A 56,459-nucleotide genomic window follows, 5' to 3' on the forward strand; every position below is an offset into this window, starting at 1 on the left:
ACCTTCTGGTGGGGCTCAGTCCAGCCGGTCGGCCGCGACGACGCCCCGCAGGACGGCGTCGCTCGCCTTGCGCGCCACGCGCTGCAGGTCGCGGTCGCCCGCGTCGGTGAGCTGACCGAGCAGATCGATGACCTGCTTGCACCGGCGCACGAAGTCGCCGGCCGCCAGCTCGGTGCCGCGCAGGACCTCCTCGAGCGGGCGGCCACTCGCCCAGCGGTGCACGGCCCAGGCGATTCCCGGGTCGGGTGCCCCCGTCGTCGGCAGGGTGAGCGCGCCCTCGGCGTCCTCGAGGTCGGACCAGATGGTGAGCATCCGGTCGTGTGCCTCGCGGACGTCCTCGGTCGGCCAGCGTGGTGCGAGGCCGGCATCCTCGCGCCTCGGCTCGTGGATCAGCATCGACACCACAGCCGCGAGGGACGGCGGGTCCAGCTGGCGCCAGATTCCCTCGCGCAGGCACTCGGCAGCGAGGAGGTCCTTCTCGGTGTAGAGCTGGCGCAACCGCTCCCCGTGCTCGGTGACCCGCTCGCCGCCCTCGGCCAGGTAGCCCATCGCGACGAGCAGCTCGCAGATCCGGTCGAAGGTCTTGGCGACGGAGTTGGTGCGGCCCTCGATCTTGTGCTGCAGGCCATCGGTCTCGCGGCGCAGCCGCCACCAGCGTTCGGCCCAGCGCGCATGGTCCTCGCGCTCCGAGCACTGGTGGCAGGGATGCTTCCGCAGCCGGCGGCGCAGCTCGTCGATCCGCGCGTCCCCGGCATCCTCCGCCACGACGGCACGCCGCCGAGGCGGGTCGTGCGGCATCGTCGCACGCAGCGTGGCTGCGAGGTCGCGGCGGGCCTTCGGGCTCTTGGCGTTGAAGTGCTTCGGCACCCGCATGGTGCCGAGCGGCTCCACCGGAGCAGGCACGTCGTGCAGCGTGAGCCGGCGCAGGTGGTGGTCCTCGGTGACGACCGCGGGTGACGGCGCGTCGCCCCGGCCACCCCCACGGTTGGGCAGGACGACGACGGCCAGACCGCTGTGACGCCCCGTCGGGATCCGGATGATGTCGCCGATCTTCAGGTTCTCGAGCGAGACGGCCGCCGCGGCGCGCTGTGACGCGGACCGGGCCTTGGCACCCTCCTTCTCGATGGTCCGGATCTCGTTGCGCATCGCGGCATACTCGGAGAAGTCGCCGAGGTGGCACGTCATCGACTCGGCGTAGCCGGCGAGGGCTTCCTCGTTGCGGCGGACCGTCCGGACGAAGCCGACGACGGCACGGTCGGCCTGGAACTGCGCAAAGGACGTCTCGAGGATCTCGCGAGCGCTGTCCCGGCCGAACTGCCGGACCAGGTTGACCGCCATGTTGTAGGTCGGCCGGAAGCTCGATCGCAACGGGTAGGTCCGCGTCGACGCGAGGCCGGCAACGCTATCGGGGTCGAGGCCGCGGTTCCACAGGACGACGGCGTGGCCCTCGACGTCGATCCCCCGGCGGCCGGCGCGGCCGGTGAGCTGGGTGTACTCGGCCGGGGTGATGTCGACGTGGCTCTCGCCGTTGAACTTGACGAGCTTCTCCAGCACCACGGTGCGGGCCGGCATGTTGATGCCGAGGGCCAGCGTCTCCGTTGCGAAGACGGCCCGGACCCGGCCCTGGGTGAACAGCTCCTCGACGATCTCGCGGAACGTCGGCAGCATCCCGGCGTGGTGGGCGGCGAAGCCTCTCGTGATCCCGTCGACGAAGTCCCAGTAGCCGAGCACCGCGAGGTCCTCCTCGGCGATGCCCTGGACCCGCTCCTCGACGAGGCGGCGGTTGGCCGCGCCCTCGGCGTCGGTGACGAGCCGCATCCCGCTCGCGAGGAGCTGCCCGACGGCAGCCTCGCAGCCGGCCCGGCTGAAGATGAAGGTGATCGCGGGCAGGAGGCCCTCACGGTCGAGGCGCTCGATCACCTCGGCCCGCGTGGCCCCTCCCCCGGGTCGCCCGCCCCTGGAGAACCCACGGCTCGGGTCGGCAGTGCCCGGCCCGCGTGGGTCGCTGCCGCGGCGACCGCGCCCGCCCCAGTCGTCCCGGCCCCCGCCACGGCCGTTGCGGCCGGCGCGGGACCGGCCGCGGCCGTTGCCCGACCAGTGGCTGTCCCAGGCCCCCCGACCATCCGTGCCACGGATCGCGTGGACGAGGTCGGGGTTCACGCTGACCTCGGTGCGGGCCGGCTGGTCCGGTCGCCCCGGCCGCTCTCGCCGCCCCACCGTCTCCTCGACGAAGAGGTCGAAGAGCGACTGGCCGACCATCATGTGCTGCCAGAGCGGGACCGGCCGGTGCTCCGAGACGATCACCGCGGTGTCTCCACGCACCTCGTCGAGCCAGGCGCCGAACTCCTCGGCGTTGGACACCGTCGCGGAGAGCGAGACCACGCTGACATCGGGCGGCAGGTGGATGATGACCTCCTCCCACACCGCGCCGCGGAACCGGTCGGCGAGGTAGTGGACCTCGTCCATGACCACCCAGCCGAGACCCTCCAGGGTGCTCGACCCTGCATACATCATGTTGCGCAGCACCTCGGTCGTCATGACGACGACCGGGGCCTCGCCGTTGATCGAGGCGTCGCCGGTGAGGAGCCCGACCTTCTCGACGCCGTGTCGGCGGACGAGGTCGGCGTACTTCTGGTTGGAGAGGGCCTTGATGGGCGTGGTGTAGAACGCCTTGCGGCCCGTGCGGAGGGCGAGGTGGACCGCGAACTCCCCGACCACCGTCTTGCCGGCACCCGTCGGCGCAGCGACGAGAACTCCCCGACCATCTTCAACGGCGCGACACGCCTCCACCTGGAAGTCGTCCAGGGGGAAGTCGAGCTCGGCGGTGAACTCGCGCAGGGCCGGACCACTCCGACCCGGCGCCTCACTGGAGGCCTGTGTGGAACTCATCGCTGTCCATCCTCCCTGCAGTGGCTCGAGTCAGCACGCCCAGGGCCCGTGGGACGACCTCGATCTCGAGCGGCAGCTCCGTGAACGGCTCGCCGTCGGCCTGGGAACGGATCGAGTCTGCGGTGAGGCGGACCCGGGCCGCCCGATGGATCTCCACTGCCTCGTGGGAGACATGTGCCCCCCGGTAGACCGAGGGAAACACCCGCAGGAACGCGGGGACCGAGATCGCCCGGACGATCAGCACGTCCAGGAGGCCGTCGGTCGGGTCGGCCTCCGGGCAGACGAGCATCCCTCCGCCGAACGAGGGCGTGTTGGCGACGGCGACCAGCATGGCCCTGGTGTCGATCCGCCGCCCGTCGAGCTCGACCACATAGGGAATCGGCTTGAAGAACGGCAGCTCGCGGAGCACCGCCAGGTTGTAGCGCATCTGGCCGCGCGGCCACCGCATGCGGGCGGCGCGGGCGGTGACCACCGCGTCGAAACCGGCCCCCAGCACTCCGGCGAACCACTTCGTATCGCCGTTGGGCCCGGTGGCGCGACCAGCGTCGATCGTCCGCACCGCTCCACCGGTGACGACGTCGACGGCCCCGGCGGCGTCCCGGACCGGGAGTCCGAGGTTGCGAGCGAAGTCGTTGCCGGTGCCGGCCGCGACCACTCCGATGGGGGTCGTGGAGCCGGCGACGAGGTTGACCCCCAGATGGACGAGGCCGTCACCGCCGACCACGACCAGCGCGTCGACGCCGGCCTGGAGAGCTGCCTCGGCGCGCTCGCGCGACTCCGTCCACGACCGGCCGGACGCCTCGACCACGTCGACACCGGCGGCGCGAAGACGCCCTCGCGTCTCGTCGCCCAGGGCCTGACCGGCGCCCTTGCCGGCTGTGGGGTTGACGATCAGGGCGACGCGTTGAGGCACAGCCGAACGCTACAGCGCGGATGCTTGGTCGTCGGGGACGTCCAGCCAGTCCGGCAGGTTCTCCTTCTTCCTCCGGTCAAGGAGGAAGGCGACGCCGACGGAGCCGAAGTAGAGCAGGATCATCGGAGAGGCCATGAAGAGCATGGTGAACGCGTCCGGGGTCGGGGTCATGACGGCCGCGAAGACGAAGATCACCATGATCGCCGGCCGCCAGGCCTTGAGCATGGCCCGGCCCGAGAGCAGCCCGATGATGTTGAAGCAGATCAGGAAGACCGGCAGCAGGAAGGCGCACCCGAAGGCGATGATGAACTTGAGGACGAAGGACAGGTAGAGCGACGCGTCCTGGATGTTGAAGGCGCCGACCGGCGTGAAGTCGAGCAGGACCGCGACGGCCTTCGGCACCATGAGGAACGCGACGGCGCAACCGGCGACGAAGAGGGGCACCGCGGCGACGACGAAGAGACGGGTGACCCGCTTCTCCTTCTTCGTCAGGCCTGGCACGACGAAGCCCCAGATCTGCATCAGCCACACGGGCGAGGCGAGGATCAGCCCCACGAAGAGCGAGACCGTCAGCTTGATCGCAAACGCGTCGGTCATCGTGCCGAAGTTGATGTTGACCAGACCCGCGTCGCCCCGCTCGGCCGCGACGTCCTTGAGCGGCTGGATCAGGGAGTTCATGATCCGGTCGTAGTAGATCCACCCGATGACGGCGCCGGCGAGGATGGCCGCACCGGCGGCCATGACGCGGTTGCGCAGCTCGCGGAGGTGGTCGGCGAGGGACATCCGGCCCTCGGGATTGCGTTTGCGCAACAGCGATGGCATCAGCGGCTTCGGGGTTCGTTCGGTCTGGACGCGGTCTCAGGATCCTCGGCTCGGGGTCAGAGCGAGGGGTCGCTCCGGAAGCGGTCGCGGTCGGCGTCGGCGCGGGCCTGGGCGGCGCGCGCCTCTGCCTCGCGGGCCCGGGCCTCCGCAGCCTTGGCCTCCGCCTCTGCCTCTGCCACGCGGCGGCCGGCCTCGTCGTCGACGACGTCGCCCTTGACCGTGCTCTGGGCCGCGTCGGACGGGGTCTTGCCGTCCTTCTTCATCTCGTCGACCTCGGACTTGAAGACCCGGGCGGACCGGCCGAGGCTGCGTGCCATGTCGGGCAGCCGCTTCCAGCCGAAGAGGGCGATGATGATCACGGCGATGACGATGAGCTCGGGGGCACCCAGGTTGGGCATGTGTCGTCTCCTCGGACGTCAGGACCCGCTTGCATGGGGCCGTTCGCTGCAGCATGGGCGCTGCAGGTGACCAGCATACGTGCGGCGCGTGAACAGTCCAGACATCATACGTCTGGAATTCGACTCGTTATCCGATTGCCGCATACGCAGCCAATGCGCTGCGCGCCTCATCGGCGACGGCGTCCGCGAGCTGGGGTGGGGCGACCACCCTGGCGTCGCCCCCGAGGCGGAGGATGAGGCGCCGGACCAGTGCCGGGTCAGCCACCTTGAGGGTGACCCGGATGGAGCCGTCGGTGTTTCGCACCACGCCCTCATTCGGGTAGTAGTCCGCGATCCACGCCGCATCCCGGGCCGCTTCGATGACGACGGTCAGGTCGCTGTCGCTCGGGACGAACACCTCGTCGTCGAGCTCACGAGGCGTGGCCTCCGGCGGCGGGGTGCCGTCAGCGTCGAGCACCGTGGCGGCCTCGATCCGGTCGACGCGGAAGAAGCGGACGGCGTTCGCCCGGTGGCACCAGCCCTCGACGTACCACTGCCCGTCGAGGTTGACGATGCGCATGGGGTCGACGTCGCGCTCGGTCGTCTCGTCGCGGGTGGCGACGTAGTAGGTCAGGTGGACCCGCTTGTGGTCGGCGAGGGCCCGCTTGAGCTCCGACATGACGGCATGCTGGCTGCCGTCGTCGAGGTCGAGGGCGATGCGCCCTCCCCCGGGATCGCCCGCGGTCGTGGCGGCTCGCAGTTTGGCCAGGGTGCGCTCGGCGACCTCGGAGTTGACGAGGATGGAGCTGAGCGCCTGCAGGCCCGCGGTCAACGTGACCGCCTCGTCGCGGGTCAGGCGCATCGGTGCGGCGATGTCGTCGGCGTTGGCGAGGTAGATGTGGCCGTCTTCCCACTGGGCGTCGATCAGCTCGGCGTGCGTGTAGCCCGGTGTCCCGCAGAGGAAGAGCAGCTCGAGGTCGGACTCGACCTGCGCCGGGCTGATGCCGAACTCGCGCGCCGTCTCCTCGACGCCGACGCCCTCGTGCCGGAGCAGCCAGGGAACGAGGTCGAGCAGTCGGCTCAGGCGCTGGGTGGCGGTCTCGGCCGTGCTGCGCGTGGTGCGTGGCGCCGAGCTCCGTCGGTCGCCCACTCGCTTGTCGCTCATTCGGACTGCTCCCTCGACCTCGATGAGTGCGACTCGAGGACGCGCCGCAACGCCTCGCGCACCCCGTCCACCAGCTCGGCCGGTGCCGTCGCCACCGCGTGGCTGCCCAGCGCCGCGACGTCACGCTCGGTCCGTCCGCGCTCGTAGGGGACCTCGACCTCGCTCCACCGGTGGTCGAGGTCCCGGGTGCGCAGTGCTGCCTGCCGCAGCAGATGGCCGCGTCCGTGTCGCAGCCGGATCGTCGCCGTGCCCTCCGGCTCGGCGGCCTGGGCCGCGAGCGAGACCTCCGGGACGTGGTCCGCCGGCACGGCGTAGGAGCCGGCCCGCCCCTTCTTGCGGACCGGGCCGACGACCCTGCTCAGCCGGAAGGCGCGCTCGGCCGCACGGTCGACGTCGAAGCCGGTGAGGTACCAGCGCCCGTGCCAGTGCTTCAGGGCCCACGGGCGGACGTGGCGCAGGCCCACCGACCCGTCGTTCTTGCGGTACTCGAAGGTGATCGGCTGGCGGGCCGAGAGGGCCGCGCGGACGGGTTCGAAGGCCGGGTCGGCGGTGCGGATGCGAGGCTCGACGCCCGCGGCCAGCGACTCGTCGATCTCCACGCCGGCGAGCCGCAGCTTGCGGAGGCCGGCCGTCGCGGCGCCCGAGATGCTGGCGGTCGACCACGCGCGAGCGGCGAGGGCCAGCGCCGCGACCTCGTCGGGCTCGAAGCTGATCTCCGGCAGGGAGGTCTCGCTCGAGTCGATCCGGTAGCCGACCTCGTCGTCGAAGAGGACGTCGACCACGGTCGTCGTGATCGGGATGCCCATCTCGCGCAGCTCGTCCTTGTCGCGCTCGAACATCCGGTCGAAGGCCTCGTCCGACGGCGCCTCGGCGTAGGCCGGGAGGGCGGCGCGCAACTTCTCCTTGGGGATCGGTCGCCGGGCGGACTTGAGCGCAAGGATGAGGTTGAGCAGCCGCTCGGTCTTCTCCGCCGAGGCGGACGTTGCGCTCATGGGCACCTTCCTCCGTTCCAGGGTCGCCCCCACGGGGCCAGACCGACGCTACCTGACTCTCCGGGGAGCGAGAGGCACGCGTCGTCGGTAGGGTCCGGCTCATGATCCAGTGGCGTCAGGCAGTGATCACCGAGGTGGAGTCGCGCTGGGCGGGAGCGGTGACGTATGCCGCTCAGCTGGCTTCCGGGGACACCGTCCGCGCGCTCGGCTACGTCGAGAACGTCGGTGACCTGCCGGTCGGGGCGCGCGTGCTGCTCAACACCACGGCGTTGGAGCGTGGCCTGGGCACCGGGGGGTTCGCGATCATCGTCGCCGCCCCGGACCACGTGCCTGCTCCCGTCGACGTCGCCGAGGTCGCGGGACATCTCGTCAAGGCGCGTTACACGCCGGTGCAGACCATGGTGCTCGGCGTCGACGAGCAGCAGAGCCCACAGCACGAGCTGCTGCGCGACGCGGACGACGTGGCGGGCATGCCCGTCGTCGTCGCCGACCTGCACTCGGCGCTGCCGGCCGTCATCGCGGGGATCCGCGCCTCCCTGCCCGAGGCCACCGTCGCCTACGTCATGACGGACGGCGGCGCCCTGCCGGCCGACTTCTCGCGCACGGTTGCGGGGCTGCGCGACGCCGAGTGGCTCGCGGCCTGCATCACTGTCGGCCAGGCCTACGGAGGCGACCTGGAGGCGGTGAACGTGCACACCGGGCTGCTCGCCGCCCACCTCGTCGTCGGAGCGGACGTGGCCGTGGTGGCGCAAGGGCCCGGCAACCTCGGGACCGGCACGCGCTGGGGGTTCTCCGGCACGTCGGCCGGGGAGGCGGTCAACGCGGCCGGGGTGCTGGGCGGCCGCCCGATCGCCTCACTGCGCGTGTCCGAGGCCGACCAGCGCCCGCGGCACCGTGGCCTGTCGCACCACAGCGCGACAGCGTACGGCCGGGTGGCGCTGGTCCCCGCCGACCTGCCGGTCCCGCAGCTCACCGAGGACCTCGCCCTCTACGTCCGGAGTCAGGCCCGGGCGCTGTGCGACTCCACCGGCGGCCGGCTCCGGCTCGTCGACGTGGACTGCGCGGGGCTCGACGATGCCCTCCGGGCCGCGCCGGTGCCGCTGTCGACGATGGGCCGGAGCCTCGATGACGATCGCCTGTCGTTCATCGCGGCCGCGGTGGGTGGCCGTCACGCCGCGTCCCTCCTCACCTCCCGCTGACCCCTCCCCCACGACGTCCAACGCAACACACCCGCTTGCCGTCGGCCCAGACCGGATGCAGCAGGCCGGAGCAGACGGAAAGCGGGTGTGTTGCGGGTTGAGACCGAGGGTGGGGCGATGGGGCACGCTGCGCTGGGAGCCAGCCCAGCGGCATACGGTCTCGTCGGTGGGGTCCGAAGGTCAGCGCACGTCGTCGAGGTCGACGACGAAGATCAGCGTCTCCCCCGGCGCGATGGCGGCACCCGCCCCACGGTCGCCGTAGGCGAGATGAGCGGGGATGGTCAGCTTGCGCCGACCGCCGACCTTCATCCCCTCGATGCCCTTGTCCCAGCCGGGGATGACCATGCCCACCCCGAGCCGGAAGTCGAGCGGCGCGCCGCGGTTCCAGGAGGAGTCGAACTCCTCGCCGGTCGAGTGCGCGACACCGACGTAGTGCGCGCTCACCGTGTCGCCCGCCTTGGCCTCACGACCGTCACCCTCGATGACGTCCTCGATGACGAGGTCCGCGGGCGGCTCGCCCTCCGGGAAGTCGATCTCGGGCTTGGTGCGGTCTGGGTCGAGTGGCATGGGAATCCCTTCGTCGGAGCGTGACTGCACGCCCCAGTCTGTCAGCGGCTGGTCGCGGACGGGTCAGTAGGCGTCGAGGATGTCGACGACGAAGACGAGCGTGTCGGTGCCACTGATCCCGCCGTTGGGGTTGCCCTGCTCGCCGTAGCCGTCCTTCGACGGGATGACGAGGAGCACGCGGCTGCCGACCTTCTTGCCGACGAGCGTGTTGTCCCAGCCCGGGATGACGGCGCCCACGCCGATCGGGAAGTCTGCCGCCGCGCCACGCTCCCACGAGGAGTCGAAGACGGAACCGTCCTTCCAGAGCACGCCGTGGTAGTGCGCGGCAATGAACTGGCCCTCCTTGACGACCGGGCCGTCACCTTCGATGAGGGTCGCCTCGCGCGTCTCCTTCGGCGGGTCGGCCTTGGGGATCGTCACCGTGGGCGCCTTGGCGTTGCCGTCCGCGAACTCCACGCCGGGGAAGCCGTCCGGGCTCGCCTTGCCCTCACCCTCCAGCTGCTTCAGCCCACGGTGCACGTCGGAGACGTCCGCGACGACGACGATGGTGTCGCCGGGCTCGACGCCGAGCTGGGCGTTGCCGCTGTCGCCGAAGCCCTTGGCCGGCGGGATGGTGAACGCGATCCGGGAGCCCTGCTGCGCACCCACGAGGCCCTCCGTGAAGCCCGCCAGCAGGTCGGTGCGCCCGAGCCGGTAGCCCTCGTCCCGGCGGCCCTTGCCGTAACCGTCGTCGAGGAGCTTGCCCGACGTGCCGTTGAAGATCTGGGCGCGAATGCGCACCGTGTCCTCCTTCGTCGCCGCCGAGCCGGTGCCCGGGGTGAGCACCCGGCGCTGGACGGTGGTCGTCGAGATGGGCGTGGTGCCGAGGTCGATCTTCGGCGCGGTCTTGAAGTCGACCGGGCCGGTGGCCGTGACCTTCGCGAGCGCGTCCGGCGTGTCGACGGGGGCGGGCGCGGCCGACGCGGTGCCGGCGGCGGTCCCGGTGGCCTGAGGCGTCGCCTGGTCGGGCTGGCCGCAGGCGGACAGGACGGACAGGCCGAGGACGGCGACGGCAGCCGTCGCGGCGGTTCGAATTCGCACAGGAACGCTTTCGGGTCGTGGGATGGCGTCGATCAGCCCACCCGGGGGCGGGCCTCGGTCACTGTAACCCCCGTCCTTGTGGCCGTTGCGCGCAGCGGTCGTGCGGGCTCCGGTCAGAGCGTCCGCGGGACGGCCGGTGAGCGGGCGATCGTCTCCATCAGCCGCTCGACCCGCTCGTCGACGGCGCGGAACGGGTCCTTGCACAGGACGGTGCGCTGCGCCTGGTCGTTGAGCTTGAGGTGCACCCAGTCCACGGTGAAGTCGCGGCCGTGCGCCTGCGCGGCCCGGATGAAGTCGCCGCGCAGCTTGGCCCTCGTCGTCTGCGGCGGCCGGACCTTGGCCTCGAACACCTCGACGTCGGAGGCCACTCGAGCCGCCTGGCCACGCTTCTGCAGGAGGTAGAACAGCCCCCGGGCGCGGTTGATGTCGTGGTAGGCGAGGTCCAGCTGGAGGATGCGAGGATCGGACAGGCCGAGCCCATGCCGGGCGCGGTAGCGCTCGATGAGGCGCAGCTTGATCACCCAGTCGATCTCAGTGGCGATGGAGTCGAGGTCACCCGTGCCGATGGCCTCGAGCGTGCGACCCCAGAGGTCGAGGACCTGCTTGGTGTCCGGGGACTCCATCCCCTCCCGGTCGACGAACGAGGATGCCTTCTCGAAGTACTCCCGCTGCATGTCGAGGGCGGACAGCTCACGGCCGTTGGCCAGGCGCACCGTGGCGCGGCCCGTCGGGTCGTGGCTCATCGTGCGGATCGCCCTGATCGGGTTCTCGAGCGTCAGGTCCCGCATGACCACGCCGTGCTCGATGAGACGCAGGACGAGATCCGCCGAGCCGACCTTGAGCAGGCTCGTCGTCTCGGACATGTTGGAGTCGCCGACGATGACGTGCAGCCGGCGGTAGCGCTCCGCGTCGGCGTGCGGCTCGTCCCGGGTGTTGATGATCGGGCGCGAGCGAGTCGTCGCTGAGGAGACGCCCTCCCAGATGTGGTCGGCCCGCTGGCTGACGGCGAAGCTGGCGCCGTGGGCCGTGGCGACCACCTTGCCGGCGCCGCTCGTGATCTGGCGGCTGATGAGGAAGGGGATGAACATGTCGGACACGCGCTGGAAGTCGCCGGTGCGCCCGAAGAGGTAGTTCTCGTGACATCCGTAGGAGTTGCCTGCCGAGTCGGTGTTGTTCTTGAAGACGAAGATCTCGCCCTCGACGCCGTCGTCGTGCAGTCGGGCCTGTGCGTCCTCCACGAGGCCCTCGAGGATCCGCTCCCCCGCCTTGTCCTGGACGACGAGCTCGCGGACGGAGTCACACTCGGCCGTCGCGTACTCCGGATGGGAGCCCACGTCGAGGTAGAGCCGGGCCCCGTTGCCCAGGAACACGTTGCTCGAGCGACCCCATGCCACGACCCTGCGGAAGAGGTAGCGCGCGACCTCGTCGGGCGTGAGTCTGCGCTGCCCCTGCGTCGTGCAGGTGACGCCGTACTCGTTCTCGATCCCGAAGATGCGCCGCTCCATGGACCAACTCTAAGCACCGCTCCTCTGCTCGGCGCGAAGGTCGTGGACGGCGGCGCGGTGCCCGTGATGTGCTCCGAGCATGGCTTCCGTCCTCGTCCTTGGTGGCACCAGCTGGGTCGGCGGGGCTGTGGCAGCCCACGCACTCTCCCTCGGGCACGAGGTCACCTGCCTCGCGCGCGGCGAGTCGGGCCGGGCCCCCGAGGGCACCACCTGGGTGCGGGCCGACCGGAGCGACCCGGCGGCCTACGAGGCGTTGCCCCGCGACATCCGGTGGGACCTCGTCGTCGATGTCGCCCGGCAGCCGGGCCACGTGCGCGGGGCCGTGCGGGCCTTGGCCGACCGGACGACCTCCTGGGCCTTCGTCAGCTCCTGCTCCGTCTACGCCCGGCACGACGAACCCGGGGCCGACGAGTCGGCCGAGCTCCTGCCCGCCCTGGAGTCGGACACGGCGACCCCGGAGCAGTACGGCGAAGGCAAGGTCGCCTGCGAGCAGGCCGTCGCCGAGGGTCGCGGCGGTGACGCCCTCGTCGCGCGCAGCGGCCTCATCGTCGGCCATGGTGACCCGAGCGAACGGTCCGGCTACTGGCCGGGCCGCTTCTCCCAGGCGGCGAGGGACGGCGGACCGGTTCTCGTGCCCGACCACCCTGCGCAGCCCGTCCAGTGGGTCGACGTCCGGGACCTGACGGCATGGCTGATCCAAGCCGGGCTCCGCGGGACGACGGGGCGGTACAACGCCGTGGGCGCGGCGCTGTCCCTGACGGAGGTCCTGGACACAGCAGCGCAGGTGGCTGGCTTCGACGGTGAGGTGGTCCGCGCCGGCTCCACCGCGCTCGCGCAGCAGGACGTCCGGGACTTCATGGGACCCCGGTCGCTCCCCCTGTGGCTGGCCGACCCCGCCTGGCAGTCCTTCATGGACCGCAGTGGCGCTGCGGCGGCCCGCGCCGGGCTCGAGACCCGCTCGTTGGAGGAGACCATGGCAGCGGCTCTCGCCTGGGAGACCGAGCTCGGGACGAGCCGCCCGAGGGCAAGGGCGGGGCTGGCCCGGGCCGAGGAGCTCGCTGTCATCCGGTCGCTCTCCGGCAGCAGTGCCGTCCACGGCGGATGAGGTCGGACCACCCCTGTCTCGATTTGCCGGGGCCTGTAAGAATGGCCAACGCCCCCCTTCCGACGCACTCCTCCACACTCTCTCTTGGATGGCCATGATCGACAGACCCAACTTCAAGTTCTCCCGTCGCGGCTACGAGCCGGAGGAGGTCGACGCGTTCCTCGAGACGCAGAACCGCACTCTGCAGGCCGCAAAGAAGGACGCCTCCGAGCGCAGCGTCGAGCTCACGAAGCTCAACGCCCAGCTCGCCGACCTGCGCGGGCAGCTGGCCCAGCAGTCCCGCGCCATGGCCGACCTGAAGAAGGCGGCCCCCTCGCAGGCCCAGACCTACACCGAGCTCGGTGAACGAGTCGGCCAGATCCTCACCCTCGCCGATGCCGAAGCCGCCGAGATGCGCAACCGCGCGTCCATGGAGGCCGACCAGATCCGGGAGCGCGCCAACAACGCTGCCGCCGAGCTCAAGGCCACGACCAGCGCCTACGCCGAGCAGGCCAAGGGCCGCGCCGACGAGGAGGCCCAGCGGGTCGTCGCCCAGGCCAACCGCGAGGCCCAGGCCATCATCGCCGAGGCCCAGAGCGTGGCGTCCGCCCAGCGCCAGGAAGCGGCCGCCGAGTACGAGTCGCACCGCGCCAAGGCTGCCGCCGCCACCGCCGAGCTCGAGACCACACTGGCCCACCGGCGGGAGCAGGCCGACAAGGAGTTCGAGACGCGTCGCCAGGCTCTCGAGGCCACCCTGCTCGAGGCAGAGCGCCAGGCCAAGCAGCTGCGAGAGCGCTCCGAGCACGAGGCCGCCGAGCTGCGCGGCCGCGCGCAGGCGATCCTCAACGGGGCCCAGTCCCAGGCCGACCTCATCGTCTCCGAAGCCCGCGACCACGCGGCTCGGCTGCGCGAGGAGTCGGAGCGCGAGCTGGCCGCGTCCACCGCGCAGCGGGACGCCATCACCGCGCAGCTGTCCAACGTCCGGCAGATGCTGGCCACCCTGGGCGGCGGCGCCATTGCCGATGCGCTCCCGGCGCCAGCGGCGCAGCCGGCGGCACCTCAGCCGGCGCCGGCCCAGCAGCCCGAGGGCCAGCAGGCTGCCCCGCAGGCCGTCCCCGAGCCGGCCGCAGCGGACACGACGATCGTCATGCAGGCGATCCCGTCCCAGGACAACGACTCCAAGCCCGCCAACGGCGAGCACCGCGGCGACAACGCCGACCAGCGAGAGCCGGCGCGCAGCAACTGAGCCCGCCGGGGCATCCGCTCCGCCAGGCGCACACGAAAGAAGCCGTCCGGTCCGTCAGGACCGGACGGCTTCTTCGTCAGTCAGACCAGCGCGAGAGCCGGTGGCTGGCGCGGCCGTGACGTCAGCTCGGCTGCGTCGGTCCGTCGTCCTTGCCCTGCCCCTCGTCCGAGGGCCCGGCGTTGTCGTGGCCGACGGGAGCGCTCGGTGAGGCCTCTTCCGTCTCGCCGCTCAACACCTGCGGGTGCCCGGGATGCACCTCGTCACCCGGGGCGTCGGACATGGGGTTGTCCCGACTCAGCAGCCGCTCCAGGAGCGGCCCGACGACTCGGCGGAAGGTCCGCCGTGGGCGATCCCGGTCGAGCACCGCGACCTCCAGCAGGTCGGCGCCCAGCTCCCGGGGCTCGGCGCCCTCGGGCGAGACGGCGAGCACGTCGACGGCAAGGCGCAGCGCCTCGCCGAGGCTGAGGCCCGGGCGCCACCGCTCGGCCAGCCCGGCCTCTGCCTGATCGCTCGCACCGCCCATGACGACGAAGCCACGCTCGTCGGCGACCGAACCGTCGTAGGTGAGCCGGAAGATCTGGTCGTCCTCGACCCGCGCACCCACCTCGGCCACGACGATCTCGATCTCGAAGGGCTTCGACTCCTGGGTGAAGACGGCGCCGAGGGTCTGCGCGTAGGTGTTGGCCAGGGCCCGCGCGGTCACGTCGGTGCGGTCGTAGGAGTAGCCGCGCAGGTCGGCGTAACGGATGCCGGCGACCCGCAGCGACTCGAACTCGTTGTAGCGCCCGACGGCGGCGAAGGCGATCCGGTCGTAGATCTCGGAGACCTTGTGCAGGGCTCGAGAGGGGTTCTCGGCGACGAAGGCGATGCCCTTGTCGTAGGCGAGCACCACGACCGACCGTCCGCGGGCGATTCCCTTGCGGGCGAAGTCGGCCCGGTCCTTCATGACCTGCTCGGGCGGGACGTAGAAGGGCATCGTCATCGGGCACCTCCGGGGTTGCCGCGGCGGGACTCGACGATCGCCGCGACGTGGTCCGCGAGGACGTCCTCGGGGACGAAGCGCGCGCCCGTGTGGTCCACCACCGTCACGGTCGGCCAGATCTGGCGGCCGAGGTCGGGGCCGCCGGTGGCGGAGTCGTCATCGGCCGCGTCGTAGAGGGCCTCGACAGCGACGCGGACGGCCGCCTCCTCGCTGAGGCCGGGCCGCCACAGCTTCTTCAGGGCGCCGCGCGCAAACAAGGAGCCGGAGCCGCTCGAGTGGTGCCCGCCCTCGAGGTAGCAGCCGCCCGTGACGTCGTAGGAGTAGATCCGACCGACGCCATCGTCGAGGTCGAAGCCGGCATAGGTCGGGACGACGGTGAGGCCCTGCATCGCGAGGGCCAGGTTGCCCCGAATCATCGAGGCGAGGCGGTTGGCCTTGCCCTCGAGCGACATGATGGCGCCCTCGATCTTCTCGTAGTGCTCGAGCTCGACCTGGTAGAGCCGGATCAGCTCGACGGCGATGCCCGCGGTGCCGGCGATACCGACCACGCTGTACTCGTCGGCGATGAAGACCTTCTCCATGTCGCGGTTGGCGATGATGTTGCCCATCGTCGCGCGGCGGTCGCCCGCCATGACGACGCCTCCTTCATGCAGGAGGGAGACGATCGTCGTGCCGTGAGGCGCCTCGATGCTCGCTCCGACGGGCAACGGCCGGCCCGACGGAAGCAGCTCCGGCCGGTAGCCCGCCACGAAGTCGGTGAAGGAGGACGACCCGCTCGCGAGGAACGCGTCGTCGAGCCGAGGTGCGCGTGACGTGGGTCGGCCGCTCACTGGCCGCCCTTCTGCACGAAGCCGCGGACGAACTCCTCGGCGTTCGACTCGAGAACGCCGTCGATCTCGTCCAGGACGCTGTCGATGTCGTCCTCGAGCCCTTCCTTGACGGCTGCTCCGGACGGGGCGGCAGGCGGGGGCTCGGGAGCCTCGGGGGGCTCCTCGTCCCGGCGCTGGGGTCTGGCGTGTTCCTGGCCCGGCATGGCTACCTCCAAAGAGCGCGATTCACCGATACCCCGACCCTAACCCGTTCGGGCAGAGTCCGCGTCGGCGTCCCACGTCGGCGCGGCCCCTGGTTCACTCGGGGGTCGCCAGGGCCCGGAGCAGCGACTCGACGTCATCGCTCTGGTCGAGCAGGTCGCCGACCTGAGCCCGGGTGCCGCGCTCGGGCTCGAGGATCGGCACCCGCTGGAGGTTGGGGCGCCCGGGCACGTCGAAGACCACCGAGTCCCAGCTGGCGGAGAACACCTGCGGGGTGAAGCGACGCACGCAGTTGCCGCGGAACCACGCGCGGGTGTCCTCTGGCGGGGTGGCCTGGGCGGCACGGACCTCCGCGGGCGTGACGAGGTCGACGGTGCGACCGCGGTCCCGGAGCCGGTGCAGCAAGCCCTTCTCCGGGCGGACGTCGGCCCACTGGATGTCGATCGCCGCGAGACGGTGGTCGTCCCACTCCAGACCGTCCCGCTGCCGATAGCCGTTGAGCAGCTGCAGCTTGGTGACCCAGTCGACCAGGCCCGCGGCCGACATGACGTCACCGCCGAGCCGGTTCAGCACGTCCTCCCAGTAGCGCATGACCTCCTCGGTCGCACTCGGCACCGGGTCGTCCGCTCGCGCGTCGAGCCAGGAACGGGCGGCCTCGAGATACATCCACTGGACGTCCAGCGCGGTCATCGAACGGCCGTCGACCAGCTCCACCGTCGTCTTCAGGGTCGGGTCGTGCGAGACCGCCTGCAACGCCGCCACCGGCCGACGGATCGACCAGTCGGACGTCAGGTGGCCGTCCTCGATCATGCCGAGCACGAGCGAGGTCGTGCCCATCTTGAGCAGGGTCGCAACGTCGAGCAGGTTGGCGTCACCGATGATGACGTGCAGGCGGCGGTAGCGGTCGGCCACCGCGTGCGGCTCGTCGCGGGTGTTGATGATCGGGCGCTTGAGCGTCGTCTCGAGCCCCACCTCGGTCTCGAAGAAGTCCGCCCGCTGGGACACCTGGAAGCCGGGCACTCGCGAGTCGACCCCGAGCCCGACCCGACCGGCGCCGCAGACGACCTGTCGCGTCACGAAGAACGGGATGAGGTGGCGGACGATGTCGGGGAAGGGCGTCCGCCGGGGCATGAGGTAGTTCTCGTGCGTGCCGTAGGACTGCCCCTTGCCGTCGGCGTTGTTCTTGTAGAGGTTGACCGGGGCCTGCCCGGGGCGGCTCGCCAGCAGGCGCACCGACTCGAGGGCGATCGCGTCGCCGGCGCGGTCCCAGCGCACGGCGGCGCGGGGCACGGTGACCTCGGGTGAGCTGTACTCGGGGTGCGCGTGGTCGACGTAGTAGCGGGCTCCGTTGGGCAGCACCACGTTGGCGAGGGTGGGGTCCTCGATGTCGGTCAGCTGGCTCGGGTCGGCTGTGTCTCGGTCCACGTGCCAGCCGCGCGCGTCCTGGAGAGGGTCCTCGAAGGCATAGTCCCAGCTCGACTGGTTGGAGCGGATGCCGTGCGCCGCGGCGTAGACGCTGACGACCTGGCCGGAGAGGAACATGGGGTTGGCCAGGGGGTCACCGGGCACGGAGATGCCGAACTCGGTCTCGAGGCCCATGATCCGCCGTACCGTCATGGTCGAGACCATAACCACAGCATCCGGCCGCCACGCCAGCAGGTCGACTATCGTCGACACACACGCGAACCTCGAGAGGGGACCAGCCAGTGAAAGATGTGGTCGTCTTCAGCGGCTCCGCCCATCCCGCCCTCGCCGACCGGATCTGTGCCCATCTGGGCGTCACCCGTTCCCCGGTCGACATCAAGCGCTTCAGCAACGACTGCCTCCAGGCGCAGCTCCTCGAGAACTGCCGGCTCAGGGACGTCTACCTCGTCCAGCCCCTGGTGCCTCCGACCCAGGAGCACCTGATGGAGCTTCTCCTCATGATCGACGCGGCCCGCGGGGCCTCCGCGGCCCAGATCACCGCGGTCATGCCGCACTATGCCTACGCTCGCTCGGACAAGAAGGACGCCTCCCGGATCTCCCTCGGGGGGCGTCTCGTCGCCGACATGATCGGGACGGCGGGTGCCGACCGCGTGTTGACGATGGCTCTCCACGCCCCGCAGGTGCACGGCTTCTTCTCGATGCCGGTCGACCACCTGACGGCGATCGGCGTGCTGGCCGACCACTTCCGCGGCTCCGACCTCTCGGACCGCGTCGTGGTCAGTCCCGACCTGGGCAACGCCAAGGTCGCCAGCCAGTTCGCCCGGCTCCTCGGCCTGCCCGTCGCGGCGGGTTCCAAGCGCCGGATCTCCGACGACGAGGTCGTGATCGACTCGATCGTCGGCGACGTCGCCGGTCGTCGCGCGATCATCCTCGACGACGAGATCGCCACCGGTGGCTCCATGCTCGAGCTGATGGACCGCCTCCGTGACGCTGGGGCGACCGACGCCACCGTTGTCTGCACCCATGGCCTCTTCGCCGGCAAAGCCGTCGAACGGCTCCGAGGGCACCCGTTCGTCACCGAGGTGGTCACAACCGACACCGTCCCACCGCCGGTCGGCTGGCCCGAGCTGCGCGTCCGCTCGGTGGCGGCGCTCTTCGCCGAGGCGATCGACCGGATCCACCACGGGCGGTCCGTGTCGTCGCTCTTCGAGGGGGTCGACCCGACCTACGCACCCCCGCAGGCCCGCCTGCCCTTCGAGACGCTGGCCTGAGGGCGCGGTGGCCGAGCGACCGCCCTTCTGGCGCAATCCGGGTGTGGCCTTCGTCGTCGACGCCCTCCTCGTCCTCGTCTTCGCCGCGATCGGGCGCGCCTCTCACGACGAGGGCATCACGGCTTCGGGCGTGTTCGCCACCGCGAGCCCGTTCCTCGTCGGCACTGCGGTCGGCTGGCTCCTCGTCCGGGCCCTTCGCGGCTCCTGGCCACTCGAGGTGGGGCCCGGCATCACGGTGTGGTTCGCCACGGTCTTCATCGGCATGGCGCTGCGGGTCGCCGTGCTGGGCAGCCTGGCCTGGGCCTTCGTCGCCGTCGCGGCGGCAGTCCTGGCCACCCTGCTCATCGGCTGGCGCGCGCTGCTGACCCTGGCGACCGCTCGCTCAGCGCGCCGCTGAGAACGAGCCCAGCGGCATACGGCCGCCAGATCGGGTGGTCCGCGAATGGCGGCCCGGTCCGGTGGCCCGCTCGAGTGCCGAGCAGGCCACCGACACGTCAGAGGTACTGACCGGTGTTGGCCGTTGCGATGGACCGGCCGGGCTCCGTGCCCTCCTTGCCCTTCATCAGGGTGCGGATGTAGACGATGCGCTCGCCCTTCTTGCCGCTGATCCGAGCCCAGTCGTCAGGGTTGGTGGTGTTGGGCAGGTCCTCGTTCTCCTTGAACTCGTCGACGCAGCTGGCGAGGATGTGCTCGACCCGGATCCCCTTCTGACCGGTCGTCAGGAAGTCCTTGATGGCGAGCTTCTTGGCCCGATCCACGATGTTCTGGATCATGGCGCCGGAGTTGAAGTCCTTGAAGTAGAGGATCTCCTTGTCGCCGCCCTGGTAGGTGACCTCGAGGAACCGGTTCTCCTCCATCTCGGAGTACATCCGCTCGACGGCGGCCGTGATCATCGCCTCGACCGTCGCGTGCCGGTCACCGCCGTGGATGGAGAGGTCGTGCTCGTGGAGCGGCAGTGAGGTGGTGAGGTACTTGCTGAAGATGTCGCGGGCGCTCTCGGCGTCGGGCCGCTCGATCTTGATCTTCGCGTCGAGCCGGCCGGGTCGCAGAATGGCAGGGTCGATCATGTCCTCGCGGTTCGAGGCGCCGATGACGATGACGTTCTCGAGCCGCTCGACGCCGTCGATCTCGGCGAGCAGCTGCGGGACGATCGTCGTCTCGACGTCGCTCGACACGCCCGAGCCACGGGTGCGGAAGAGCGAGTCCATCTCGTCGAAGAACACGACGACCGGAGTGCCCTCGGAGGCCTTCTCGCGAGCGCGCTGGAAGATGAGGCGGATGTGCCGCTCGGTCTCCCCGACGTACTTGTTGAGCAGCTCCGGGCCCTTGATGTTGAGGAAGTAGCCCTTCTCGGTCTCCTTGCCCGACCGCTCGGCCACCTGCCGCGCGAGCGACGCCGCCACGGCCTTGGCGATCAGCGTCTTGCCGCAGCCGGGCGGGCCGTAGAGCAGCACTCCCTTGGGCGGCTTGAGGGCGTGCTCCTTGAACAGCTCCGGGTGGAGGAACGGCAGCTCGACGGCATCACGGATCTGCTCGATCTGGCCGGCCAGGCCGCCGATGTCCTCGTAGGCCACATCGGGCACTTCCTCCAGCACCAGCTCCTCGACCTCAAGCTTGGGGATGAGCTCGTGGACGAAGTTGGAGCGGGGGTCCAACGTCAGGGAGTCGCCGACGCGGATCCGCTCCGCGAGCAGCGGCGTGGCGATCCGGCAGACCCGCTCCTCGTCGCCGTGGGTGACGACCACGACGCGGTCCTCCCCCAGCTTGTCCTTGACCGTGACGACCTCGCCGACGCGCTCGTAACCGTGGGCCGACACGACGTTGAGGGCCTCGTTGAGCATGACCTCACGCCCCAGAGTGAGGTCCTCGGGGGCGACGGACGGGCTCACGGCCACCCGCATCTTGCGGCCGCCGGTGAGGATGTCGACCGAGCCCTCATCGGGCGCGTCGAGGATCAGACCGTAGGTGCTCGGCGGCTGGGCCAGCCGGTCGACCTCCTTCTTCAGGGTGACGATCTGCTCGCGGGCCTCCTTCAGGGTCCGCACGAGCCGCTCGTTCTGGGTCGAGAGGGACTGGAGCGAGGACTGAAGGTGGCTCAAGCGGGCCTCCAGCTCGCGGGTCTGCTGGGGGGAGGTCCGCGCAGCGTCACGCAGCGCTCGCACCTCGCTCCGCAGCGCCTCGAGCTCACGGTCCGCACGCCCGGGACCGGCCGCTGTCCATGGGGCGCCGGCAGCGCCGCTCACGGGGCTGATCGGCTCGGGACGCGGGCTCGTCTCCGCAGCCGATCCGGGGTCGCCGAGCCCGTGGGCCCGGGCCTCCTCGTTCCTGCTGTCGTCGGTCATGTCGGGCCTCCTCATCCGTCACGTGCTCCCCTGGGTCGTCTCCATCAGGGGTCGTGACACTTCGACCCTAACCCCGACGGGTCACAGATCCTCGGACGTTTCGGCCACGGATCGGCGAAGTCGGCGGATGGTCTTGTCACTCTTGACCCGCTCGCCCAGGGCCTCGGGCGTCCAGGCGCTGGCGGGAATGTCGATCGATGCGAGCGATCCGGTCACCGGGGTGAGGTGATCGGAATCGACCAGGACGTCCGGCCCCGAGTCAGGGCCCGTCGACTCTCCCATACCCTCCGCGGGACCGTAGGCACCCTTGGCCGGGCGTCGCTTTCGCTCGGGGGGCACGACACCGGGGGCCAACCGGCGGGTGGTGACCAGGAAGCCAGTGTGTCCGTGCATGCGGTGCTGCGGACGCACCGCCAGCCCCTCGAGGTGCCAGCCCCGGACGAGCGACTCCCACGCGTTGGGCTCGGTGAAGCCACCATGGGCCCGGATGCCCTCGGCCACCCGGCTCAGCTGGGTCGTCGTCGCGACGTAGCAGATCAGCACTCCTCCGGGGAGCAGCGCGTCGGCCACGGCGTCGAGGCACTCCCAGGGGGCCAACATGTCGAGCACGACCCGGTCCACCGAGCCCGGTTCAACCGTCGCGGGCAGGGCCTCGACGAGGTCACCGACCGTGATGGTCCAGGCGGGGTGGTCACCCCCGAAGAAGGCCCGCCCGTTGCCCCGAGCGATCTCGGCGAAGTCCTCCCGACGCTCGAAGGAGAGCAGCCGCCCCGTCTCGCCGACGGCCCGGAGGAGCGACATCGACAGGGCGCCAGAGCCGACGCCCGCCTCGACCACGGTCGCTCCCGGGAAGATGTCGGCCATCTGGACGATCTGGCCGGCGTCCTTGGGGTAGACGACCGCCGCCCCCCTGGGCATGGACATGACGTAGTCGCTCAGCAGGGGCCGGAGCGCGAGGTACTCGACACCGGCCGTGTTGGTGACGACCGAACCGTCGGGCGCCCCGATGAGCTCGTCGTGGCGCAGGAAGCCCCGGTGGGTGTGGAACTCGCGGCCCGGCTCCAGGGTGATGGTGTGCAGGCGGCCCTTGGGGTCGGTGAGCTGGACTCTCTCGCCGACCTCGAACACGCCTCGCCGATGGTGGGCGGTGGTGTGCAGGGGCGGGTCGGCGGCCACGTCGGCGTCGGTCATGGGAGGCAAGTCTAGGTGTCCGAGCGGCCGTCCCCGTGCAGGCGTCGCAGGGTGCGGGCCTCCACCTCGTAGCGGCTCTGGCGGCCTCCGGGCGTGCCGAAGAAGCGTCGCCGGAGCGACCCCTCCACCTCGATGGTCACGCCGGGCTCGAGCCGGAGGGCGGTGCGCCGCGTCCGGGCGCTCCAGCACACCACGTCGATGGTGTCGACCTGCCCCTGGCGTTTCTCGCCGTCCGGGCCCCGCCGCCCCCTCGTCTCGGTCCTGGGCACGATGACCCGGAGCGTGACGAGGGCATCCCCGCTGGGGAGGACACGCTCCTCCGCCGCGGCGCTGAGCCGCCCGCAGAGTGCCACCTCGTTGCGGGTGGAGCTCGGGGCCCTCGTCGGCGGGCTGGCGGCAACGGTGGCGGCCGTCTCGATCCTTCTGGGCATGCTGTCTCCCTTTCTCGACCGACCTGCGTCGGCACAGGAGCAGCCTGCGAGGTCGAGCGCCTTGGCGTCGCGTCCCGTCGCCCGCGTGTGGACGAGCAGCCCGGTGCCCAGAGGGATGTGGACAGGACGCGAGCGACCGGCCGCCTTGCTTCCCGACTCAGCCTCGGCGGCGTCTCGCGAGGGCGGCGCCCACGACGGCGTTGACCCGATCGGCCGTGACGAGGCCGCGCACTCTGCGGCTCGTCTCGTCGACAACGAGCACGACCGGCAGGTTGCGCTCGCTCATGGCACGGACCAGGTCGGTGAGCACGGCATCGTGCGGAAGAGGGACCACCCATTCGCTCGGCTGCGCCGTCACCACCGCGGCGAGTGGCGTGTGCGGAGCCACGGCCGACGGGACCTGCGCCGCCGCCTCCGGGTCGAACACACCGAAGGGCCAGCCGTCCTCGTCGGTGGCCACCAGCCAGGTGGTGCCGAGGTCCCTTGTCGCGGCGCGCCGGTGCACGTCCGCCAGGGAGTCCCGTGCGGACAGCAGCAGGACGGGCTCGAGAACGTCGTCGACAGGCCCCGCGGTCGCATCGGTGATCGCCCCCGCCCGGATCGCCTGCGTGGCCCCCTGCCACAGGAAGAAGGCGATGGCCACCGGCCAGACCACCTCGAACAGCGCCACCTGCTCCCCCTGGAGGATCGGCCGGCCGACGAGCCAGAGGACCGTGGCGACCGCCATGGCCCGTCCGAGCCACCCCGCTGCCACCAGACCGGCACCCTTGCGCCCGGTGAGGCGCCAGACGAGGGCGCTCACGATCTGACCGCCGTCGAGGGGCAGGCCCGGCAGGAGGTTGAAGACCCCGACGAGGAAGTTGGCCCGCGCGACGATGAGCAGCAGGGTCGAGGCCGTCTCGTTGGTCACGCCTGCCTCGGCCACCCAGGCCAGCACTCCGAGCGCGAGGTTGGAGAGCGGCCCGACCACCGCAACCAGGGCCGTGGTGCCGGGCGACGAGCGGGTGGCGTCGTAGACGGTGTGACCGCCCCAGACGTCGGCGACGATGCGTCCGACCGAGTGGCCCCTCGCGCGGGCGGCCAGGGCGTGGGCGGCCTCGTGGACGAGGACGGAGACCAGGAGCAGCAGGGCGTAGCCGGCCGCGACGAGGTAGCCGTACGTCGCACCGCGGTCGGGCCTGCCCAGCGCAGGTCCGAAGACCGCGATGATGAGCAGCGCGATCACCGGCCAGGAGCGGGCGATGTAGACGGGGGTCCCGGCAAGGCTGCCGATGCGCCAGCCGTGGCGACGGGCCTCGTCCGGCGCAGGTGCAGTCATGGGCGGAAGCCTATGCGGCCGCCGTGGTCGCTGTCCTCGGCCGCCGGGGGCGCGGCGTGTGCGGCGGACGGTGTCGGACCCTCGCCCTACAGTCGGGCTCATGGTTTCCGCCTTGTCGCCGAGTCGAGCCTCCGACTTCATGACGTGCCCGCTGCTCTACCGCTTCCGGGTCATCGACAAGCTGCCCTCGCCACCGACGCCGGCGACGGCGCGCGGCACCTTGGTCCACGCCGTCCTGGAACGGCTGTTCGACCTGCCGACCTCCGAGCGCACCCTCGAGGCGGCGGTCGGCCTGGTGCCGCAGGAGTGGGAGCGCATCGCGGCGGAGGAGCCGGAGATGCTCTCGCTCCTCGCCGAGCACGACGGCCGCACCGACGAGTGGTTCTCCGGCGCCGGGACGCTGCTCGAGACGTGGTTCGGGCTGGAGGACCCGACTCGGCTCGAGCCGGCCGAGCGGGAGCTCTACGTCGAGACGGAGGTCGACGGACTGGTCCTGCGCGGCTACGTCGACCGCCTCGACGTGGCGCCCGACGGCGCGATGCGGGTCGTGGACTACAAGACCGGGCGCTCGCCGTCAGAGCGCTTCGAGCACAAGGCGCTGTTCCAGATGAAGTTCTATGCGCTCGTCCTGTGGCGGTTGCGCGGGCAGGTGCCCCGGCTCCTGCAGCTGGTCTACCTCGGCAACGGCGAGATCGTGCGCTATGTGCCGGACGAGCGGGACCTGCTCGCGGTCGAGCGCAAGGTCAAGGCGCTGTGGGCGGCGATCGAGCGCGCGGCCCAGCTCGGTGACTGGCGGCCGAGCCCCAGCCGGCTCTGTGACTGGTGCGAGCACCGCTCGCTGTGTCCGGCGTGGGGCGGCACTCCCCCGGAGCTGCCCGCGGACGCCGCGGCTCGCGCGGTTGATCCCGCGGCCACTGGCCTCGTGATCATCGACGACTAGGCCGTATGCCGCTGAGCTGGCTTCCAGCCCAAGGTGGCCGGGGGCTGGGTCGGCTGGGGTGCGCTCCGCGGTCCTCCCCTGGAGCGGCCCGGAGGGGCATGACGATGTGCACTCGCGTGCCGTGGGGGTCCCGGGAGGAGATGTCGAGCCTGCCTCCGGTCATACCGACGCGCTCGCGCATTCCGATGAGCCCAAGCCCGCCGGACGGTCCCGGTGTCTGGCTGAGGGGGCCGATGCCAACTCCGTCGTCCTCGATCGTCAGGCGCACGTGGGCGGGGGCGAACGCCAGGCTGACCGTCGCCCGGTCCGCATGGGCATGTCGGACGACGTTGCTCAACGCTTCCTGGGCCAGGCGATACGCGGCGAGCTCGACGTCCGGGTCGACTCGGGCCGGTGGCCCGGACACCTCGAACGTCACCGTCGTGGTGCTCCGCGACCGGGTCTCCTCGGTGAGCTGGCGCAGTGCGGAGACGAGTCCGAAGTCGTCCAGGACCGGGGGCCGCAGCCCTTGGATGATCTTGCGCAGGGAGCCCGCTGCGTCGGTCGCCACTGCGGCGGTATGGGCCAGCCGGCCGGACAACCGTCCTGATGAAGGACTTCGGTCGCCGAGGTCGTCGAGTGTCCGGGCCAGGTACGTCAGGTGCTGGAGTGGCTCGTCATGCAGCTCCCGGGCGAGACGGGCCCGCTCGTCCTCCTGGACCGCCAGCAGCCTGGCGGCGAACTCCCGCTGCTCCTCCTGCCGACGGTGCTGCTCGGTGATGTCGGCCAGGACGATCTGGACCATCACCGGCCCCTCGCCGTCACTCAGCTCATGGGCCTCAAGCGGCTTCGTGATGGCAAGTCCGTTCGCGCGGAGCGGCAGGTCCGGCGACTGAACCGCCAAGCGGGCTACGAGAAATACGAATCGCGGATTCGTAGAGAGTTTCAAGGCACCCAAGCAGCCCGAGTCCATGAGACTCGCCTCATCCAGAGGTACCGGGGTTGGTTTGGACACCGCCCCCGCGGCAACCCCGTGGACTGGTGATGGTTCAACTCACGGACATTCGCCTCTTCGTCCGCACGACGCCCAACGCCGCGCGCCTACTGAGTGGAGCCGCGTATTTGGCGAGCGAGGCGTATACCTCGGGAATCGGCAAGATCGAAACAAAGGGGGCGCGACTACTCAATGTCACTGTCTACCAAGTCGGGGAGTTGGCGGAGCCAGAAACCTATCCGACCGAGCCCGACGGGCGGGACGGGCTGATCGCCGATGAGATCCGGATCGAAGCGGACCTCAACCGCATCGCCCTCGCGGAGCCTGAGGAACAGGTTGCGGAGCTGCTGAACCTCATTCACGAAGGCACAATACGACTGTCCAGAGCGAGGAGTTGGCATGTCGACGCTGAGCTCGAAGCCGCCCGACGGCGATGGGGAGCCCACGGCTTTACCTCGTTTGCGGTTCCCCTGCTGGAGAAGTCATCGAGGGATGGGCGACTCGTCGCGAAACTGGTTGCGACGATTTCCCTGACTGGCATGAGGCTCACGGTGGTGGCAGAGACTCGCACCGGCGGCCGCATCGCCGCTTCCAACGCCATGGATCTCGGGCGCATGACGTTGGCGACGAGGAACTCGTTCCCGGGCCAGCTCAAATGGCTCTCGAGCCAGGAAGTGGTCCTCCAGCCCAAGCCTCGGCGGAAGTTTGACGAACCCCTGCATGAGGTGAGCCTCCGCGTCCCCGACAGCAGGGGGTGTCGGTAAGAAACGTGTCACCAGCCGCCACATCCGGTCGGGCTCGCGAATTGCCGTGTCACTTGGGTCGCGGAAGTATGGCGGTCCGTGCGTGGACCTCTTGAGCTGAACGAGCTGGTGGAGAGCTGGACGTTGCTTGAAGATGAGCTCGGGCTGCTGTCAGGCAAGGGCGGTGCCGGGCTTCTGGGGCTCGCCGTTTCGCTGAAGTTCTACATCCAGCACGGCCGCTTCCCGCGCTATCGTACGGAGCTCGACGACGAGGCTGTTGTGTTCGTGGCTGCCCAGCTGCGTGTTGACTCCTCGGCTCTCTCCTCATACGACTGGACTGGTCGTACGGCTGAGCGCCATCGGGCGCAGGTTCGTGAGCATCTGGGATTTCGTGAGTGCTCGGTCGGGGACGCCGACAAGCTGACCGCGTGGCTGGCGGCCGAGGTGTGTGAGGCGGAACGGTCGCGCGATGTCGTTCGTGAGGAGCTGCTCGCGCGGTGCCGCTCGGAGCGGCTTGAGCCACCTGCGGTGGGACGCGTCGACCGGATCGTGCGTTCGGCGCTGCATCAGGCCGAGGGCGCGCTCACGCGCCGCGTCGTCGACCGGCTGCCAGTAGATGTGGTCGAGCGTCTGGAGGACCTGGTCGCGCATGACGACGCCGGCGTGGAGGACGGGGAGTCCGCCGACGGTGAGGAGTCGGTGCTGGCCATGGTGAAGGCGGCACCGGGCAGTGTGAGTCTGGAGTCGATGCTGGCCGAGATCCGTAAGCTGCGCGCGGTCCGCGCGCTCGGGCTCCCACCAGGGCTTTTCGGCGATGTCGCGCCGAGGGTGCTGGCGGGGTGGCGGGACCGGGCAGCGGTGGAGGCGCCGTCGCATCTGCGTTCGCACCCGAGGGAGCTGCGCCTGACACTGCTGGCCGCGTTACTGAGCGTGCGGGAGCGGGAGCTGACGGACACGCTGGTCGACCTGTTGATCTCCACGGTGTACAAGATCCACGCCCGCGCGGACCGCCGGGTCACCCAGGACCTGGTCAACGCGTTCAAGAAGGTGACGGGCAAGGAGAACATCCTGTTCTCGATCGCGGCCGCGGCGTTGGACGCGCCGGACGACCCGGTCCGGCGCGTGGTGTACCCGGCCGTGACCGGTGGCGAGGCGACACTGCGCGAGCTCGTGCACGAGTACAAGACGAAGGGGCCGGTGTACCGCCGGACGGTCAAGACGTCGCTGAAGGCGTCGTACTCGAGCCACTACCGCCGCGGGCTGATCGAGCTGCTCGACGTGCTGACGTTCCGGAGCAACAACACCCGCCACCGGCCGGTCCTGGACGCGCTCGATCTGGTGGCCCGGCACGCCGGCGCGAAGACGACGTACTACCCGCTCGGGGAGCACGTGCCCTCGCACCGCGGCTTGGGCGGGGACTGGGAGACCCTGGTCTACCGACAGGATGAGCGGCGACGCCGGCGGGTGGTCCGGTCGGTGTATGAGGTGTGCACGTTCCAGACGTTGCGAGAACAGCTGCGGTGCAAGGAGATCTGGGTCGAAGGCTCAGACCGGTGGCGCAACCCGGACGAGGACCTGCCACGGGACTTCGAGCACCGCCGCGGTGAGCACTACGCCGCCCTGCGCAAGCCGCTCGACCCGAGCGCGTTCATCGACGAGCTGCGCGAGCAGATGCACACCGAGCTCACCGCTCTGGACGAGCAACTCCCGAACCTCGCCTGGGTCGACGTCCTTGAGCGTGGCAAACAGGGGCCGATCAAGCTGACCAGCCTGGACGCGGCACCTGAGCCGAAGAACCTGCGCGCACTCAAGACTGAGGTCGCGTCCCGGTGGGGCACCATCCCGTTGATCGACGTGCTCAAGGAGGCGGTGTTGCGCACCGGCTGCCTGGAGCGGGTCACCGCCAGCAGCGGCCGAGGTGACCTCTCGCGGGAGGTCCTCGCGGAGCGGCTGCTGCTCGTGATGTACGCGTACGGCACGAACACCGGCATCCGCGCGGTCTCAGGGCGCGGTCACAGCGAGGACGACCTGCGCTACGTGCGCCGCCGCTACGTGAGCGTCGAGGTCGCCCGGACCCTCGCGACCGAGATCGCGAACGCCACCTTCGCGGCCCGCCGCGCGAGCGTGTGGGGGGCCGGCTCGTCCGCGGTCGCGTCGGACTCGACCCACTTCGGCGCGTTCGACCAGAACATCTTCACCGAGTGGCACTCCCGCTTCGGCGGCCGGGGCGTGCTCATCTACTGGCACGTCGAGCGCAAGTCGATGGCGGTCCACTCACAGCTGATCGCATGCTCCGCGTCCGAGGTCGCCGCGATGATCGAGGGCGCGATGCGGCACGGCACCACGATGGAGGTCGAGGGCAACTACACCGACTCACACGGCCAGTCCGAGATCGGGTTCGGCCTCACCCGCCTGCTCGGGTTCGACCTGCTCCCACGGATCAAACCGATCAACCACGTCAAGCTCTACCGCCCGTCCGCCGGCGACCCCGGCGCGTACCCGCGGCTCACGCCGGCGTTGACGCGCCCGATCCGGTGGGACCTCATCGCCCAGCAGTACGACCAGATGATCCGGTACGCGACCGCGATCCGTTCCGGCACCGCGTCGACAGAGGCGATCCTGCGCCGGTTCACCAAGGCCAACGCGATCCACCCCACCTACCAGGCGATGATCGAGACCGGCCGCGCCCAGAAGACCCTGTTCGCCGCCCGCTACCTCCGCGACCGGGACCTGCAACGGGAGATCAACGAGGGCCTGAACGTCGTCGAGTCCTGGAACGGCGGCAACTCGGTGATCTTCTACGGCAAGGGCGGCGACATCGCCTCCAACCGCCGCGACGAGCAGGAGCTGTCGATGCTGTGCCTACGCGTGCTGCAGTCCGCCCTCGTCTACGTCAACACCCTCATGGTCCAAGACGTCCTCGCCGACCGCGCCTGGGCCGACCGGCTCACCGACACTGACCGCCGCGGCCTCACCCCACTCTTCTAGAGCCACGTCAAACCCTACGGCGAAGTTCGCCTCAACATGACCCGACGCCTCACACTCCACGGCGACTGACGGTCGCACGACGCCGAGCACCACGCCTCCTATGCCAGCGGACTTGCCCGTCCTCGGCGAATCTCAGCGGCACCCCGAGGACGTTGAAGCGGGGTTGTGGCCCGCCCGGTCCGCGCCGACGGCGAGCCTAGCTACGCATCCGTTGCCCGTGGCTTGCCCCGAGTTCGCCTGACGACATAGGGGCTTACGGCGTGGCGGACCGGCCCTGAGACTTCTTGACAGGGGGCCGCCTGGCGAGGATTCTGCGAAGCAGGTGGTCTACGGATGTGGACCTACAGGGACACAGGGGCAGCCATGGTGCGCACTGCGAAGATCCTAAAGGTCGCATTTTGGAGCCGAGTCCTGGTGGCCAGCGGGCTCGCAGCGCTCATGGTGTTTGCCGTGGGTGCACTGGCAACCCCAGACCCGGCATGGGCGGCACCGCCTTACGCCAAGAGCTACTACGTCACCAGCTACAGCACCTCGTGGGCGTACAACGAGGGCTGCGCACTTGGGACGCAGGACAAGAACACGTCCGGAACACAGAAGCACGTCGCGGTCCTGGACTTTGGCAAGTTGTACTTGTCATCCAGCGGGACCTGGATGGTGGGCTTGTTCACTGGCACTGACGTCTCGTTGGCATCGGCTCGCGGGATGGCGGAGCAGTTCGTGAAGGGGTATTGGATCTGTACGGAGGCTGATCTCTCCTCGACGGTCTATGTCGCGATGGGCACGAACAACTGCACTGGGACGATCACATCCTCGGCTGGCGCGGCGATGGCAGCGCAGGCCTACGCGGGCTGGAACAACGTGCAGAACAACGGATGGTCTCAGGGGTTTGTGATCGGGGCCAACGACTTCGAGTCCTGGGTTGGTTCCAACTGCACACCGGGTTTCAGCTTCCGCGGCGAGAGCGTGGATCGATGGCTACAACGGTGCGACGAACAAGGTGTTCTTCGTCAACTACGGCGGGGCCGACGGGTGTCCGACGACGTCCGTTCCTTCTGCTGGCGGGTGCAATTCGGTGTTCCCGGCCGAGACGATCTGGCGAGTTTCCTGGAGCGGACTCGCGTACCCGCTCCCGGAGATCTACACCACGTCGGGTTCGCAAGCCTCGCAGTGGAAGTACCTCTCCCTCTACTCGTACCTCAACCACGGCAGCAAGTTCACGTTCAAAGGCGTCATGACGCAGGCCGGAGCCTGCAACCAAGCGGGCCCCTGCTCCGGCACCAACAACGGGCCCTCGACAGGCTGGAGCCAGCTGAACACAGCGGTCAACACCGATAGCCGGACGGCGACCACACCCGACGGGCCGACCGACATCCGTTGGAAGTGAAGGGGATTCTGATGAAGCGAACGCTCGTGACGTCGGTGTGCGCGACGCTACTGATCACGGGGGCCATCACCGCGGCAAGGGCGGACGATCCGTCAAGCACCAACCAGTTCGCCGACACCGGTCTGCCTGAGAAGGCCGCGATGGAGGCGCGAGACGCTCAGCTTCACCAGGCGCTGGAAGCCAAGGCGGCATCGCCTGATGCCGCGGCCGCGGAGGTCGCCGCCAAGAAGGCCGCCGCGGGGCCGGACGCCGCCGACTCGGCAGCCCCGTCCTCCCAATGGGAAGAAGGACTCTTCACCACTCCCGAAGCGCCCGCATCCAGCGCCGACTTCGCTCCCACCACCTTGTGGGTCGGACACTTGAGTAGTGGCCAGCAAGTCGCCATCTACGCAGGACAGCATGGCCCCGACGCAAGCCAAGGCCGCCTCTTGCTCGCCCGATCGGGCCCTGACGGCGACCTAGCCTCCGCCACGACGATCGACATCCCAGGCGCATCCAGCCTGACAATCACCACCGCCGATCCCACTGGCGTTGTCGTCTCGGACGCTAGCGGAGCCACCTGGACCATCGACCCAGGCACCGGATCCGTCAAGTGACCCCCAGTTCCGGGTGGCGCCAGAGGGCCGCCTACGCTGGCGCTGCGCTGCTCTTCGCGACGGCCGGGTGCACCAGCAGCGGCAATGGCCACGTGTCGGCCCCCACCACCTCACCGAGGGTCCCCCCCAGCAGCTCAACGACCTCGCCCTCACCACGAGCCCTATGGCAACTCACGTCGGCGCCTTGCCCACCCGGCGGCAATCACGTTCGCACGCCAACACCGGTGGTCGCGGTTGTTGCCGTCGACGAGTGCAACCTGTTCGTCGCCGCGGGGCCAACGATCTGGCTCGTCAGCAGAGGCACGGCTGAACAGGCGTGGACCGTTCCCACCGGCTACGACACCGCCGCGATCGCATACGTCGACGGCAGGCTGTGGTGGGCGGGCGACGGCACAAGCGGCTCCCGGGTCCTCACCGTCGACCCCGTCACTGGGACCACGCGCGATGTCGCACTCGGGGACGGTGCGGCCGAAGTGGTCGCTCTGTGGACTTGGGGCGACCGACTCCTTGTCGGAATGACCGTAGATAACGCCCACTCCAGCGTTGCGTCCGTCAACGGCGCCCGACTCGAGCGGCTGCTCGAGCGTCCTGGGCGCATCACCGGCCTCGCTGGGGATGACACAACACTGGCCGCGACCTTCAGCACGCAAGATGCAACCACCTTGGTTTGGGGTAGGCCACAGGCGCTGCATGAGCACACCTGGCCCGGCCCGGCCAACGTCATCGACCTTGCCATCAGTGGACCGAACATCGCGTTCGGCTTGTCACGACTCAACAGCGAACAGATCCCACAAGGATCCGAGATCCCCACATCAAGAGACCAGGGCCGGCATTGGTCGACCCTCGACCTTGGCAACGACGAACTCGCCTCGCTTGCTTTCGCGGGCTCGCAGCTCTGGCTGTCCAAGTCGGGCCGCACCGGTGTCTCGGTGTACACGGCAGCAGCGAACGGCCGCTTGAAGCACGTGGGCGCGGCTGGCAGCAGCGACCAGCCGCTGCGCCTGCTGCCCACTACCGGGGGAGTTTGGGTGGTCGGCTCGGACGTAGCCTTCCTAAGCGGCCAGCGGTAGGGCTGAGCCGCACGCCAGTAGTCGGTACTGATGGTTCCCCTTCTGACGTTGGGGTGGGCCCTAGGGCTAGCCCCAATACCGTTCAGTTAGGTTCGCAGAATCTCGTAGGTCGTGGCCGTTCGGGGCTGGGGCCAGGGTCGGTGGTGGGAGCGTTTGACGTGCCACTTGGGCATCTTGCGTTTGATGACGCGGGGTGCGGCCCGGGCGCGGCGGGGAGGGTTGAGCCGACGGATCAGTCTGTGTACGAACCACGCCCATCCCGGGCTGTCTCGGGCGTGCTGGTCAGGGGGGAAAAGGCGCCCGGCTGGGCGAGGGTGGCTCTCGTGGTCCTCAGCGCGGCGACGAAGCTGACCCGGTCGGGGTCGTGTCCGGCGTGTAGGGCGGCGTCGGTCATCAGGGCCCGGATGGCGTAGTGGCAGCACAGGTGGCCCCAGATCTCCTGCAGGACAAGGTCGGGGGACTTCGAGCGCAGCACGGTCCGTGGTCCGCGCTGGTGTGTCTTGAGCTCGTCGAAGACGGACTCGATCTCCCACCGTCGGGTGTAGGCGGCGGCGAGCTGCTCGGCGGTTGCCTCGGCGGGGTCGGTCAGTGTCGTGAAGAGCCGGTACGTGCCGGCGTGCTCGCGCCCGTCGTCGATGGTGTAGTCGACCACCCGGACCAGCATCGGTTCGGCGCGGCGTTCGGCGGCCGGGGTGGAGCGGCGCAGGTGCGCCAGCCACGACCCTTCCGCCAGGTCCTGCAGGTGCTCGGGTTTCGGGGCTGACTGGTCGGTGCGGACCCGCCACAACAGGTCCGCGCCGGTGGTGATCGCCTTGCGCCACAACGCGTACGAGAAGAAGCCACGATCGGCGATGACGAGCATCCCGGGCCCCAGCCGGGCGACCAGCTCCTCGGCCAGCGCCGGTTCGGACCGGCGGTACGGGCCGAGGACGGCGTCGATGACCGCGTGCGTGCCGCACTCGGCCACGGCCACCACCCGGGCCTGGGGGAAGGCTGCCTGCTCGCCCTTGTTCACCCCTGGCCGGGAGAAGAACTCGGCGTTCTCGGGCGTGTCGGCCACGTCCAGGCAGGTCCCGTCGATGGCGACCAGGCGCCGCCCCGCCAGGAACGCGCCCGGCATGTCCGGGGTCGCCAACGGCACCGCGGCCCGGGCGAACAACGCCGCCAACGGCTCCGGCCCGAGCCGGGCCCGAGCCTGGAAGATCGCGGACTTGCTTGGCAGCACGTACGACTCGCGCCAACCCGAGGCCCACGACAGCCCGTCCGTCAACTGCGCGAGCACGTCCTCGTACGAGCCCTCCGAATACAGCCCAATCCCGATCGCGAAGTAGGCCATCACCCGGGCCGGCAACGACCGGTGGCGCTGCTGCGTCCGACCCGACGCCTCGATCACCTCATCGACCAGCTCCGGCGGGAACACCCGCGTCAGTACCCCGACCGACACCAGATCGGACAGGCGACGATCGGAAACCGGCTTCCTCCACCCAGCACGCGGCATGCCACCAAACTACACCGCCGTAACCTTAATTGAACGGTATTGGGGCTAGCCCACCAGTTTCGATGCTGGATGTACGGATGCGATCGTTCACGAGCCACCACACAAAGGTGCCACACCCACGCTCAGGCCGGTGTAACGGTTGCCGTGGCCGCGCCTATGACACGCTTTCGGGCGTTGTCGGACACCGCCGATACGGTTCCCAGCATGAGGATCGGCTACGGACGGGTCTCCACCCGCGACCAACACCCCGAAGCGCAGCATGACGCGCTGCGGGCCGCCGGGTGTGACGAGATCTTCATCGACACCGCCTCCGGCAAGCTCGCCCGCCGGCCGGAGCTCGACAAAGCCCTCCTGACCGCGAACCGGCCTGGTGACCAGCTAGTCGTCACCAAGCTCGACCGGCTCGGCCGCTCCCTCGAGCACCTGCTCCAGCTCAGCCGCCAGCTGCAGGAGCGCGGCGTCGACCTGGTCGTGCTCGACCAAGGCATCGACACCTCCAGTGCCATCGGCTGCATGTTCTTCCAGATCCTCGGAGCGATCGCCGAGTTCGAACACGCGCTCATGTCCGAACGCACCAAGGACGGACTCGCCGCCGCCCGAGCGCGAGGACGAACCGGTGGGCAGAAACCCAAGCTCGGCCCCCGCCAGGTCGCCCTCGCACGAGCGATGTACGACGAGGTCGACGACAACGGCCGCCGCCGCTACACGGTCGCCCAGATCGCCGCCGGGTTCGGCGTCACCCGCCCCACGATCTACCGCCACCTCGCCAACGACGAGACCTGAACCCAAGCACCAAAGGGCAGCCAGGGCAATCGTGGAGCGCTACCTGTCACTTGGGGCCACCTTCGGGAGTCCGGGGCCTAGATGCTGTCGCAGTGCCGCTCCACCGTTCGCGCGCTGATGCCGAGGCGCAGGGCCACCTGCTTGTTGTGCAGACCCTGAGCGAGCAGCTCGAGCACCTCCTCCTCCCGCTCGGTCAAGCGAGTCGAGGCGCCGTCGCCGCGCGCGAGCAGCGCACCCAACAACGAGGGACCCAGCACCGTGGCCCCGGAGACCACGGCCCTGACCGCTTCGACGAGCTCCCGGCCCGGCGCCGCCTTGCTGAGGTACCCCGCTGCGCCCGCCTCGAACGCACCACGCACGTACTCCTCGTCGTCGTACGCGGTGACCACCAGGATCCTCACGTCGGGGTGGTGCCGGTGTGCCCTGCGCGCGGTCTCGATGCCGTTGATGCCAGGTAGCCGGATGTCGAGCAGCACCACGTCGGGGTTCAACTCGTTGATCAGGGCCAGCGCGGCCTCACCCGAGTCGGCGTCACCGACCACCTCGAGGCCGTCGTACTCCTCGAGGATCCGTCGTGTGCCCTCACGGTGGAGCGCGTGATCGTCCACCACGAGCACCCGGATGCTGCCCGGTTCCACACGACGAAAGTACGCCGCAGCACCGGTGCCCCGTGGGGGAAACCACTCATCCCGTCCGGCGGCGATCCGCCACGGCCCTGGCACGGAGTCCCCTTGAGCGCCGCACGGGCTGGCCTCACCGTTGAATCATCACGTCGACGACGGCTCGGGGCTCGGCGGCGTCCGCAACACCGACCGACAGGAGTGGTTTCCATGAGACGGCGAACCTTGGATCTCATCGTCAGCGCCGGCGCCTTGGTGATGGCGGGAGTGCTCGTCATCCTCGCCCTCGTGCTGCTCAACCGGGCAGACTTCTCGGAGAACTACGTCCGGTCCCAGCTCGGCCAGGAGAACATCACCTTCCCGGCGCTGGCGGACCTCCTCCCCCAGGAGAAGTCGTTCACCGAGGCGAGGACCGGCTGCGTCATCGCGTACGCCCGTCAGGCAGTCACCACCGGGAAGCAGGCCGAGTGCTTCGGCAACGAGTACCTCGGCGGTCACCTGTCGTGGCTCGCCACGAGGCTCGGCATGACCCAGGTGGCCTACGTCGATGGCCTCAACTACCGCCAGCTCGGCGCCGAACTGGGCAACATCAGGGGTGAGATCGCGGCCGCTGAGAAGGCCAAGGACGCCAGCGTCGCGGCCCTGCAGCAGAAGCTCACCGACGTCACCACCGTTCGCCAGAAGATGTTCGAGGGAACGATGCTGCGCAACGCGCTCCTGACCTCGTACGGCTTCGGAGAGCTCGGCGACATGGCACGCATCGGTTCCAACGTGGTCCTTGCCATTGCTGGGCTGCTCCTGCTGCTGTCCTTGGCCGGCTTCGCCCACGCCTACCGGACACCGCGCACCCAGGCCTTCGCACCCCCGGAGGCAGCCGGTCTCGGGAGCCAGGTGCCCGCTCATGCCTAGTCAGCTGCTCCGAGTTCGCCAAGGCGACGTCCGCCCTCGGTCCGGAGGCGTGCTGATGCACCACGTGTGGGTGAGGCGCGCATGCCTCGTCATCGCAGCACTGGTGGTTGGCTCGAGCCTGGCCACGGGAGTGGCCCGGGCGGGGCCCGAGGGACCGGCGGACTTCGGCACCATGGAACCGAAGGGCCTTGCGGCGAGCGCGTGGCCGTGGCCGGATGGGGCCAACGCCTTCATGGAACAGGTGCAGGGCGTGCAGAAGTGCCTGCCACAAGCCATCCCGTGGTCCTTCGAGGAGAGCCCGTTCGGCCCGCAGTCCGGCGTGCGGATCGTGTTCGACAGCCTGGTTCCCGCCGAACCCGGCTCCCTCGGGAGTGGCCAGGTGACCTTCTGGTGTCAGGCGCGCACCGGGCTGCACTACCGGATCACGGTCCAGGGGCTGCCGCCGCTCAGCACGTTCGAGGTGACCGCGACGGAGGTGGGCTCCGACGTGACGCACTCCCTGGCGACCGTGCGCACTGACCCGAACGGCAACGGGGTGAGCGCCGGAGTCCTGCAGCTACCGAAGGGTGGCTACGAGTTCCTGGTGACGGTGGGTTCCGAGCTCGTTCCTGACCCCGCCGACCCGGTCATCGGCTTCAGCGTCCTCTAGGTCCTCGGCGGGTGGGTCGCCGCGCACGTATGCCGCTGGACCCGGGAAGCGGGCCCAGCGGCATACGGTGTCGGTTCAGCTGGTGAAGGTGTCGGCGACGTCGAGGGCAGCGTCGAGGACGGCCAGGCCCTCCTCGACCTCCTCCGGCGTCGTCGTGCACGGCGGCACGATGTGGGTCCGGTTGAAGTGGACGAAGGGCCAGAGGCCGCGTTCCTTGCAGGCCCCCGCGAAGGCGGCCATCGGCTTGGCCGCCTCGCCGGCCGCGTTGAAGGGCACGAGGGGCTCGCGGGTCTCCCGGTCCTTGACCAGCTCGACGGCCCAGAAGACGCCGAGGCCGCGGACGTCGCCGACGCTCGGGTGCTTCGCCGCGATCTCGCGAAGCCGCGGGCCGATGATCTCGGCTCCGAGCCGACGGGCGTTGTCGATGATCCCTTCCTCGTGGAAGGCGGTGATCGACGCGACCGCCGACGCGCAGGCGAGCGGGTGGCCCGAGTACGTGAGGCCACCCGGGTAGGCGCGCTCCTGGAAGGTTGCCGCGATCGCGTCCGAGATGATGACGCCGCCGAGCGGGACGTACCCGGAGTTGACCCCCTTGGCGAAGGTGATCAGGTCGGGGACGACACCCCAGTGGTCCACCGCGAACCATTCGCCGCACCGGCCGAACCCGGCCATGACCTCGTCTGCGATGAGCATGATGCCGAACTCGTCACAGATGGCGCGCACCCCCTGCAGGTAGCCGTCCGGCGGGACGAGGATCCCGTTGGTGCCCACCACCGTCTCGAGGATGATCGCGGCGACCGTGTGCGGCCCCTCGACCATCAGCGTGTCCCGCAGGTGGGCCAGCGCGCGGTCGCGCTCCTGCTCCTCGGTCTCGGAGTGGAAGGCGGACCGGTAGGTGTAGGGGCCCCAGAAGTGGACGACGCCGGGCTGTCCGGGCTCTGACGGCCAACGGCGCGGGTCCCCGGTCAGGGTGATCGACCCCGCGGTGGCACCGTGGTAGCTGCGGTACGTGGCGAGGACCTTGTGCCGGCCCGTGTGCAGGCGCGCCATGCGGATGGCGTTCTCGTTGGCCTCGGCGCCCCCGTTGGTGAAGAAGACGCGGTCGAGACCGGGCGGGGCCACCTGCGCGATGAGGCGGGCTGCCTCACTGCGGGCGTCGTTGGCGAAGGCAGGCTGGATGGTCGCCAGGCGCGCGGCCTGCTCCTGGATGGCTGCCACGACCTTGGGGTGCTGGTAGCCGATGTTGATGTTGACCAGTTGCGAGCTGAAGTCGAGGTAGCGCTTGCCGTCGTAGTCCCAGAAGTGCGAGCCCTGGGCCCGCTGGATCGGCAGCGGGTCGATCAGGGCCTGGGCGGACCACGAGTGGAAGACGTGTGAACGGTCGAGCTCCCGGACGGTCGACCCGTCGAGGGCCTCCATCCGCTCGGTGAAGGAAGGCGTGGCGGTCGTCGTGTCTGTCATGAGTTCTGCTCCGTCTCAGCGCGTGCGCGGGAAGCCGAGGTCGACGGTCGAGGTCGCCGGGTCCGGCCACCGCTCCGTGATGACCTTGCCACGCGTGTAGAAGTTGACCCCCTCGGGCCCGTACATGTGGGTGTCGCCGAAGAGGGAGTCCTTCCAGCCGCCGAAGGAGTAGTAGGCAACCGGCACCGGGATCGGCACGTTCACGCCGACCATGCCGACCTCGACCTCGTTCTTGAACCGGCGAGCGGCTCCCCCGTCGCGGGTGAAGATGGCCGTGCCGTTGGCGTAGTGGTTGGAGTTGATCAGGGCGAGGCCCTCGTCGAACGTCGCGACCCGCACCACCGACAGGACCGGACCGAAGATCTCGTCGGTGTAGACCGTCATCTCCGGGGTGACCTCGTCCAGGAGCGTCATCCCGAGGAAGAAGCCGTCCTGCGGCACGTCCTGCTCGCGGCCGTCCACGACGACCTTGGCCCCGGCCTCGGCGCCCGCTCCGATGTAGCCGGCCACCCGGTCGCGGTGCTCACGCGTGATGAGCGGGCCCATGTCGGTGCCCGGCTCGGAACCCGGACCGACCTTGAGCGACGGGAGCCGCTCCTGGATCGCCGAGACGAGCTCGTCGCCCACCTCGCCCACCGCGACGGCGACGGAGAGGGCCATGCACCGCTCACCCGCTGCGCCATAGGCAGCCGAGACGATGGAGTCGGCCGCGAGGTTGACGTCGGCGTCGGGCAGCACCAGCGCGTGGTTCTTCGCGCCGCCGAGGGCCTGGACCCGCTTGCCGTTGGCGGTGCCGCGCTCGTAGATGTAGCGCGCGATGGGCGTGGAGCCCACGAAGCTGACGGCCGCGATGTCCTCGTGGTCGAGGATCGTGTCGACCGCCTCCTTGTCACCGTGGACGACGGTGAAGACGCCGTCGGGCAGCCCTGCCTCCTTCCACAGCTGGGCGATGAAGAGCGAGGCCGAGGGGTCCTTCTCACTCGGCTTCAGCACGAACGCGTTGCCGCAGGCGATCGCGTTGGCACACATCCACAGCGGCACCATGACGGGGAAGTTGAACGGGGTGATCCCGGCCACCACACCCAGCGGCTGCCGGACGTTGTAGACGTCCACCCCCGTCGCTGCCTGCTCGCTGTAACCGCCCTTGAGCAGCTGCGGGATGCCAGTGGCGAACTCGACGTTCTCGAGGCCGCGGGCGATCTCGCCGGCCGCGTCGGCGAGGACCTTGCCGTGCTCGGCGGTGATGATGGCCGCCAGCTCGTCGGAGCGCGCGTGAAGGAGCTCGCGGAATGCGAAGAGGACTGCGGCGCGGCGGGACAGCGAGCTCTGGCGCCACTCCCCTGCGGCGGCGACCGCCGTCTTGATGGCTGCGTCGACCTCGGCGGCGGAGGCGAGCGGCACCAGGGCGGTGGTCTGCCCCGTGGCCGGGTCGTAGACCGGGGAGGTGCGGCTGGAGGCGCCGGCAACGGGTCCTCCGGAGATCCAGTGGTCGAGCGGGCGCACGGAGGCTGAGGCGATGTCGTTCATGGGTGAAAGATTACGTTCCACTTGTCACCCATACAAAGAGTTTGTTGCTACAGTACAAACATGCGCGATGTTCTCTCCGCCCTCGAGGAACGGCTCGACTCGCCCACGAGCAAGGGGCTCGCGCACGCAGTCTCGATCGCGATCCGCGACGGAGCCCTGGCTCCCGGGGACCGGCTGCCACCGATCCGGCGCGTCGCCCAGGAGCTCATGCTCTCGCCGACCACCGTCAGCGCCGCCTGGCAGCTGCTCTCGCGCTCGGGCACCATCCGGTCCGACGGGCGCCGCGGGACGACCGTGGCTCCCGCCACCCGCGGGGGCGAGCGCTACTCCACGGCGCTCAAGCGTGACGCAGCCCAAGGGCTCGACCTCTCGACAGGCGTGCCGGACCCAGCGCTCCTGCCGGACCTGGCCCCGCTCACCGACCGGCTGGACGGGCAGATCGTGCCGAGCAGCTATCTCGACGATCCGGTCCTGCCCGAGCTGCGCGACCTCCTCCTGGCTGACTGGCCGGCCCCGGCAGAGGACCTGCTGATCGTGGACGGGGCGATGGATGCCCTCGACCTGGTGACCCGGACGCTGATCCGTCCGGGCGACCACGTGATCGTCGAAAGTCCCGGTTTCCCAGTGCTGCTCGACCTGCTGGAGGATCGCGGGGTCGTGGTCCAGCCGGTCCACCTCGACCACAGTGGTCCCGACCTGGACGACGTCGCCGCCCGCCTCACCGGCAGACCGGCCGCCATGATCATCCAGCCCCGCGGCCAGAACCCGACGGGCGTCTCCCTCACGCCGACCCGCGCCAGGCGGCTTGCCGGCCTGCTGGGGTCCACGTCGTGCCTCGTCATCGAGGACGACTCGGCCGGGGACATCGCCTCCTCCCCCGCCCTCAGCCTCGGCGCCTGGCTGCCCGACCGGACCGTCCACATCCGCAGCTTCAGCAAGTCCTACGGCCCGGACCTGCGGCTCGCCGCGATGACGGGCCCGAGCCACTTGCTCGCCCCGATCCGCCACCTCCGGGCCCTGGGGCAGGGTTGGACGAGCAGGCTGCTCCAGAGAGCCCTCACCGCCCTCCTGACCGATCCGGAGGCCCAGGCCAGGGTGCGCTCGGCCCGAGCCGAGTACGCGCGCCGGCGGAGTCTGGTGACGGCTCGCCTCGCTGCACACGGGATCGCAGTCGAGGGCACGGACGGGCTCAACATCTGGGTGCCCGTCCGGGACGAGTCCGCGGCCGTGCTTCGGCTGGCCAGCGCGGGCATCGCCGTGGCACCCGGTGGGCCCTTCGTCGTCGACAGCCGGGTCGAGACTCCCCACATCCGGGTGACCACGGGACTCATCGCCTCAGGGCACGTCGACGTGGCGGACGCGATCGCGGAGGCGGCGACCGCATCGGCCTGGTCGGCCCAGCACCGCTGAGCGCCTTTCGGGGCAGGGCGCGCATTCCCGGAGGCACTCGCAGGGTCCGCCCTCCTACGATCGAGTCCGTGACCCGAGCCACCCGGGACGACCGGCCCCTCGCGCGGCCGGCGTCCGTCCTCGCCGACCTGGCACTCGCAGCCGCCCTGGCGGCGCTGCTGCTGACGGCGAGCCTCGGAGCACTGGCCGACTCCGACCTGGCGGGGACCTGGCGCGCAGCCGTGGTGGCTGCCCTCGTGATCATCCACGTGGCGGTGGCGGGCAGGTCCCGCTGGCCCGTGGCCGGCTTCGTCGCCACGTCGACCGGCATGCTCGTGCTGGCCCTCGCTCCGGACTTCGGGGGTCGGGCGGCGGTCGAGGCAGGCAGCCCCTACTCGCCGCTGCTCCTGCCCTCCGGTCTGCTCTTCTTCGTCGTTCTCTACACCGTCAGCGCACGAGCCCCGGCTCCCGTCCCCACCCTCGCCCTGGGGGTCAGCCTGGCCGGGGCGGTCATCACCGTCGCCCGCCTGTGGGACACCGGTGAGTTCGTGTCGACTCCCGTGTCCGGTGCCCTCGCCTGGCGGATGTTCGTCGCAGCCGCCGTGAGCGCGGGTGTCCTGGCGGCGTGGTCGCTCGGCAGATACCGCGCCACCCGTCTCGCTTGGGTTGCAGCGCTCGAGGAGCGGGCCGTCCGCGCCGAACGAGAACGCCAGACCGCGATCGTCCAGGCCCGAGCCGATCTCGAGCAGGAGGCAGAGCGGGCTGCCGCCGCCGAACGACGCCGGATCGCCCGTGAGATGCACGACGTCGTCGCCCACTCGCTCGCGGTGATGGTGGGCCAGGCCGAAGGCGGCCGGATGATGGTCGGGCGCGATCCGGACCGTGCCGGGCCGGTGCTCGCGACGGTCGCCGAGCAGGGCCGGCAGGCACTCACGGAGCTGCGCTCGCTCCTCGGGGTGCTCCGCGACGAGGAGACCGTGCCAACCCGGCCGCAGCCTCGCCTCGACGAGCTCGACGGGCTCGTCGACGAGGTCCGCCGGGCCGGACTGTCGGTCGACGTGGTCGAGCGTGGCACGCGGCACGCCTTGCCGGCGACCGCGGACCTGACGGCCTTCCGGGTCGTGCAGGAGTCGCTGACGAACGTCGTCAAGCACGCCGGCCCCGGCGCGAGCGCCACGGTCGCCCTCGACTGGCTGCCCAACCGGCTGCAGATCCGCGTCTCGGATGACGGGTCCCGCCGCGAGAAGGGCGAGGCCGACGGGATCCCTGGTCGCGGTCTCGTCGGGATGCGTGAGCGCCTCGACCTCGTGGGCGGGACCCTCGTCCATTCCGGTCCGGACCCGACGGGCCGGGACGGTTTCATCGTGGAGGCACACGTCCCCACTCCAGCGGGCCACCACCCCACGGGCGCCGTTCACCCTCCAACGGAAGGAACCACCTCGTGACGTCCTCTGGCCCCATCCGGGTCGCCATCGCCGACGACCAGGAGCTCATGCGCTCGGCGCTCGCCATGGTCGTGGGCAGCCAGCCCGACCTCGATCTCGTCGGCGAGGCGGACGACGGGGTGGCCATCGTGGAGCTGTGCCGATCTCGTCGGGTCGACGTCGTCCTCATGGATGTCCGGATGCCGCGCGTCAACGGCATCGAGGCGACGCGCCGGCTGCTGGCCTCGCCCGCACCCCCGCGGATCATCGTGGTGACGACGTTCGACCTGGACGAGTACGCATTCGCCGCCCTCCATGCGGGCGCGAGTGGCTTCCTGCTCAAGGACGCCCGTGGCGAGGACATCCTCGATGCGATCCGGGTGGTGCACGCCGGGCACGCCGTCGTCTCCCCTGCGACGACGAGGCGACTCATCGAGCACCTCGTCACCTCACCGCCGCCTGACGGGGCTCGCGCCCAGTCCGTCATCGACGCGCTGACCGCCCGCGAGCAGGACGTCCTCCTCGAGCTGGCCACCGGCGCCTCCAACGCGGAGATCGCCCGGAAGCTCTTCCTGTCGGAGGCCACCGTCAAGACGCATGTCGGCCACGTCCTCGGCAAGCTCGACCTGCGAGACCGCGTCCAGGCGGTCGTCCTCGCCTACGAGGCGGGGCTGGTGCGGCCCGGAGGCTGAGAGCGGCGGCCGGCCCAGCGGCATACGGCTCGGAGCTGCGTCACGGCCCCGAGACGGAGGAGCCCACGCGCGAGACCCCGGTGGCCACGGCCCTGAGGTCTGCAGCCGTGAGTCCCGACAGGGTCGGAAGCGTCACCGCGCCCGGCGTCTCGGGCACGGGCACGATGTGCGGGATGGCGATGGTCGGCACCCCGGCCGCGGTTGCGGACGCCACCCCCGTCGGTGAGTCCTCGATCGCGACACAGTCGGCCGGGTCCGCGCCCACGAGCCGGGCCGCGAGCAGGTAGGGCTCCGGGTGCGGCTTGCCCCGTGTGACCGCGTCACCCGTGACCAGGTGGGCGAACGACCCGCCCGGCAACCTGCGGACGACCGTCTCGGCGAGGTTGCGCCACGACATGGTCACGAGGACGTTCGGTACCCCGAGGCCCACGAGCTCCTCGAGGAGCTCGCGGGCTCCCGGGCGCCAGGGCACGGAGACCTCTACCTGCTCGATGACCCGGTGCAGGAGCCCGTCGATGACCTCCGGCACGGAGAGCCGGATCCCGGTGAGGTCGATGATGACCTGCGCCGACACGTCGAGGGCGTTGCCGACGAGCCGGTGGGCCAGCTCGTCGCTCCACTCTCCACCGTGGGCCGCGACCAGCTCGTGCTCGGCCGCGATCCAGTAGGGCTCGGTGTCGACGAGGGTGCCGTCCATGTCCCAGAGGACCGCGGCAGGAAGGCCCGGCTGCCCGACCCGTGGCATCGCCTCAGTCCTCCGGGTCGTAGGCGAGGTTGGACGAGAGCCAGCGTTCCGCCTTGGCGAGCGACCATCCCTTGCGCGCTGCGTAGTCGGCCACCTGGTCGCGCCCGAGCCGGCCGACGACGAAGTACTGCGACTCGGGGTGCGAGAAGTACCAGCCCGACACCGACGCTCCCGGCCACATGGCCATTCCGTCGGTCAGCTTGATGCCCGTGTGCGCCTCGACGTCGAGGAGCTGCCAGAGCGTCTCCTTCTCGGTGTGCTCGGGGCACGCGGGATAGCCGGGTGCCGGCCGGATGCCCTGGTACTCCTCCTTGATGAGGCCGGAGTTGTCGAGGTGCTCGTCGGGCGCATAGCCCCACAGCTCCTTGCGGACCTTCTCGTGCATCCGCTCGGCGAAGGCCTCCGCGAGCCGGTCGGCCACGGACTCGAGCAGGATGGCGTTGTAGTCGTCCAGCTCGGCGCGGAAGGCCGCGACCCGCTCCTGGCTGCCGAGGCCGGCCGTCACGGCGAACGCGCCGACGTAGTCGCGCAGGCCCGTCGAGCGCGGCGCGACGTAGTCCGCGAGGCTCCGGTTGGGGATCCCGCCGCGGTGCTCGCCCTGCTGGCGCAGGTGATGGAGGACCGCGACGGGCTGGTCGCGGTGCTCGTCGAGGTAGACCTCGGTGTCGTCGCCCACGGAGTTGGCGGGGAACAGCCCGACCACCGCGTTGGCCGTCAGCCAGTCCTCCGCGATGACGCGGTCGATCATGGCCTGCGCGTCGTCGTAGAGCTTGCGGGCCGCCTGGCCGCTCGCGGGGTTGTTGAGGATGTCGGGGAAGGACCCCTTCAGCTCCCACGCGTTGAAGAAGGGCTGCCAGTCGATGTAGCGCCGCAGCTCCTCGATCGGGTAGTGCTTGTAGACCCGAACGTGCTGGGTGCTCCCCTGATGCCAGACGACCGGCGACACGTCCTTCTCCTGCTGCAGGAGCAGGTGCGGACGGGGCGGGTGGTAGCCCTCCCACGAGAGCGGCGTCGCGTTGGCGCGGGCCTGCTCGAGCGTCAGCAGGGGTCGGTCGTGCTTGGCGGCGTGACGGGTCCGCAGGGCGTCGTAGTCGGCCTTGACGTCGGCCATGAGCCGCGGCCGCTGTTCGGCGCTGAGCAGGGCGGCCGCGGTCGGCACGGAGCGCGAGGCGTCCTTGACCCAGACGACCGGACCGTCGTACTTCGGGTCGACCTTGACGGCCGTGTGGGCCCGCGAGGTCGTCGCCCCGCCGATGAGCAGGGGGATCTCGAAGCCCTGGCGCTGCATCTCGGCGGCGAACCCGACCATCTCGTCGAGCGACGGGGTGATCAGGCCGGAGAGCCCGATGAGGTCGGCGTCGTGCTCCCTGGCCGCGTCGAGGATCTTCTGGGCGGGCACCATGACGCCGAGGTCGATGACCTCGTAGTTGTTGCACTGGAGGACCACGCCCACGATGTTCTTGCCGATGTCGTGGACGTCTCCCTTGACGGTCGCCATGACGATGGTGCCGTTGGTGTCCTTCTGCTTGGCCAGCTCGGGGTCCTTGGCCTTCTCCTCCTCGATGTAGGGGATGAGGTAGGCCACCGCCTTCTTCATGACGCGCGCGCTCTTGACCACCTGCGGGAGGAACATCTTGCCCGCGCCGAAGAGGTCGCCGACGACGTTCATGCCGTCCATGAGCGGACCCTCGATGACCTCGATGGGCCGCCCGCCTGCCGCGGCGATCTCCTCCCGGAGGAGCTCGGTGTCGTCCTCGATGTGGGCGTCGACGCCCTTGACGAGGGAGTGGGTGATCCGCTCCCGGACCGGCAGCGCCCGCCACTCGTCCTCGGCGACGGCCTCCGCGCCCGCGGCCCGGTTGTAGCGCTCGGCGATCTCGAGCAGCCGCTCGGCCGCGTCGGCGCGACGGTTGAGGACGACGTCCTCGATCCGGTCCCGCAGCTCGGCGTCGATCTCGTCGTAGACGGCGAGCGCGCCGGCGTTGACGATGCCCATGTCGAGCCCCGCGGCGATCGCGTGGTAGAGGAAGACCGCGTGGATGGCCTCGCGGACCGGGTTGTTGCCCCGGAACGAGAAGGAGACGTTGGAGATCCCGCCGGAGACCTTGGCACCGGGAAGGTTCTCCTTGATCCAGCGGGTCGCCTCGATGAAGTCGCGGCCGTAGGAGGCGTGCTCCTCGATGCCGGTGGCCACGGCGAAGACGTTGGGGTCGAAGATGATGTCCTCGGCCGGGAAGCCGACCTCCTCGGTGAGGATGCGGTAGGCGCGGGCGCAGATCTGGGTGCGCCGCTCGAGGGAGTCGGCCTGACCGTCCTCGTCGAAGGCCATCACGACCGCGGCCGCGCCGTACTTGCGCACGAGGCGGGCGTGCTCGACGAAGGGAGCCTCCCCCTCCTTGAGCGAGATGGAGTTGACGATGGCCTTGCCCTGCACGCACTTGAGGCCCGCCTCGATGACCTCCCACTTGGACGAGTCGATCATCACCGGGACCCGGCTGATGTCGGGCTCGCTGGCGACGAGCTTGAGGAAGCGGTCCATCGCGGCGACGCCGTCGATCATCCCTTCGTCCATGTTGACGTCGATGACCTGGGCGCCGTTCTCCACCTGCTGCGCCGCCACGGAGAGCGCGGTGTCGTAGTCGCCGTCCTTGATCAGGGTGCGGAAGCGCGCCGAGCCGGTGATGTTGGTCCGCTCCCCCACGTTGACGAAGAGGCTGTCGTCGGTGATGGTGAACGGCTCGAGACCGGACAGGTGCATGGCGGGAGCGGCCGGCCACACCTCGTGCCCGGGCTTGCCGTCGACCGCCTTGGCGATGGCGGCGATGTGCTCCGGGGTCGTCCCGCAGCAGCCGCCGACGAGGTTGACGAAGCCGGCGGTGGCGAACTCGCCGATCACCTCGGCCGTCTCGTCGGGGGCCTCGTCGTACTCGCCGAAGGCGTTGGGCAGCCCGGCGTTCGGGTAGCAGGAGACGAAGCAGTCGGCGACCCGGGCCATCTCGCTGATGTAAGGGCGCAACTCCTTCGCGCCGAGTGCACAGTTGAGGCCGACCGCGAGCGGGCGGACGTGGCTCACGGAGTTCCAGAAGGCCTCCGTCACCTGCCCGGAGAGGGTGCGGCCGGACGCGTCGGTGATGGTGCCGGACACGATGACCGGCCACCGCCGCCCCAGCTCCTCGAAGACGTTCTCCACGGCGAAGATCGCGGCCTTGGCGTTGAGCGTGTCGAAGATCGTCTCGATGAGGAGGAGGTCGACCCCGCCATCGAGCAGCCCGCGCGTCGCCTCCGAGTAGGCGGCGACGAGCTGGTCGAAGCTGACGTTGCGGGCACCCGGGTCGTTGACGTCCGGGGAGATCGAGGCGGTGCGCGTCGTCGGACCGATCGCTCCCGCAACCCAGCGCGGCCGGTCCGGGGTGCGGGCCGTCATGGCGTCGGCCTCGCGTCGGGCCAGCTGCGCAGCGGCCCAGTTCAGCTCGTACGCCAGCTCGCTCATGCCGTAGTCGCCGAGTGAGATGGCGTTGGCGTTGAAGGTGTTGGTCTCGATGATGTCGGCGCCGGCCTCGAGGTAGTCCCGGTGGATCTGGGCGATGAGGTCGGGCTGGGTCAGCGTGAGCAGGTCGTTGTTGCCCTGCAGGTCGGTCGGCCAGTCGGCGAAGCGCTCGCCGCGGTAGCCCGCCTCGTCCGGCCGGTCCCGCTGGATGGCGGTGCCCATCGCGCCGTCGAGCACCATGATGCGCTCGCGCATGGTGGCTGCGAGGATCTCGGTGGCGTCGGGACGGTGTGCTCGGGACTGGGTCACGGTTTCTCTCCGGGAGGGTGGGCAGGATCCCCAATTCTAGGGAGATCGGCGCCGTCGTCCCTTCCGTGGCCGAGGAGTGGTCGCCGTTGGCCCTCCGCAGCTTCCTGTGGCAGACCGTCCCCGCGGCATAAGGTGAGATGCAGGGGCACGTCCGCCCCGCTGAGAGGAGAGGCCGTGCTGGAGTTCGAGGACGTCCCGGATCTCGTCGACCCGGTGCTCATCGCGGCCTTCGAGGGCTGGAACGACGCGGGCGAGGCGGCGAGCGCCGTCGTCCGGCACCTGGCCGAGGTCTGGGATGCCGAGCTGGTCGCGGCGTTCGACCCGGAGGACTACTACGACTTCCAGGTCAACCGGCCCCGCGTCGGCATCGAGGACGGCCGGCGGGTCCTGTCGTGGCCGACAACGCGGATCCTCGTCGCGACGGAGACGGGTTTTGACCGGGACGTCGTGCTTGTCCAGGGCATCGAGCCGTCGATGCGGTGGCGGAGCTTCTCGGTGGAGCTGCTCGAGCTGGCCCAGCAGCTGGGCGTGTCGACGATCGTCACGATCGGCGCCCTGCTCGCGGACGTGCCGCACACGCGCCCGATCCCGGTGACGGCCACGGCGGAGGACGACGCGGCGATCCACCGGTTCGACGTCGAGGCGAGCCGCTACGAGGGTCCGACCGGCATCGTCGGGGTGCTCAGCGCGACGGCGAGCGACGCGGGTGTGCCGACGGTGTCGGCGTGGGCCGCGGTGCCGCACTACGCGGGGGGCTCGCCCTCGCCGAAGGCGACGCTGAGCCTGCTGCGGCGCATCGAGTCCCTGCTCGGGGTGACGATCGAGCACGGCGAGCTGGAGGAGAACGCCCGCGCGTGGGAGCGCGGGGTCGACGAGCTGGCCCAGTCGGACGAGGAGGTCGCCGAGTACGTCCAGTCCCTCGAGGAGGCCCAGGACACGGCCCAGCTGCCCGAGGCGACCGGCGACGCGATCGCGCGGGAGTTCGAGCGCTACCTGCGGGGTCGGGACGACGACCAGGGCGGCCGCTGACCTGCGGCGTCGGGCTGGCTTCCTGCTGCCGTATGCCGCTGGGCTCGCTCCCAGCCGGCCGTGGCCGCCGCTCCTACCGCAGATTCAGAGCCGGACGCCGAGGAGGGCGTCGATGGCACGGGCCAGCAGACCGGGCGCCCCGGCGTCGTCGCCGCCCCGCGCGAGCGCCTCGTCGGCCCACCGGTCGACGGAGGCGAGCGCCCGGGGACTGTCGAGGTCGTCGGCGAGGGCGGCACGGATCTGCGCGACGGTGTCCTCGGCGGGCGGGCCGCCGTTGCCGGAGAGGGCTCGGCGCCAGGTGGCGAGCCGCTCCTGCGCGGCGGTGAGGTCGCTTTCCTGCCAGATCCAGTCGCTCGCGTGGTGCCGGGCGAGCAGGGCGAGCCGGATCGCCATCGGGTCGACGCCGGCGCGGCGCAGCTCGGAGACGAAGACGAGGTTGCCCTTGCTCTTGCTCATCTTCTCGCCGTCGAGGCCGACCATGCCCTGATGGACGTAGGTCCGGGCGAAGGTGGTCGTGCCGCTGAAGGCGCGGGCGTGCGCAGCGCTCATCTCGTGGTGCGGGAAGACGAGGTCGGAACCGCCGCCCTGCACGTCGATCGGCAGGCCGAGGTGGGTGCAGGCGATGCAGGCGCACTCGATGTGCCAGCCAGGTCGGCCCGGACCGAGCGGGCCGCCGTCCCACTCGGGCTCTCCCTCACGGTGGGCGCGCCACAGGAGGGCGTCGAGCCGGTTGCGCTTGCCCTCGCGGTCCGGGTCGCCGCCGCGCTCGGCGAAGACCTCGAGCATGCCGGCCTCGTCGAGCTGGCTGACCGAGCCGAACTTCGGGTCCCGGCTGACGTCGAAGTAGACGTCGTGAGCCCCTGGCCGGGAGGCGTCCGGGGCCGGCACGAGGTAGGCGTCCCCTGACGCGAGCAGCTGCTCGATGGGGGCGATGAAGGTCGGGATGCTCTCGACGGCCCCGAGGTACTCGTCCGGGGGCAGCACGGCGAGGGCGGTCATGTCCTCGCGGAAGAGGCCGATCTCGCGGGTGGCGAGGTCCTCCCAGGGGATCCCGTCGCGGTCGGCCCGCTCGAGGAGGGGGTCGTCGATGTCGGTGATGTTCTGCACGTAGCGGACGGCGACACCGCTGTCGCGCAGCGCGCGGACGAGCAGGTCGAACGTCAGGTACGTCGCGGCGTGACCCAGGTGGGTCGCGTCGTAGGGCGTGATGCCGCAGACGTAGACCGAGGACGTGTCCCCGAGCGCGGCGGGGAGGAGCTCGCCGGAGACCGTGTCCTTGACGCGGACCTCAGGTGAGCGACCTGGGACCTGGGGGACGAACGGTGCGGGCCAACTCTTCACGCGCAGACTCTATCCGCAGCCGGCCGGCCGGCCGCGCATCCCCTCAGAGCGGCGGCCACGGGACGGCGGGCCAGCCCGGGCTCGGGCGCGGGTGCCGCCGCAGGCGGAGCAGACGGGCGACCCGCTCCCGGAGGGCGGCCACGTCCTCGTGCGGCAGGAGGAGCTCCAGCGCCTCGCCCAGTCCTTCGTCGCGGTCGTCCAGCGTGCCCTGCAGCCGCTCGAGTCGCGCGAGGTCGGCGTCCGTCAGCGGCTCGCCGGCCCAGCCCCAGAGGACCGTCCGCAGCTTGGGGGTCGCGTGGAAGGTGACGCCGTGGTCGATCGCCCAGAGCCGGCCGGTGGCGTCGCGCAGGCAGTGCGAGCCCTTGCGGTCGGAGTTGTTGATCACGGCGTCGAGCACGGCGAGCGCCCGGACGTCGTCGGTCGCGGCGTGGACGACGGTGACCGGCTCACCCGTCACCGTCTCACCGGTGAACGTGGGCAACCAGCCCGTGGGCACCGCATCGCCGGGGACGAGGTCGACGACCTCGTCGTCCGGTACGGGCGCGAACGGGTCGCCGACCCAGCGCTGGACGGAGCCGGTCCCCAACGGGCCGTCGCGCAGGACGGTCGGCGGGACGACGTGCCAGCCCCCTGCCTCCGAGACGAGGTGCGCAGCCACTTCGCGGCCGGCCAGGGTGCCCTCGGGGAAGTCCCAGAGCGGCTGCTCGCCCCGCACCGGCTTGTAGATGCCGTAGGCGCCGTCACCCGCGACGAGGCGGACCAGCAGGGCGACGTTGGAGGACGACGTGACCCGCCCGACCACCTCCAGCTCGCCGAGCAGGGCCTGGTCGTGCGCCGCTGCCCCGCGCGGCGGGAGCGCTCCGTCAGCGGCGGTAGCCATTGGCCCGGGGGCAGATGTGCCCTGACGGGTCGAGGGGCCGACCGCAGAAGGGGCACGGCGGTCGGCCGGCCCGGACGACCGTCATGGTCCGCCGGGCGAAGGCACGCGCCTGTGCGGGGTCGAGCGACACCCGGAGTGAGTTGCGCGCGAAGGGCGATCCCTCGAGGCCCTCTCCGATCGGGGGATCCACCTCGGCCTCCCCCGGCAGCTCGTCGGGATCGTGGTCGTGGCACTCGATGACGAGCCGCTGGTGCTCCTCGTCCCAGGCCAGCGACAGGGTCTGGACGCGCCAGTCCTCCTCGAAGGGCGTCTGGAGCGGCTCCGTGTCCTCCGGCGCGCCGCCCGGCTCGCCCGGCTCGATCGCCGCCGCCGGGGCGAGCTGGTCGAGCACGTCATTGATCCGGTCGGCGAGGATCGAGACCTGCTCCTTCTCCACCGCGACGGTGACGACCCGCCGGCCATCGGTCGCCTGGAGGTAGAACGTCCGGTTGCCCGCGGGTCCGACCGTGCCCGCGACGAAGCGCGCCACCGGGTCGAAGTCCTGGAACGTCATGCCGTCGACCCTATCCGACCTCGTCGGCCCGCCCCGGTGCGTCCGCAGGCGCAGCGGACGGGGTGTCGGGGGCGCCGGCACCGCCCCCGACAGCTGCGTCTCCGTCGCGCCCCGGCGCCGTCGCGGGCCGGACGGCACGCAGGTCGCCGCCGATGTCGTTGAGCCGGACGAGGAACGGCCGCCGCGGCGTGTAGTGCACGACGCTGACCGAGCCGGGGTCGACGACGAACCGCTGGAAGTCGTCGAGACGCGCCCCCGCAGCGTGGGCCAGGACCGCCTTGATCACGTCCCCGTGCGACACCGCCACCCACACTGCCTCGGGTCCGTGCTGCTCGAGCACGTGGGCGTCGGTCTCCCGCACGGCGCTGAGGGCCCGCTCCTGGACCTCGGCGAGCGACTCGGCACGGAAGGCGTCCGAGGCGGGGAAGCGAGCCTCGCTCGGCCGGTCCTGGACCACCTCCCAGAGCGGCTCACTGACGAGGTCCCGCAGTGCCCGCCCGGTCCAGGCCCCGTAGTGGCACTCCCCCAGCCCGGGGTGCACCGAGCGCGACAGGGGCCCCAGCTCGTCGGCGATCCGGTCAGCCGTCTGCAGGCAGCGGTCCAACGGTGAGGACACGAGGTGCGCCACCTCGATCCCCGCCGCCGCGATCGACTCGCCGACGCGGGTCGCCTGCGCCTCTCCCGCCTCGTCGAGGAAGACCCCCGGGGTCCATCCGGCCAGCACGCCTGCCGTGTTGGCGCTGGAGCGGCCGTGGCGGACGAAGAGGACAGTGGGCACCCGGCCAGCGTAGACGCGCCGACCCAGCCCAGCGGCATACGGCATCGCCTTGTGGTGGAGTAGGGCTGTGATCGTGGACCAGGCCATCTACCGCCGGGGAGAGCGCGTCGAGTGCGGGGACCTCAGCGACGAGCTGGGGCGGCTTCGCGCGGGCGCCGAGGGGTTCCTGTGGATCGGTCTGAAGGACCCCACCGACGAGGAGTTCGCCCTCGTCAACCGCGAGCTCGGCCTGCACCCGCTCGCCGTCGAGGACGCCGTGACCGGCAACCAGCGCGCCAAGATCGAGCAGTACGAACGCTCCGTGTTCGTCGTGCTCAAGACCCTGCGCTACATCGACGAGACGAGCGACATCGAGACCGGCGAGCTGATGCTCTTCATCGGCGACCGCTTCGTCGTCACCGTCCGGCGCGGCGAGGGCAACCCGCTGCGTGACGTGCGCCAGCGCCTCGAGCTCGAGCCCGACCGGCTCGAGCATGGGCCGCTCGCCGTGCTCCACGCCGTGATGGACTCCGTGGTGGACCACTACGTCTTCGTCGACCGGGAGCTGAGCATCGACCTCGACGACATCGAGGCGCAGGTCCTGGCCGAGGACGGGGTCGGGGACGCCAACACGATCTACCGGCTCAAGCGCGAGGTCCTCGAGTTCAAACGGGCGAGCTGGCCGCTCGCGGACGCGCTGGCCACCTACATGGACCGCGGCGCAGGACGTGACCTGCACGTCGACATCCGCCACTTGTTCCGCGACGTGGCCGACCACCTGCGCCACGTCAACGACCACATCGAGGCCTACGACCGGCTCCTCTCGGACATCCTCGCCGCCCACCTCACCAGCGTCTCGGTCCAGCAGAACGCCGACATGCGCAAGATCTCCGCCTGGGTGGCCATCGCGGCCGTGCCGACCATGATCGCCGGCATCTACGGGATGAACTTCGAGGTCATGCCCGAGCTCGTGGCAAGCGTCAACGTCGACGGCACGGAGTACCACTACGGCTACTTCGTCGTCCTCGCGGCGATGGTCGGGGCCTGCTGGTTCCTCTGGACGAGGTTCAAGCGCTCCGGGTGGCTCTGAGGCCGACGGGTCACGTGGCCGAGAGCCAACCCGCCCCAAGGACGACGGCGAGCACGAGGCCCAGGCCGACCCGGTACCAGACGAACGAGAGCAGGCTGTTGGAGGCGACGAAGCGCAACAGCCACGCGATCGAGGCGTAGGCGACGGCGAACGCCACCACGAGACCGACGATCATCGGGCCGATCCCGAGGTCGACCAGGGCGTCCTGCTGCTCGGCGGCCTGGAAGACTCCCGCCGCGGTCAGCGCCGGGATGGCCAGGAAGAAGCTGAGCCGCGTCGCGGTGACCCGGTCGATGCCCCGGGCCAGGCCTGCCGAGATCGTGGCACCCGAGCGGGAGACGCCGGGGATGAGCGAGAAGCACTGGACGAGACCGATGACCAGCCCGTCCACCGGGGTCACGGAGTGCTCGCCCCGGACGGCCGCCCGCCGCTCGTAGGTCGTGTGCATCCGCTCGGACACCACCATGACGGCGCTCCACAGGACGAGCGCCGCGGCCACGACCCAGAGGCTGCGCAGGGCACCGGCGATGAGGTCGCGGGCGAGGAACCCGACGACGCCGACCGGCAGCGAGCCGATCACCACGGCCCACGCGAGACCGTAGTCCGGGTCGCGCCGTCCCTCCGCCGAGGCGAGGCCCCGGAACCAGGCGCGCGCGAACCGGACGATGTCCTTGAAGAAGTAGATCAGCGTGGCGGCGATGGCGCCGAGCTGGATGACCGCGGTGTAGGCCGTGACGGCCGGGGCGTCCACCTCCAGGCCGAGCAGCTTCTCGGTGATGGTGAGGTGGCCCGTCGACGAGACGGGCAGGTACTCGGTCAGGCCCTCCACGACGCCGAGGATCACTGCGTCGAGATAGCTCAGGTCAGCCACGATTCACGAAACCTTCTGGGTCGGGGGAACGCCGGGGTGGCCCGGCCCGCCTGGGCGTGCGTGGGCACAGGCGTGCAGCCTAGCCGGGGCGGCTGTCAGGCGCGGACGGCAGGTCAGGCGCCGGGGGCCCCGCGGGCGGCGTGCAGATCCGCCATCACGGCCAGGGTCGCGGTGGCCTGCTGCCGGGTCATCCGCCCCCCGGTGGCCACGGCCAGGGTCGTCACGCCGGCCTCCTCGTAACGGCCGAGCCGACGCGCGACCCGCTGCGGCGAGCCGAGCAGCGCGGTCTCGTCGATGAAGTCGATCGGGACCGCGGCGGCAGCCTCACGGTGGTGCCCCGCGAGGTAGAGGTCCTGGATCCGCGCGGCCTCCTCCTCGAAGCCCATCCGGCACGCGAGCCGGTTGTAGAAGTTCTGCTCCCGCGAGCCCATCCCGCCGATGTAGAGGGCGCAGTAGTCCCGCAGGTGGTCGGCTGCCTCGCTGACGTCGTCGACGAGCACGACCGGGGTCGACGACACCACGTCGAACCCCGACAGGGGGTCCTCCGTCGTGCCGCGCCCGGCCGCGCGGCGTGCCTCGGCAATGAGTCGGATCTCCTCCCGGGCGTGCTCCGGGCTGAGGAAGATGGCCAGCCAGCCGTCCGCGATCTCGCCCGTGAGGGTGAGGTTCCGGGGGCCGACGGCCGCGAGGTAGACGGGCACGTCGGCCCGCAGCGGGCGCGAGCCGAGCTTGAGCGCCTTGCCGGGCCCGTCCGGCAGCGGCAGCTCGTAGTGCGGGCCCGCGTGGGTCACCCGCTCACGACGCAGTGCCGAACGGACGATGTCGACGTAGTCGCGGGTCCGCCCGAGCGGGCTGGCGAACCGCACCCCGTGCCACCCCTCGCTGACCTGCGGACCGGAGACGCCGAGGCCCAGGCGGAACCGGCCGCCCGACATGGTGTCGATCGTCATCGCGGTCATCGCCGGCGTCCGCGCCGGGATCTGCATCACCGCGGACCCGAGGTGGACCTGCTCGGTCAGCGCCCCGATCCAGGCGAGCATCGACGGCGCGTCCGAGCCGTAGGCCTCGGCGACCCAGACGCTGTCGAATCCGAGCCGGTCCGCCTCGACGGCGATGGCCACCATGTCGTGGCCGGCGGCGCCGCGGTCCCAGTAACCGAGGTTCACTCCCAGTCGCATGGGGGGAGGGTAGCGCCGCTCCCCTGCCCTACCGGCGCGCCGCCACCCGGTCGCGACCACCCGAGCGGCTACCGTGCTGCACCATGCAGCGACGAGTCGGCACCTCTGGCCTTCGGGTCACTCCCCTGGCGCTCGGGACCATGACATGGGGCAACTCCGTCGACCGCCACGAGGCGACCGACCACGTGCGCGCCTTCCTCGACGCCGGTTGCCAGCTCGTCGACACCGCCTACGGCTACGGCGGCGGGGACGCGGAGACCTGCCTCGGCGACATGCTCGACAAGCTCGTCCCCCGCGACGACCTCGTCATCTGCACCAAGGCCGGCATCCACCGGGTGGCCGACGAACGCCGGGTCGACGTCTCGCGCCGCGGCTTGATGCACCAGCTCGACGCCTCCCTCCAGCGGCTGCGCACCGACCACGTCGACCTCTGGCTCGTGCACAGCTGGTCGGACGAGGTGCCCCTCACCGAGACCCTGTCCGCACTGGAGTGGGCGGTGGCCACCGGACGCGCCCGCTACGTCGGTGTGTCGAACTACTCCGGCTGGCAGGCCACCCGCGCCTTCAGCCTGCTCGAGCAGTCACGGGTCCCCTTGGTGGTCAACGAGATCCAGTACTCCCTCGTGGAGCGCAGTGCCGAGCGAGAGCTGCTGCCCGCGGCCGAGTCGCTCGGCTTCGGCATCCTCGCCTGGTCGCCACTGGGCCGCGGCGTCCTCACCGGCAAGTACCGGTCCGGCGTCCCA

51 protein-coding genes (1 of these 51 running past the window's edge) are annotated in these 56,459 nt (G+C 70.6%); 21 read left to right on the top strand and 30 right to left on the bottom strand.

The features are described from left to right. Positions 1 to 15: 15 nt before the first annotated feature. The 6 genes from OO014_RS09240 to OO014_RS09265 all read right to left on the bottom strand — a co-directional run bounded on the left by OO014_RS09240 (position 16) and on the right by OO014_RS09265 (position 7,158). Positions 16 to 2,889, bottom strand: coding sequence for a DEAD/DEAH box helicase (locus tag OO014_RS09240; RefSeq protein WP_272462015.1), 2,874 nt, complete (start codon positions 2,887 to 2,889; stop codon positions 16 to 18). Further along, positions 2,864 to 3,802 carry a diacylglycerol kinase gene (locus OO014_RS09245; RefSeq protein ID WP_272462016.1) on the bottom strand — a complete coding sequence of 313 codons (939 nt, stop codon included), beginning with the start codon at positions 3,800 to 3,802 and terminating at the stop codon, positions 2,864 to 2,866. Before OO014_RS09245 ends, OO014_RS09240 begins: the two co-directional genes overlap by 26 nt. 9 nt (positions 3,803 to 3,811) lie before the next feature. Further along, on the bottom strand, positions 3,812 to 4,624 hold the full coding sequence (tatC, locus tag OO014_RS09250) for a twin-arginine translocase subunit TatC (RefSeq protein ID WP_334685038.1): 813 nt from the start codon (positions 4,622 to 4,624) through the stop codon (positions 3,812 to 3,814). A gap of 56 nt (positions 4,625 to 4,680) precedes the next feature. Beyond that, positions 4,681 to 5,022: a Sec-independent protein translocase subunit TatA gene (gene tatA, locus OO014_RS09255; RefSeq protein ID WP_272462017.1), complete on the bottom strand. Its 342-nt coding sequence runs from the start codon at positions 5,020 to 5,022 to the stop codon at positions 4,681 to 4,683. 127 nt (positions 5,023 to 5,149) lie between these two features. Then, positions 5,150 to 6,166 carry a helix-turn-helix transcriptional regulator gene (locus OO014_RS09260; RefSeq protein ID WP_272462018.1) on the bottom strand — a complete coding sequence of 339 codons (1,017 nt, stop codon included), beginning with the start codon at positions 6,164 to 6,166 and terminating at the stop codon, positions 5,150 to 5,152. Further along, the gene (locus OO014_RS09265) at positions 6,163 to 7,158 is read right to left on the bottom strand and encodes a helix-turn-helix transcriptional regulator (protein ID WP_272462019.1); all 996 of its coding nucleotides are present in this window, start codon (positions 7,156 to 7,158) and stop codon (positions 6,163 to 6,165) included. Before OO014_RS09265 ends, OO014_RS09260 begins: the two co-directional genes overlap by 4 nt. Before the next feature lie 101 nt (positions 7,159 to 7,259). Here OO014_RS09265 and OO014_RS09270 point away from each other — a divergent pair, with 101 nt between their 5' ends. Beyond that, a complete protein-coding gene (locus OO014_RS09270) occupies positions 7,260 to 8,357 on the top strand; it encodes a DUF3866 family protein (protein ID WP_272462020.1) in 1,098 nt (365 codons plus the stop codon). A gap of 180 nt (positions 8,358 to 8,537) precedes the next feature. Here OO014_RS09270 and OO014_RS09275 read toward each other — a convergent pair whose 3' ends face one another. The 3 genes from OO014_RS09275 to pafA all read right to left on the bottom strand — a co-directional run bounded on the left by OO014_RS09275 (position 8,538) and on the right by pafA (position 11,509). Further along, positions 8,538 to 8,924 (bottom strand): FKBP-type peptidyl-prolyl cis-trans isomerase, encoded by a 387-nt coding sequence (locus OO014_RS09275; protein ID WP_272462021.1) that lies wholly within the window; start codon positions 8,922 to 8,924, stop codon positions 8,538 to 8,540. Positions 8,925 to 8,987: 63 nt separating this feature from the next. Then, complete coding sequence (locus tag OO014_RS09280) at positions 8,988 to 10,004, bottom strand: FKBP-type peptidyl-prolyl cis-trans isomerase (protein ID WP_272462022.1); 1,017 nt, start codon at positions 10,002 to 10,004, stop codon at positions 8,988 to 8,990. Between the two features lie 113 nt (positions 10,005 to 10,117). Further along, the gene (pafA, locus tag OO014_RS09285; RefSeq protein ID WP_272462023.1) at positions 10,118 to 11,509 is read right to left on the bottom strand and encodes a Pup--protein ligase; all 1,392 of its coding nucleotides are present in this window, start codon (positions 11,507 to 11,509) and stop codon (positions 10,118 to 10,120) included. A gap of 79 nt (positions 11,510 to 11,588) precedes the next feature. Here pafA and OO014_RS09290 point away from each other — a divergent pair, with 79 nt between their 5' ends. Further along, the gene (locus OO014_RS09290) at positions 11,589 to 12,614 is read left to right on the top strand and encodes an NAD-dependent epimerase/dehydratase family protein (RefSeq protein WP_272462024.1); all 1,026 of its coding nucleotides are present in this window, start codon (positions 11,589 to 11,591) and stop codon (positions 12,612 to 12,614) included. An 88-nt stretch (positions 12,615 to 12,702) separates the two neighbouring features. Then, on the top strand, positions 12,703 to 13,839 hold the full coding sequence (locus tag OO014_RS09295) for a hypothetical protein (protein WP_272462025.1): 1,137 nt from the start codon (positions 12,703 to 12,705) through the stop codon (positions 13,837 to 13,839). Positions 13,840 to 13,960: 121 nt separating this feature from the next. Here the strand turns inward: OO014_RS09295 and prcA are convergent, their stop codons facing one another. The 4 genes from prcA to dop form a co-directional block, all read right to left on the bottom strand. After that, positions 13,961 to 14,821: a proteasome subunit alpha gene (gene prcA, locus OO014_RS09300; RefSeq protein ID WP_272462026.1), complete on the bottom strand. Its 861-nt coding sequence runs from the start codon at positions 14,819 to 14,821 to the stop codon at positions 13,961 to 13,963. Beyond that, the gene (gene prcB / locus OO014_RS09305) at positions 14,818 to 15,651 is read right to left on the bottom strand and encodes a proteasome subunit beta (RefSeq protein WP_272462027.1); all 834 of its coding nucleotides are present in this window, start codon (positions 15,649 to 15,651) and stop codon (positions 14,818 to 14,820) included. The genes prcA and prcB overlap by 4 nt, the downstream gene beginning before the upstream one ends. Beyond that, entirely contained in the window at positions 15,648 to 15,854 is a 207-nt protein-coding gene (locus OO014_RS09310) for a ubiquitin-like protein Pup (protein ID WP_272462028.1), read from the bottom strand. Before OO014_RS09310 ends, prcB begins: the two co-directional genes overlap by 4 nt. A 94-nt stretch (positions 15,855 to 15,948) precedes the next feature. Then, positions 15,949 to 17,469 (bottom strand): depupylase/deamidase Dop, encoded by a 1,521-nt coding sequence (dop, locus tag OO014_RS09315; RefSeq protein ID WP_272462029.1) that lies wholly within the window; start codon positions 17,467 to 17,469, stop codon positions 15,949 to 15,951. Positions 17,470 to 17,558: 89 nt separating this feature from the next. Here dop and OO014_RS09320 point away from each other — a divergent pair, with 89 nt between their 5' ends. Together OO014_RS09320 and OO014_RS09325 are read left to right on the top strand one after the other, a co-directional pair. Further along, positions 17,559 to 18,548 carry a ribose-phosphate diphosphokinase gene (locus OO014_RS09320; protein WP_272462030.1) on the top strand — a complete coding sequence of 330 codons (990 nt, stop codon included), beginning with the start codon at positions 17,559 to 17,561 and terminating at the stop codon, positions 18,546 to 18,548. A gap of 7 nt (positions 18,549 to 18,555) precedes the next feature. Beyond that, a complete protein-coding gene (locus OO014_RS09325; protein ID WP_272462031.1) occupies positions 18,556 to 18,945 on the top strand; it encodes a DUF3054 domain-containing protein in 390 nt (129 codons plus the stop codon). Positions 18,946 to 19,042: 97 nt separating this feature from the next. Here OO014_RS09325 and arc read toward each other — a convergent pair whose 3' ends face one another. From arc to OO014_RS09345, 4 genes are all read right to left on the bottom strand, one after another. Next, complete coding sequence (gene arc / locus OO014_RS09330) at positions 19,043 to 20,890, bottom strand: proteasome ATPase (protein ID WP_272462032.1); 1,848 nt, start codon at positions 20,888 to 20,890, stop codon at positions 19,043 to 19,045. A gap of 81 nt (positions 20,891 to 20,971) precedes the next feature. Further along, a complete protein-coding gene (locus tag OO014_RS09335; RefSeq protein WP_272462033.1) occupies positions 20,972 to 22,081 on the bottom strand; it encodes a tRNA (adenine-N1)-methyltransferase in 1,110 nt (369 codons plus the stop codon). A gap of 11 nt (positions 22,082 to 22,092) precedes the next feature. Then, positions 22,093 to 22,512, bottom strand: a complete 420-nt coding sequence (locus OO014_RS09340; RefSeq protein ID WP_272462034.1) for a single-stranded DNA-binding protein — start codon at positions 22,510 to 22,512, stop codon at positions 22,093 to 22,095. 157 nt (positions 22,513 to 22,669) lie between these two features. Continuing rightward, positions 22,670 to 23,830, bottom strand: coding sequence for a site-2 protease family protein (locus OO014_RS09345; protein ID WP_272462035.1), 1,161 nt, complete (start codon positions 23,828 to 23,830; stop codon positions 22,670 to 22,672). A gap of 100 nt (positions 23,831 to 23,930) precedes the next feature. On the opposite strand from OO014_RS09345, the gene OO014_RS09350 reads away from it, so the two are divergent. Further along, complete coding sequence (locus OO014_RS09350) at positions 23,931 to 24,770, top strand: RecB family exonuclease (RefSeq protein ID WP_272462036.1); 840 nt, start codon at positions 23,931 to 23,933, stop codon at positions 24,768 to 24,770. Here OO014_RS09350 and OO014_RS09355 read toward each other — a convergent pair. Continuing rightward, positions 24,757 to 25,653: a sensor histidine kinase gene (locus tag OO014_RS09355; protein ID WP_272462037.1), complete on the bottom strand. Its 897-nt coding sequence runs from the start codon at positions 25,651 to 25,653 to the stop codon at positions 24,757 to 24,759. The genes OO014_RS09350 and OO014_RS09355 overlap by 14 nt on opposite strands. Here OO014_RS09355 and OO014_RS19365 point away from each other — a divergent pair. The 6 genes from OO014_RS19365 to OO014_RS09380 all read left to right on the top strand — a co-directional run bounded on the left by OO014_RS19365 (position 25,582) and on the right by OO014_RS09380 (position 32,524). After that, a complete protein-coding gene (locus OO014_RS19365; RefSeq protein ID WP_420485493.1) occupies positions 25,582 to 25,794 on the top strand; it encodes a hypothetical protein in 213 nt (70 codons plus the stop codon). The two genes, OO014_RS09355 and OO014_RS19365, sit on opposite strands and share 72 nt — an antisense overlap. Further along, positions 25,794 to 26,507, top strand: a complete 714-nt coding sequence (locus tag OO014_RS09360; protein WP_272462038.1) for a hypothetical protein — start codon at positions 25,794 to 25,796, stop codon at positions 26,505 to 26,507. The genes OO014_RS19365 and OO014_RS09360 overlap by 1 nt, the downstream gene beginning before the upstream one ends. A 78-nt stretch (positions 26,508 to 26,585) precedes the next feature. Continuing rightward, positions 26,586 to 29,474 carry a Tn3 family transposase gene (locus OO014_RS09365; RefSeq protein ID WP_272462039.1) on the top strand — a complete coding sequence of 963 codons (2,889 nt, stop codon included), beginning with the start codon at positions 26,586 to 26,588 and terminating at the stop codon, positions 29,472 to 29,474. A 997-nt stretch (positions 29,475 to 30,471) separates the two neighbouring features. Then, positions 30,472 to 30,858, top strand: a complete 387-nt coding sequence (locus OO014_RS09370; RefSeq protein ID WP_272462040.1) for a hypothetical protein — start codon at positions 30,472 to 30,474, stop codon at positions 30,856 to 30,858. An 11-nt stretch (positions 30,859 to 30,869) separates the two neighbouring features. Further along, positions 30,870 to 31,454 carry a hypothetical protein gene (locus OO014_RS09375; RefSeq protein ID WP_272462041.1) on the top strand — a complete coding sequence of 195 codons (585 nt, stop codon included), beginning with the start codon at positions 30,870 to 30,872 and terminating at the stop codon, positions 31,452 to 31,454. 224 nt (positions 31,455 to 31,678) lie between these two features. Then, positions 31,679 to 32,524: a hypothetical protein gene (locus tag OO014_RS09380; RefSeq protein ID WP_272462042.1), complete on the top strand. Its 846-nt coding sequence runs from the start codon at positions 31,679 to 31,681 to the stop codon at positions 32,522 to 32,524. Positions 32,525 to 32,756: 232 nt separating this feature from the next. On the opposite strand, the gene OO014_RS09385 is transcribed toward OO014_RS09380, so the two are convergent. Beyond that, entirely contained in the window at positions 32,757 to 34,022 is a 1,266-nt protein-coding gene (locus tag OO014_RS09385) for an IS4 family transposase (RefSeq protein WP_272462043.1), read from the bottom strand. 204 nt (positions 34,023 to 34,226) lie between these two features. Between OO014_RS09385 and OO014_RS09390 the strand changes: the two genes are divergently transcribed. Then, positions 34,227 to 34,805, top strand: coding sequence for a recombinase family protein (locus OO014_RS09390; RefSeq protein WP_272462044.1), 579 nt, complete (start codon positions 34,227 to 34,229; stop codon positions 34,803 to 34,805). A gap of 77 nt (positions 34,806 to 34,882) precedes the next feature. On the opposite strand, the gene OO014_RS09395 is transcribed toward OO014_RS09390, so the two are convergent. Further along, positions 34,883 to 35,443 (bottom strand): response regulator transcription factor, encoded by a 561-nt coding sequence (locus OO014_RS09395; protein ID WP_272462045.1) that lies wholly within the window; start codon positions 35,441 to 35,443, stop codon positions 34,883 to 34,885. A 192-nt stretch (positions 35,444 to 35,635) separates the two neighbouring features. Here OO014_RS09395 and OO014_RS09400 point away from each other — a divergent pair, with 192 nt between their 5' ends. Continuing rightward, positions 35,636 to 36,334 carry a hypothetical protein gene (locus OO014_RS09400; protein WP_272462046.1) on the top strand — a complete coding sequence of 233 codons (699 nt, stop codon included), beginning with the start codon at positions 35,636 to 35,638 and terminating at the stop codon, positions 36,332 to 36,334. Positions 36,335 to 36,404: 70 nt separating this feature from the next. Next, positions 36,405 to 36,983: a hypothetical protein gene (locus OO014_RS09405; protein WP_272462047.1), complete on the top strand. Its 579-nt coding sequence runs from the start codon at positions 36,405 to 36,407 to the stop codon at positions 36,981 to 36,983. A gap of 75 nt (positions 36,984 to 37,058) precedes the next feature. Here the strand turns inward: OO014_RS09405 and OO014_RS09410 are convergent, their stop codons facing one another. Together OO014_RS09410 and OO014_RS09415 are read right to left on the bottom strand one after the other, a co-directional pair. Beyond that, positions 37,059 to 38,444, bottom strand: coding sequence for an aspartate aminotransferase family protein (locus OO014_RS09410; RefSeq protein ID WP_272462048.1), 1,386 nt, complete (start codon positions 38,442 to 38,444; stop codon positions 37,059 to 37,061). A 15-nt stretch (positions 38,445 to 38,459) separates the two neighbouring features. Next, complete coding sequence (locus OO014_RS09415; protein WP_272462049.1) at positions 38,460 to 39,971, bottom strand: CoA-acylating methylmalonate-semialdehyde dehydrogenase; 1,512 nt, start codon at positions 39,969 to 39,971, stop codon at positions 38,460 to 38,462. Between the two features lie 60 nt (positions 39,972 to 40,031). Between OO014_RS09415 and OO014_RS09420 the strand changes: the two genes are divergently transcribed. The 3 genes from OO014_RS09420 (at position 40,032) to OO014_RS09430 (ending at position 43,476) form a co-directional block, all read left to right on the top strand. Continuing rightward, positions 40,032 to 41,381: a PLP-dependent aminotransferase family protein gene (locus OO014_RS09420; protein WP_272462050.1), complete on the top strand. Its 1,350-nt coding sequence runs from the start codon at positions 40,032 to 40,034 to the stop codon at positions 41,379 to 41,381. 68 nt (positions 41,382 to 41,449) lie between these two features. Then, positions 41,450 to 42,805, top strand: a complete 1,356-nt coding sequence (locus tag OO014_RS09425) for a sensor histidine kinase (RefSeq protein WP_272462051.1) — start codon at positions 41,450 to 41,452, stop codon at positions 42,803 to 42,805. Further along, positions 42,802 to 43,476 carry a response regulator gene (locus tag OO014_RS09430; protein WP_272462052.1) on the top strand — a complete coding sequence of 225 codons (675 nt, stop codon included), beginning with the start codon at positions 42,802 to 42,804 and terminating at the stop codon, positions 43,474 to 43,476. The genes OO014_RS09425 and OO014_RS09430 overlap by 4 nt, the downstream gene beginning before the upstream one ends. 40 nt (positions 43,477 to 43,516) lie before the next feature. Here the strand turns inward: OO014_RS09430 and OO014_RS09435 are convergent, their stop codons facing one another. Both OO014_RS09435 and metH read right to left on the bottom strand, forming a co-directional pair. Further along, positions 43,517 to 44,221: an HAD family hydrolase gene (locus OO014_RS09435; RefSeq protein ID WP_272462053.1), complete on the bottom strand. Its 705-nt coding sequence runs from the start codon at positions 44,219 to 44,221 to the stop codon at positions 43,517 to 43,519. Positions 44,222 to 44,225: 4 nt separating this feature from the next. Next, entirely contained in the window at positions 44,226 to 47,963 is a 3,738-nt protein-coding gene (metH, locus tag OO014_RS09440; protein ID WP_420485494.1) for a methionine synthase, read from the bottom strand. A gap of 228 nt (positions 47,964 to 48,191) precedes the next feature. On the opposite strand from metH, the gene OO014_RS09445 reads away from it, so the two are divergent. Continuing rightward, the gene (locus tag OO014_RS09445) at positions 48,192 to 49,046 is read left to right on the top strand and encodes a PAC2 family protein (protein WP_272462055.1); all 855 of its coding nucleotides are present in this window, start codon (positions 48,192 to 48,194) and stop codon (positions 49,044 to 49,046) included. Positions 49,047 to 49,130: 84 nt separating this feature from the next. Here the strand turns inward: OO014_RS09445 and mshC are convergent, their stop codons facing one another. The 4 genes from mshC to OO014_RS09465 are packed head-to-tail and all read right to left on the bottom strand — an operon-like array spanning position 49,131 to position 52,598. Continuing rightward, positions 49,131 to 50,387: a cysteine--1-D-myo-inosityl 2-amino-2-deoxy-alpha-D-glucopyranoside ligase gene (gene mshC / locus OO014_RS09450; RefSeq protein ID WP_272462056.1), complete on the bottom strand. Its 1,257-nt coding sequence runs from the start codon at positions 50,385 to 50,387 to the stop codon at positions 49,131 to 49,133. Between the two features lie 43 nt (positions 50,388 to 50,430). After that, positions 50,431 to 51,267, bottom strand: a complete 837-nt coding sequence (locus OO014_RS09455; RefSeq protein ID WP_272462057.1) for an SCO1664 family protein — start codon at positions 51,265 to 51,267, stop codon at positions 50,431 to 50,433. Then, a complete protein-coding gene (locus OO014_RS09460; RefSeq protein ID WP_272462058.1) occupies positions 51,251 to 51,820 on the bottom strand; it encodes a DUF3090 domain-containing protein in 570 nt (189 codons plus the stop codon). The genes OO014_RS09455 and OO014_RS09460 overlap by 17 nt, the downstream gene beginning before the upstream one ends. Positions 51,821 to 51,830: 10 nt before the next feature. Next, complete coding sequence (locus OO014_RS09465; protein ID WP_272462059.1) at positions 51,831 to 52,598, bottom strand: MSMEG_4193 family putative phosphomutase; 768 nt, start codon at positions 52,596 to 52,598, stop codon at positions 51,831 to 51,833. A 67-nt stretch (positions 52,599 to 52,665) separates the two neighbouring features. On the opposite strand from OO014_RS09465, the gene OO014_RS09470 reads away from it, so the two are divergent. Then, positions 52,666 to 53,667 (top strand): magnesium and cobalt transport protein CorA, encoded by a 1,002-nt coding sequence (locus OO014_RS09470; RefSeq protein ID WP_272462060.1) that lies wholly within the window; start codon positions 52,666 to 52,668, stop codon positions 53,665 to 53,667. Positions 53,668 to 53,677: 10 nt separating this feature from the next. Here OO014_RS09470 and OO014_RS09475 read toward each other — a convergent pair whose 3' ends face one another. Beyond that, the gene (locus tag OO014_RS09475) at positions 53,678 to 54,538 is read right to left on the bottom strand and encodes an undecaprenyl-diphosphate phosphatase (RefSeq protein ID WP_272462061.1); all 861 of its coding nucleotides are present in this window, start codon (positions 54,536 to 54,538) and stop codon (positions 53,678 to 53,680) included. 113 nt (positions 54,539 to 54,651) lie between these two features. Next, positions 54,652 to 55,716 (bottom strand): LLM class F420-dependent oxidoreductase, encoded by a 1,065-nt coding sequence (locus tag OO014_RS09480; RefSeq protein WP_272462062.1) that lies wholly within the window; start codon positions 55,714 to 55,716, stop codon positions 54,652 to 54,654. Positions 55,717 to 55,799: 83 nt separating this feature from the next. Here OO014_RS09480 and OO014_RS09485 point away from each other — a divergent pair, with 83 nt between their 5' ends. After that, a protein-coding gene (locus OO014_RS09485; RefSeq protein ID WP_272462063.1) for an aldo/keto reductase crosses the window boundary here: on the top strand, positions 55,800 to 56,459 show its 5' portion. The gene runs 282 nt beyond the window's last position; the window shows 660 of its 942 coding nt (coding positions 1-660); it begins with the start codon at positions 55,800 to 55,802; its stop codon lies beyond the right edge, outside the window.

The sequence above is a fragment of the Intrasporangium calvum genome (assembly GCF_028446585.1).
Classification (GTDB): Bacteria; Actinomycetota; Actinomycetes; order Actinomycetales; family Dermatophilaceae; genus Intrasporangium; species Intrasporangium calvum_A.

Excerpts from the sequence above, each read along its gene's own strand:
- OO014_RS09290 (WP_272462024.1), top strand. The coding sequence starts at position 11,589 with ATGGCTTCCGTCCTCGTCCTTGGTGGCACCAGCTGGGTCGGCGGGGCT.
- OO014_RS09360 (WP_272462038.1), top strand. The coding sequence starts at position 25,794 with ATGGTTCAACTCACGGACATTCGCCTCTTCGTCCGCACGACGCCCAAC.
- OO014_RS09295 (WP_272462025.1), top strand. The coding sequence starts at position 12,703 with ATGGCCATGATCGACAGACCCAACTTCAAGTTCTCCCGTCGCGGCTAC.
- OO014_RS09400 (WP_272462046.1), top strand. The coding sequence starts at position 35,636 with ATGAGACGGCGAACCTTGGATCTCATCGTCAGCGCCGGCGCCTTGGTG.
- OO014_RS09310 (WP_272462028.1), bottom strand. The coding sequence starts at position 15,854 with ATGCCGGGCCAGGAACACGCCAGACCCCAGCGCCGGGACGAGGAGCCC.
- OO014_RS19365 (WP_420485493.1), top strand. The coding sequence starts at position 25,582 with ATGGGCCTCAAGCGGCTTCGTGATGGCAAGTCCGTTCGCGCGGAGCGG.
- OO014_RS09390 (WP_272462044.1), top strand. The coding sequence starts at position 34,227 with ATGAGGATCGGCTACGGACGGGTCTCCACCCGCGACCAACACCCCGAA.
- tatA (WP_272462017.1), bottom strand. The coding sequence starts at position 5,022 with ATGCCCAACCTGGGTGCCCCCGAGCTCATCGTCATCGCCGTGATCATC.
- OO014_RS09350 (WP_272462036.1), top strand. The coding sequence starts at position 23,931 with ATGGTTTCCGCCTTGTCGCCGAGTCGAGCCTCCGACTTCATGACGTGC.
- metH (WP_420485494.1), bottom strand. The coding sequence starts at position 47,963 with ATGCGCGAGCGCATCATGGTGCTCGACGGCGCGATGGGCACCGCCATC.
- OO014_RS09375 (WP_272462041.1), top strand. The coding sequence starts at position 30,870 with ATGAAGCGAACGCTCGTGACGTCGGTGTGCGCGACGCTACTGATCACG.
- OO014_RS09275 (WP_272462021.1), bottom strand. The coding sequence starts at position 8,924 with ATGCCACTCGACCCAGACCGCACCAAGCCCGAGATCGACTTCCCGGAG.
- OO014_RS09260 (WP_272462018.1), bottom strand. The coding sequence starts at position 6,166 with ATGAGCGACAAGCGAGTGGGCGACCGACGGAGCTCGGCGCCACGCACC.
- pafA (WP_272462023.1), bottom strand. The coding sequence starts at position 11,509 with ATGGAGCGGCGCATCTTCGGGATCGAGAACGAGTACGGCGTCACCTGC.
- OO014_RS09455 (WP_272462057.1), bottom strand. The coding sequence starts at position 51,267 with ATGGCTACCGCCGCTGACGGAGCGCTCCCGCCGCGCGGGGCAGCGGCG.
- OO014_RS09270 (WP_272462020.1), top strand. The coding sequence starts at position 7,260 with ATGATCCAGTGGCGTCAGGCAGTGATCACCGAGGTGGAGTCGCGCTGG.
- OO014_RS09415 (WP_272462049.1), bottom strand. The coding sequence starts at position 39,971 with ATGAACGACATCGCCTCAGCCTCCGTGCGCCCGCTCGACCACTGGATC.
- OO014_RS09385 (WP_272462043.1), bottom strand. The coding sequence starts at position 34,022 with ATGCCGCGTGCTGGGTGGAGGAAGCCGGTTTCCGATCGTCGCCTGTCC.
- OO014_RS09265 (WP_272462019.1), bottom strand. The coding sequence starts at position 7,158 with ATGAGCGCAACGTCCGCCTCGGCGGAGAAGACCGAGCGGCTGCTCAAC.
- OO014_RS09240 (WP_272462015.1), bottom strand. The coding sequence starts at position 2,889 with ATGAGTTCCACACAGGCCTCCAGTGAGGCGCCGGGTCGGAGTGGTCCG.
- prcA (WP_272462026.1), bottom strand. The coding sequence starts at position 14,821 with ATGACGATGCCCTTCTACGTCCCGCCCGAGCAGGTCATGAAGGACCGG.
- dop (WP_272462029.1), bottom strand. The coding sequence starts at position 17,469 with ATGACGGTACGGCGGATCATGGGCCTCGAGACCGAGTTCGGCATCTCC.
- OO014_RS09345 (WP_272462035.1), bottom strand. The coding sequence starts at position 23,830 with ATGACTGCACCTGCGCCGGACGAGGCCCGTCGCCACGGCTGGCGCATC.
- OO014_RS09480 (WP_272462062.1), bottom strand. The coding sequence starts at position 55,716 with ATGCGACTGGGAGTGAACCTCGGTTACTGGGACCGCGGCGCCGCCGGC.
- OO014_RS09335 (WP_272462033.1), bottom strand. The coding sequence starts at position 22,081 with ATGACCGACGCCGACGTGGCCGCCGACCCGCCCCTGCACACCACCGCC.
- OO014_RS09340 (WP_272462034.1), bottom strand. The coding sequence starts at position 22,512 with ATGCCCAGAAGGATCGAGACGGCCGCCACCGTTGCCGCCAGCCCGCCG.
- OO014_RS09460 (WP_272462058.1), bottom strand. The coding sequence starts at position 51,820 with ATGACGTTCCAGGACTTCGACCCGGTGGCGCGCTTCGTCGCGGGCACG.
- OO014_RS09435 (WP_272462053.1), bottom strand. The coding sequence starts at position 44,221 with ATGCCACGGGTCGGGCAGCCGGGCCTTCCTGCCGCGGTCCTCTGGGAC.
- OO014_RS09420 (WP_272462050.1), top strand. The coding sequence starts at position 40,032 with ATGCGCGATGTTCTCTCCGCCCTCGAGGAACGGCTCGACTCGCCCACG.
- tatC (WP_334685038.1), bottom strand. The coding sequence starts at position 4,624 with ATGCCATCGCTGTTGCGCAAACGCAATCCCGAGGGCCGGATGTCCCTC.
- arc (WP_272462032.1), bottom strand. The coding sequence starts at position 20,890 with ATGACCGACGACAGCAGGAACGAGGAGGCCCGGGCCCACGGGCTCGGC.
- OO014_RS09410 (WP_272462048.1), bottom strand. The coding sequence starts at position 38,444 with ATGACAGACACGACGACCGCCACGCCTTCCTTCACCGAGCGGATGGAG.